44 protein-coding genes, 1 tRNA gene and 2 pseudogenes (1 of these 47 running past the window's edge) are annotated in these 57,671 nt (G+C 59.9%); 14 read left to right on the top strand and 33 right to left on the bottom strand.

The window, feature by feature from the left end; all coding sequences use genetic code 11:
* From ACF8E5_RS09800 to ACF8E5_RS09745, 12 genes are all read right to left on the bottom strand, one after another.
* Positions 1-99, bottom strand: the 5' portion of a protein-coding gene (locus tag ACF8E5_RS09800; RefSeq protein WP_058637691.1) for a TatD family hydrolase. Its footprint begins 684 nt before the window's first position; 99 of the gene's 783 nt are visible here — the first part of the coding sequence; it begins with the start codon at positions 97-99; the stop codon falls past the left edge of the window.
* Positions 100-126: 27 nt separating this feature from the next.
* A complete protein-coding gene (locus ACF8E5_RS09795) occupies positions 127-1,113 on the bottom strand; it encodes a DNA polymerase III subunit delta' (RefSeq protein WP_058605739.1) in 987 nt (328 codons plus the stop codon).
* Positions 1,106-1,738 carry a dTMP kinase gene (gene tmk, locus ACF8E5_RS09790; protein WP_058637692.1) on the bottom strand — a complete coding sequence of 211 codons (633 nt, stop codon included), beginning with the start codon at positions 1,736-1,738 and terminating at the stop codon, positions 1,106-1,108. The genes ACF8E5_RS09795 and tmk overlap by 8 nt, the downstream gene beginning before the upstream one ends.
* 9 nt (positions 1,739-1,747) lie before the next feature.
* A complete protein-coding gene (mltG, locus tag ACF8E5_RS09785) occupies positions 1,748-2,941 on the bottom strand; it encodes an endolytic transglycosylase MltG (protein ID WP_196126123.1) in 1,194 nt (397 codons plus the stop codon).
* A gap of 4 nt (positions 2,942-2,945) precedes the next feature.
* Positions 2,946-3,761, bottom strand: a complete 816-nt coding sequence (gene pabC, locus ACF8E5_RS09780; RefSeq protein ID WP_058637694.1) for an aminodeoxychorismate lyase — start codon at positions 3,759-3,761, stop codon at positions 2,946-2,948.
* Positions 3,761-5,005, bottom strand: a complete 1,245-nt coding sequence (fabF, locus tag ACF8E5_RS09775) for a beta-ketoacyl-ACP synthase II (RefSeq protein WP_058637695.1) — start codon at positions 5,003-5,005, stop codon at positions 3,761-3,763. The genes pabC and fabF overlap by 1 nt, the downstream gene beginning before the upstream one ends.
* Positions 5,006-5,192: 187 nt before the next feature.
* On the bottom strand, positions 5,193-5,429 hold the full coding sequence (gene acpP, locus ACF8E5_RS09770) for an acyl carrier protein (RefSeq protein ID WP_058637696.1): 237 nt from the start codon (positions 5,427-5,429) through the stop codon (positions 5,193-5,195).
* 203 nt (positions 5,430-5,632) lie between these two features.
* The gene (gene fabG / locus ACF8E5_RS09765) at positions 5,633-6,373 is read right to left on the bottom strand and encodes a 3-oxoacyl-ACP reductase FabG (protein WP_058605744.1); all 741 of its coding nucleotides are present in this window, start codon (positions 6,371-6,373) and stop codon (positions 5,633-5,635) included.
* Positions 6,374-6,388: 15 nt separating this feature from the next.
* On the bottom strand, positions 6,389-7,327 hold the full coding sequence (gene fabD, locus ACF8E5_RS09760; protein ID WP_392475210.1) for an ACP S-malonyltransferase: 939 nt from the start codon (positions 7,325-7,327) through the stop codon (positions 6,389-6,391).
* Positions 7,328-7,474: 147 nt separating this feature from the next.
* Positions 7,475-8,485: a phosphate acyltransferase PlsX gene (gene plsX, locus ACF8E5_RS09755; protein WP_078478213.1), complete on the bottom strand. Its 1,011-nt coding sequence runs from the start codon at positions 8,483-8,485 to the stop codon at positions 7,475-7,477.
* Between the two features lie 3 nt (positions 8,486-8,488).
* Positions 8,489-8,671, bottom strand: a complete 183-nt coding sequence (gene rpmF, locus ACF8E5_RS09750; RefSeq protein WP_008096416.1) for a 50S ribosomal protein L32 — start codon at positions 8,669-8,671, stop codon at positions 8,489-8,491.
* Positions 8,672-8,684: 13 nt separating this feature from the next.
* Complete coding sequence (locus tag ACF8E5_RS09745) at positions 8,685-9,212, bottom strand: YceD family protein (RefSeq protein ID WP_058637699.1); 528 nt, start codon at positions 9,210-9,212, stop codon at positions 8,685-8,687.
* Positions 9,213-9,307: 95 nt separating this feature from the next.
* Here ACF8E5_RS09745 and ACF8E5_RS09740 point away from each other — a divergent pair, with 95 nt between their 5' ends.
* Positions 9,308-9,886, top strand: coding sequence for a nucleoside triphosphate pyrophosphatase (locus tag ACF8E5_RS09740; RefSeq protein ID WP_100851117.1), 579 nt, complete (start codon positions 9,308-9,310; stop codon positions 9,884-9,886).
* 43 nt (positions 9,887-9,929) lie between these two features.
* Here ACF8E5_RS09740 and ACF8E5_RS09735 read toward each other — a convergent pair whose 3' ends face one another.
* Genes ACF8E5_RS09735 through rluC form a run of 3 tightly spaced genes read right to left on the bottom strand, consistent with a single transcriptional unit; the run spans position 9,930 to position 12,546 of the window.
* Positions 9,930-10,919, bottom strand: coding sequence for a S49 family peptidase (locus tag ACF8E5_RS09735; protein WP_197844142.1), 990 nt, complete (start codon positions 10,917-10,919; stop codon positions 9,930-9,932).
* 6 nt (positions 10,920-10,925) lie between these two features.
* Positions 10,926-11,600, bottom strand: a complete 675-nt coding sequence (locus tag ACF8E5_RS09730) for an HAD family hydrolase (RefSeq protein ID WP_197844141.1) — start codon at positions 11,598-11,600, stop codon at positions 10,926-10,928.
* The gene (rluC, locus tag ACF8E5_RS09725; protein WP_058605749.1) at positions 11,590-12,546 is read right to left on the bottom strand and encodes a 23S rRNA pseudouridine(955/2504/2580) synthase RluC; all 957 of its coding nucleotides are present in this window, start codon (positions 12,544-12,546) and stop codon (positions 11,590-11,592) included. Before rluC ends, ACF8E5_RS09730 begins: the two co-directional genes overlap by 11 nt.
* Before the next feature lie 794 nt (positions 12,547-13,340).
* On the opposite strand from rluC, the gene rne reads away from it, so the two are divergent.
* Positions 13,341-16,676: a ribonuclease E gene (rne, locus tag ACF8E5_RS09720; protein ID WP_197844140.1), complete on the top strand. Its 3,336-nt coding sequence runs from the start codon at positions 13,341-13,343 to the stop codon at positions 16,674-16,676.
* Between the two features lie 113 nt (positions 16,677-16,789).
* Here the strand turns inward: rne and murB are convergent, their stop codons facing one another.
* The 8 genes from murB to ACF8E5_RS09680 form a co-directional block, all read right to left on the bottom strand.
* Positions 16,790-17,809 (bottom strand): UDP-N-acetylmuramate dehydrogenase, encoded by a 1,020-nt coding sequence (gene murB, locus ACF8E5_RS09715; RefSeq protein WP_078478210.1) that lies wholly within the window; start codon positions 17,807-17,809, stop codon positions 16,790-16,792.
* Entirely contained in the window at positions 17,806-18,270 is a 465-nt protein-coding gene (locus ACF8E5_RS09710; RefSeq protein WP_058637705.1) for a low molecular weight protein-tyrosine-phosphatase, read from the bottom strand. Before ACF8E5_RS09710 ends, murB begins: the two co-directional genes overlap by 4 nt.
* Complete coding sequence (gene kdsB, locus ACF8E5_RS09705) at positions 18,270-19,031, bottom strand: 3-deoxy-manno-octulosonate cytidylyltransferase (protein WP_058637706.1); 762 nt, start codon at positions 19,029-19,031, stop codon at positions 18,270-18,272. The genes ACF8E5_RS09710 and kdsB overlap by 1 nt, the downstream gene beginning before the upstream one ends.
* Positions 19,028-19,213 carry a Trm112 family protein gene (locus ACF8E5_RS09700; RefSeq protein ID WP_003247142.1) on the bottom strand — a complete coding sequence of 62 codons (186 nt, stop codon included), beginning with the start codon at positions 19,211-19,213 and terminating at the stop codon, positions 19,028-19,030. The genes kdsB and ACF8E5_RS09700 overlap by 4 nt, the downstream gene beginning before the upstream one ends.
* Positions 19,214-19,256: 43 nt before the next feature.
* Entirely contained in the window at positions 19,257-20,258 is a 1,002-nt protein-coding gene (lpxK, locus tag ACF8E5_RS09695; protein WP_078478208.1) for a tetraacyldisaccharide 4'-kinase, read from the bottom strand.
* A complete protein-coding gene (locus ACF8E5_RS09690; protein ID WP_058605755.1) occupies positions 20,258-20,692 on the bottom strand; it encodes a biopolymer transporter ExbD in 435 nt (144 codons plus the stop codon). Before ACF8E5_RS09690 ends, lpxK begins: the two co-directional genes overlap by 1 nt.
* Positions 20,689-21,324 carry a MotA/TolQ/ExbB proton channel family protein gene (locus ACF8E5_RS09685; protein ID WP_058637708.1) on the bottom strand — a complete coding sequence of 212 codons (636 nt, stop codon included), beginning with the start codon at positions 21,322-21,324 and terminating at the stop codon, positions 20,689-20,691. Before ACF8E5_RS09685 ends, ACF8E5_RS09690 begins: the two co-directional genes overlap by 4 nt.
* A 61-nt stretch (positions 21,325-21,385) precedes the next feature.
* Entirely contained in the window at positions 21,386-23,602 is a 2,217-nt protein-coding gene (locus ACF8E5_RS09680; protein WP_392475209.1) for a DNA internalization-related competence protein ComEC/Rec2, read from the bottom strand.
* A 142-nt stretch (positions 23,603-23,744) separates the two neighbouring features.
* Between ACF8E5_RS09680 and ACF8E5_RS09675 the strand changes: the two genes are divergently transcribed.
* A complete protein-coding gene (locus ACF8E5_RS09675) occupies positions 23,745-24,377 on the top strand; it encodes a DUF2062 domain-containing protein (protein WP_145255149.1) in 633 nt (210 codons plus the stop codon).
* On the opposite strand, the gene ACF8E5_RS09670 is transcribed toward ACF8E5_RS09675, so the two are convergent.
* From ACF8E5_RS09670 to ACF8E5_RS09660, 3 genes are all read right to left on the bottom strand, one after another.
* The gene (locus ACF8E5_RS09670) at positions 24,261-25,040 is read right to left on the bottom strand and encodes an ABC transporter permease (protein WP_058637710.1); all 780 of its coding nucleotides are present in this window, start codon (positions 25,038-25,040) and stop codon (positions 24,261-24,263) included. The two genes, ACF8E5_RS09675 and ACF8E5_RS09670, sit on opposite strands and share 117 nt — an antisense overlap.
* Positions 25,037-25,969 carry an ABC transporter ATP-binding protein gene (locus ACF8E5_RS09665; RefSeq protein WP_058605758.1) on the bottom strand — a complete coding sequence of 311 codons (933 nt, stop codon included), beginning with the start codon at positions 25,967-25,969 and terminating at the stop codon, positions 25,037-25,039. The genes ACF8E5_RS09670 and ACF8E5_RS09665 overlap by 4 nt, the downstream gene beginning before the upstream one ends.
* 145 nt (positions 25,970-26,114) lie before the next feature.
* Positions 26,115-26,738 (bottom strand): glutathione S-transferase, encoded by a 624-nt coding sequence (locus ACF8E5_RS09660; protein WP_392475208.1) that lies wholly within the window; start codon positions 26,736-26,738, stop codon positions 26,115-26,117.
* A 282-nt stretch (positions 26,739-27,020) separates the two neighbouring features.
* On the opposite strand from ACF8E5_RS09660, the gene ACF8E5_RS09655 reads away from it, so the two are divergent.
* Positions 27,021-29,468 carry an acyl-CoA dehydrogenase gene (locus ACF8E5_RS09655; protein ID WP_392475207.1) on the top strand — a complete coding sequence of 816 codons (2,448 nt, stop codon included), beginning with the start codon at positions 27,021-27,023 and terminating at the stop codon, positions 29,466-29,468.
* A 78-nt stretch (positions 29,469-29,546) separates the two neighbouring features.
* Positions 29,547-29,954, top strand: coding sequence for a PA2817 family protein (locus ACF8E5_RS09650; RefSeq protein WP_058637713.1), 408 nt, complete (start codon positions 29,547-29,549; stop codon positions 29,952-29,954).
* Positions 29,955-29,993: 39 nt separating this feature from the next.
* Here the strand turns inward: ACF8E5_RS09650 and ACF8E5_RS09645 are convergent, their stop codons facing one another.
* Positions 29,994-31,532, bottom strand: coding sequence for a hypothetical protein (locus tag ACF8E5_RS09645; protein WP_197844135.1), 1,539 nt, complete (start codon positions 31,530-31,532; stop codon positions 29,994-29,996).
* A 397-nt stretch (positions 31,533-31,929) separates the two neighbouring features.
* On the opposite strand from ACF8E5_RS09645, the gene ACF8E5_RS09640 reads away from it, so the two are divergent.
* The 3 genes from ACF8E5_RS09640 to ACF8E5_RS09630 all read left to right on the top strand — a co-directional run bounded on the left by ACF8E5_RS09640 (position 31,930) and on the right by ACF8E5_RS09630 (position 33,877).
* A complete protein-coding gene (locus ACF8E5_RS09640) occupies positions 31,930-32,469 on the top strand; it encodes a fimbrial protein (protein ID WP_058637715.1) in 540 nt (179 codons plus the stop codon).
* Positions 32,470-32,534: 65 nt separating this feature from the next.
* Positions 32,535-33,260: a molecular chaperone gene (locus ACF8E5_RS09635; RefSeq protein WP_145255140.1), complete on the top strand. Its 726-nt coding sequence runs from the start codon at positions 32,535-32,537 to the stop codon at positions 33,258-33,260.
* A gap of 32 nt (positions 33,261-33,292) precedes the next feature.
* Positions 33,293-33,877, top strand: coding sequence for a fimbrial protein (locus ACF8E5_RS09630; protein ID WP_392475205.1), 585 nt, complete (start codon positions 33,293-33,295; stop codon positions 33,875-33,877).
* A gap of 133 nt (positions 33,878-34,010) precedes the next feature.
* On the opposite strand, the gene ACF8E5_RS09625 is transcribed toward ACF8E5_RS09630, so the two are convergent.
* From ACF8E5_RS09625 to ACF8E5_RS09610, 4 genes are all read right to left on the bottom strand, one after another.
* Entirely contained in the window at positions 34,011-37,859 is a 3,849-nt protein-coding gene (locus tag ACF8E5_RS09625; protein ID WP_197844134.1) for an RHS repeat domain-containing protein, read from the bottom strand.
* A gap of 69 nt (positions 37,860-37,928) precedes the next feature.
* Positions 37,929-40,817, bottom strand: a complete 2,889-nt coding sequence (locus tag ACF8E5_RS09620; RefSeq protein ID WP_392475204.1) for a hypothetical protein — start codon at positions 40,815-40,817, stop codon at positions 37,929-37,931.
* 1 nt (position 40,818) lies between these two features.
* Complete coding sequence (locus ACF8E5_RS09615) at positions 40,819-43,308, bottom strand: hypothetical protein (RefSeq protein ID WP_196186049.1); 2,490 nt, start codon at positions 43,306-43,308, stop codon at positions 40,819-40,821.
* A gap of 82 nt (positions 43,309-43,390) precedes the next feature.
* Positions 43,391-45,217 (bottom strand): hypothetical protein, encoded by a 1,827-nt coding sequence (locus ACF8E5_RS09610; RefSeq protein ID WP_197844132.1) that lies wholly within the window; start codon positions 45,215-45,217, stop codon positions 43,391-43,393.
* Positions 45,218-45,585: 368 nt separating this feature from the next.
* Here ACF8E5_RS09610 and ACF8E5_RS09605 point away from each other — a divergent pair, with 368 nt between their 5' ends.
* From ACF8E5_RS09605 to ACF8E5_RS09585, 5 genes are all read left to right on the top strand, one after another.
* Positions 45,586-46,119, top strand: coding sequence for a hypothetical protein (locus tag ACF8E5_RS09605; protein WP_197844131.1), 534 nt, complete (start codon positions 45,586-45,588; stop codon positions 46,117-46,119).
* 2 nt (positions 46,120-46,121) lie between these two features.
* Positions 46,122-51,245 (top strand): RHS repeat-associated core domain-containing protein, encoded by a 5,124-nt coding sequence (locus ACF8E5_RS09600; RefSeq protein ID WP_392475203.1) that lies wholly within the window; start codon positions 46,122-46,124, stop codon positions 51,243-51,245.
* Positions 51,246-51,469: 224 nt separating this feature from the next.
* Entirely contained in the window at positions 51,470-53,986 is a 2,517-nt protein-coding gene (locus tag ACF8E5_RS09595) for a fimbria/pilus outer membrane usher protein (protein ID WP_196126112.1), read from the top strand.
* A 45-nt stretch (positions 53,987-54,031) separates the two neighbouring features.
* The gene (locus ACF8E5_RS09590; RefSeq protein ID WP_392475202.1) at positions 54,032-55,111 is read left to right on the top strand and encodes a fimbrial protein; all 1,080 of its coding nucleotides are present in this window, start codon (positions 54,032-54,034) and stop codon (positions 55,109-55,111) included.
* A gap of 816 nt (positions 55,112-55,927) precedes the next feature.
* Positions 55,928-56,221 (top strand): type VI secretion system baseplate subunit TssG, encoded by a 294-nt coding sequence (locus ACF8E5_RS09585; protein WP_058637725.1) that lies wholly within the window; start codon positions 55,928-55,930, stop codon positions 56,219-56,221.
* Here the strand turns inward: ACF8E5_RS09585 and ACF8E5_RS09580 are convergent.
* Together ACF8E5_RS09580 and ACF8E5_RS09575 are read right to left on the bottom strand one after the other, a co-directional pair.
* Positions 56,148-56,575, bottom strand: a pseudogene (locus ACF8E5_RS09580) (hypothetical protein); the annotation flags it as partial. The gene ACF8E5_RS09585 and the pseudogene ACF8E5_RS09580 overlap by 74 nt on opposite strands.
* Positions 56,576-56,785: 210 nt before the next feature.
* Positions 56,786-56,861: transfer RNA gene (locus tag ACF8E5_RS09575), tRNA-Gly, on the bottom strand.
* A 709-nt stretch (positions 56,862-57,570) separates the two neighbouring features.
* Here ACF8E5_RS09575 and ACF8E5_RS09570 point away from each other — a divergent pair.
* A pseudogene (locus tag ACF8E5_RS09570) lies at positions 57,571-57,671 on the top strand (type VI secretion system tube protein Hcp); the annotation flags it as partial.

The following is a 57,671-nucleotide window of genomic DNA, read 5'->3' as shown; positions in this document are numbered from 1 at the left end:
GACACCACGAGCACGCGCCGCCTGCAAGGCAGCATCGAGCGAACCCCCATGGGCGCTGAGGTCAAGGCGGTCAAGATGGCAATGGGAATCTACAAGCATGGGTACACACACGGATAAGAATTAAAGTCAGCGCCCAGTGGGCAATTGTAGCCAATGGGCCAGCAACGATTCGATCAGCAAAGCACGATTCAGGTTTGCCTTGCCCAGCACTTTCTGACGCTGCTCAAGGATCCAGGCCTGGACCTCGAGGACTTTGGCCGGACGGCTCTTTTGCGCAAGGTATTGCACCACCTTGCGCATGTCGGCCATGCCGAGCTCATCGTCGTCCTCGGTCAACTGGTAGCGCAGGATCAACTGGGCCCAGTCGAAAAACCAATCGAACACTATCAACAACGGCACGGCTGTCCATGCGTCGGCCAACTGGCTGGGCGATTGCTGCTGCTTGAGCAGCTTCTTTACGCCTTCGGTCACCAGGGCGCGCTGTTCATGCACGCCTTGCTGATGAAGACTCAGGGCCAACAGCGGCGAACCGGCAGACAAGGTCAACAGATCGTCGCGCCGGGCCTGATCGGTCTCCGGCAAGGCGCTGGCCAACCAGGCATGGCTCTGGGCCTTGGTCGGCAGTGGACAGGTAACCTGCTGGCACCGGCTCTTGATGGTAGGCAGCAAGCGGCTGGGTTGATGGGTCACCAGCAGCAGCACCGTGTCGCCGGAAGGCTCCTCAAGGCTTTTGAGAAGTGCATTGGACGCGTTGACGTTCATGGATTCGACAGGCTCGATCATGACCACCTTGCGCCCACCCAACTGCGCGGTCTGAGCGACGAAGGCAACCAGTTCGCGGACCTGGTCCACCTTGATCGGCTTGTCCAGCTCTTCAGGTTCAAGCATGAAGTTGTCGGGGTGACTACCGGCCTTGAGCAGGTGGCAGGACTTGCACTGGCCGCAAGCCAGGGTGCCATTAGGGCGCTGGCACAGCAGCCGCGCCATCAGGCGCTCGGCCAGATCACGCTTGCCTATCCCCTTCGGGCCGTGCAGCAGATAGGCATGGGCATGCTGGGCGCGGCCAGCCAGTTGCTCCCACAGTGTCTGCTGCCAAGGGTAGGCGTCAGCCACGGCAGCGCTCCACGATACCTGGCAGCAGCCTGTCCAACGCTTGCTGGACGTCCGCCAGCGGCTGCGATGCATCCAGCAGCGTGTAGCGTTGTGGCGCCGCGGCTGCGCGATCCAGGTAGGCGCGGCGGACCGCTTCGAAAAACGCCTGCCCTTCCTGCTCGAACCGGTCCAGCCGCCCTCGCGCTGCAGCGCGGGCCAGGCCTACTTCGACGGGCAGATCGAATACCAGGGTCAGGTCAGGACGAAGGTCGTCCTGCACGAACTGCTCAAGCGTCGCGATACGCTCGACGGGCAAGCTGCGCCCGCCCCCTTGATAGGCGTAAGTAGCGTCTGTGAACCGGTCACACAGCACCACCGCCCCACCCGCCAACGCCGGGCGGATCACTTGTGCAAGGTGTTGAGCGCGTGCAGCGAACACCAACAAAAGCTCAGTATCGGCGTGCATGACTTCATCGCTCGGCGACAACAACAGCTCACGAATCTTTTCAGCCAAGGGCGTGCCGCCTGGCTCGCGGGTCAGCACCACGTCCAGCCCTTGCTCGCGCAGCCGGGCAGCCAGGTATTCCCGGTTAGTACTTTTGCCCGCGCCTTCGGGGCCTTCCAATGTAATAAACAAGCCGCTCACAAACAGTCCTTATTGGGGGGCGTCGAGCGCCGACGGTTCGGTTGCCCGATCGCTCTCGACCTTGCCCTGTTCAGGCGCAGCGGCTGGAGCAGATGGATCATCCGATGCTCCCGCCTCAGGCACTTGAGATGAACCGGACGGCGCTGCATCGTTCGAGGGTGTCGGCTGAGCGGTGCCAGGGCTTGAACGGTAATCGGCCCGACGCTTGAGCTGAAACTCGCGCACAGCAGAATTGTGGTCGTCCAGGTCATCGGAAAAAACGTGACTACCATCACCGCGCGCAACGAAGTAAAGGCTGGTGCCATCTGCCGGGTTCAATGCCGCATGGATGGCCTCACGCCCGACCATCGCAATAGGCGTTGGCGGCAGCCCCGTCATGGTGTAGGTGTTGTAAGGCGTTGGCTGGCGCAAATCAGCGCGTGTAATGCGGCCGTTGTAGCGCTCGCCCATGCCATAGATGACCGTCGGATCGGTCTGCAGCATCATGCCCAGGCGCAGGCGGCGGACGAATACGCCAGCGATTTGCCCGCGCTCCTGTGGAATACCGGTTTCCTTTTCCACCAGCGAGGCCATGATCAGTGCCTGGTAGGGGTCGCGGTACGGCAGGTCGCGGGCGCGCTCGGCCCACTCACGGGCCAGCACCTCTTCCAGGCGCATGTAGGCTTGCTGCAACAGTTCCACATCGCTCATGCCGCGCACGAAGCGATAGGTGTCCGGAAAGAAACGGCCTTCCGGGAAAACGCCAGCGTGCCCCAGCTTTTCCATGACTTCGGCATCAGAGAGGCCATCAAGGGTCTGCTTGATCTTTTCGTGCTTGGCCACGGCCGCGCGCACTTGGCGAAACGTCCAGCCTTCGACCAGGGTCAGGTTGTATTGCACCACGTCGGCCCGCTGCCAGGCGTCGAAAAGCTGTTTCACGGTCATGCCGGGCGTCAGGCGATACTCGCCCGTGTGCAGTGGCACGCCGGCCATGTTGAAGCGCCAGTACAACCTGAGCCATAGCGCGTCGCCCAACAGCCCCTCTTGTTGCATGCGGTAGAACATGCGATTGGGCGTAGCGCCATTGGGCACATCCAGCAGGCGTTCCTGTGCCACATGCACAGGCTGATCCAGCACCGAATGGACCTTCCAGGCCGACCAGCCAAGGGCCAGGCCCATGACGATCAGGCACATTTCCAGCAGCAGCAGGAATTTACGTCTCACGAATTCAGGTTTCCAGTAACGTACGGGCAATGGCCTGCAACGTACGGGTGAGCGGGCCAGGCCGCCAGTTTAGCGCGCCTGCGGCGCGGACGGGCCAGATGCCGTAGACACTATTGCAAACGAATACTTCATCAGCTTGTGCGAGCTCATCGAACGCCAGGTCACGCACTTGCACCGGGATGTTCATCATCTTCGCCCGCGCCAGCAGTGCGGCGCGCATCACGCCTGCCACCCCGCAACGATCAAGCCTGGCAGTAAGAAGCGTGCCTTGCTTAACCAGAAACAGGTTGCTGTAGACACCTTCGATCAGCCTGCCCTGCCCGTCACGCATCAGGCCTTCGGCATGTTCGCCGTCCTGCCATTCGGAACGTGCCAGCACCTGCTCGAGGCGGTTGAGGTGTTTGAGCCCTGCCAGCAAGGGTTGTTCCCCAAGCCGGGTCTGGCACATGAACAGGCGCACGCCCACGTCGGCGTGTTCGGCTGGGTAGCTGGGCAACGGGCTGGCTTGCAGGATACGCCGCGCCGCGACACCGGCCGCGGGTGCATATCCGCGCTGGCTGTCGCCGCGGGTCAGGATCAGCTTGGCCACGCCCTCACCCAGCTGAGCGGCATAGCGCCTTACCTCATCGGCCACCAGGGCCACGTCAGTGGCGATGGACAGGCGCTGACAGCCCAGTGCCAGACGCGCCATGTGCTCATCCAGCAGCAAGGGCCGCCCATGGCGTACAGCGAACGTCTCGAACAGACCATCCCCGTAGGCCAACCCGCGGTTGTGCAGGTTGATCGCAGCCGCAGGCGTGCCATCGACCCAGCTTTGCATCACTCGGCGAACCGGCGGAACACCAGGGAGCCGTTGGTGCCACCAAAGCCGAACGAATTGGACAGCACGACATCGATTGGCATGCTGCGGGCCTGGTGCGGCACGAAGTCCAGGTCACAGCCTTCGTCTGGCTCATCCAGGTTTATGGTCGGCGGCGCCATCTGGCTGTTGATCGCCAATACGCTAAAGATCGCCTCCACCGCACCGGCAGCCCCCAGCAGGTGCCCGGTCATCGACTTGGTGGAGCTGACGGCCAGCTTATAGGCATGCTCGCCGAACACGCGCTTGATGGCTGCCACTTCGGCCAGGTCTCCAGCCGGTGTCGAGGTGCCGTGGGCGTTGATGTAGCTGACTTCCTGAGGCTGCACGCCGGCATCGCGCAGGGCATTGACCATGCAACGGGCTGCACCTTCACCCGATTCGGGCGGCGACGTCATGTGATAGGCATCGCCGCTCATGCCAAACCCTACGAGCTCGGCGTAGATCGTTGCACCCCGCGCCTTGGCGTGCTCGAGCTCTTCGAGCACCAATGCACCGGCCCCGTCGGACAGGACGAAGCCGTCACGGCCTTTGTCCCAGGGACGACTGGCCCGCGCAGGCTCATCGTTGCGGGTAGAAAGCGCGCGCGATGCGCCAAACCCGCCCATGCCCAGCCCACAGGCGGCCATTTCAGCGCCGCCGGCGATCATGACATCGGCCTCACCGTGCGCAATATTGCGCGCAGCCATGCCGATGCAATGGGTACCGGTGGTACAGGCTGTGGCGATGGCGTAGTTCGGCCCTTGCAGACCCAGATGGATCGACAGGAAGCCGGAGATCATGTTGATGATCGAGCCAGGGACGAAGAACGGCGAGATACGCCGAGGGCCTGCGTCGTGCAATGTACGGCTGGTCTGCTCGATATTGGTCAGGCCACCGATGCCCGAGCCCATGGCCACGCCGATGCGCTCACGGTTGGCGTCGGTCACTTCCAGGCCAGCGTTGCGCACTGCCTGAAAACCGGCTGCCAAGCCGTACTGAATGAACAGGTCCAGCTTGCGAGCCTCTTTGGCCGACAAGTATTGTTCAACCTCGAAGCCCTTCACCGAGCCACCAAAACGGGTGGAGTAGGCAGAAAGATCCGTATGCTCGATCGGACCGATGCCACTGCGGCCAGCCAGAATGCCCTGCCACGTGCTCGGTACATCCGTACCCAGTGGCGACAGCATGCCCATACCGGTGACCACGACGCGTCTACGCGACACAGTACTCTCCTTTTCTAATGACAGAGTTTCTTGCCATTGCATCCAGTTGGACGGAATGAAATGGCAACAAGCTCTTGATGCGGGGCTTGGCAGCCGACACGGCGACAGCCGAAGCTTGCAAAGAAAAAACCGCACGCCAGTCAAGGCAGTGCGGTTTTTCCCGACAAGAAGCGTCGACTACAGCGTCTTAGGCCTGGTGGCTGTTGACGTATTCGATGGCAGCTTGAACGGTAGTGATCTTCTCGGCTTCTTCGTCAGGAATCTCGGTCTCGAATTCCTCTTCCAGAGCCATCACCAGCTCAACGGTGTCAAGCGAATCGGCACCCAGGTCATCGACGAAGGACTTCTCGTTGGTCACTTCTTCTTCCTTGACGCCCAGTTGCTCGGCGACGATTTTCTTGACGCGTTCTTCGATGGTGCTCATACCTAGTTTTCACTCCTAATGGATATATGTCAGGCAGCTGGCCGGTGGCTAATTTTATAGAAGAACGTTCGCTTTTCAAGCTCAACGCGCCTTCAGCCTAGTCCCACGACCAGCCGCCTGGAATCTGATTGCAGCTTTATAACGGATTTTAGGCTCGCAGTATGACTCTTTTTTTACGAAATCCGTCACATTGACCGGCGATATTACATGTACATCCCGCCGTTGACGGGCACGGTTGCGCCCGTCACGTACGCTGCACCGTCAGAGGCCAGGAACGAAACCACCTTGGCGATTTCATCTGCCTGACCCAGGCGGCCCAGCGGAATCTGGGTCTGCAGGGCTTCGCGCTGCGCTTCTGGCAGCTCGCGGGTCATGTCGGTATCGATGAAGCCCGGCGTGACCGAGTTGACGGTGATACCGCGCGAGCCCACTTCACGCGCCAGGGCGCGACTGAAGCCTTCGAGACCGGCCTTGGCCGCCGCATAGTTGGCCTGGCCAGCGTTACCCATGGCGCCGACCACCGAGCCGATGCTGATGATACGACCCCAGCGCGCCTTGGTCATGCCGCGCAACACGCCCTTGGACAGACGGTAGAGACTATTAAGGTTGGTATCGATGACATCGAACCACTCGTCGTCCTTCATGCGCAGCATGAGGTTGTCACGCGTGATACCCGCATTGTTCACCAGAATGGTCGGCGCACCGAACTGCTCGCCAATGGCCGACAGTACCGAATCAACCGATTCGGCGCTGGTCACGTTCAGCTCCATGCCGGTACCGGCAATGCCATGCTCCTTCAGGGTCGCGGCGATACGCTCGGCACCGGAGGCCGAGGTCGCAGTACCGATGACGGTGGCGCCTTGGCGACCCAGTTCCAGGGCGATGGCCTGGCCAATGCCACGGCTGGCGCCAGTGACCAGTGCAACTTTACCTTGCAGGCTCATGCAAGCTTCTCCAAATCAGGCCAGTGCCGCACGCGTGGCGGCAACGGCGTCAGGGGCGTTGAGGTTGTAGGTGGTTACGCCATCGGCGCAGCGTTTGTTGAGGCCAGCCAGGACCTTGCCCGGACCGCACTCGACCAGGTTGACCGCACCGGTGGCAGCCAGCGCCTGGACGCACTCGACCCAGCGCACGGGCTGGTACAGCTGAGCCAGCAGATCACGCTTGAGCGCATCCAGATCGGGTGCGATGGCGGCTGTCACGTTCTGCACAACCGGAATCTGTGGCGCCTGCCAATCGATGGCATTGATCGCGGCGGCAAATCGTTCGGCCGCAGGCTTCATCAGCGCGCAGTGCGACGGTACGCTGACTGCCAGCGGCAAGGCGCGCTTGGCGCCCTTTGCCTTGCACAGCTCCATGGCCCGGTCCACTGCGGCTTTGTTACCGGCAATCACCACTTGGCCCGGCGAATTGAAATTGACCGCGCTGACGACCTCGTCTTCAGCCGCTTCGGTGCAGATCTGCACCACGACGGCGTCGTCCAGCCCCAGGATTGCGGCCATGGCACCGTGCCCGGCAGGCACGGCTTCCTGCATCAGTTGGCCGCGGCGCTCGACCAGGCGAACGGCGTCCTTGAGGCTGATGCTGCCCGCTGCGACCAAGGCACTGTACTCGCCCAGGCTATGACCCGAGACGAATGCAGGCTTGGCGCCGCCCTCCTCGAGCCACAGGCGCCACAGCGCAATGGAGGCTGTCAGAATGGCTGGCTGGGTCTTATCAGTCTGATCGAGTTGCTCTTGCGGACCTTCCTGAACCAGTTTCCAGAGGTCGTAACCCAGCGCCTCGGAAGCTTCCTTGAAGGTCTCGATGATCACCGGCTTCTCGGCGCCGAGTTCTGCGAGCATGCCCAGCGACTGGGAACCTTGACCTGGAAAGACGAATGCGAGAGATGCAGACATTGAACAAGCCCTTATGATCTTGTCGTCGGATAGAGGCGCCTGGCGCATGCCAGGCGCGGAATCTGAACATTTGGATGAAGACCGAAACCCTGCGGTCACATTTAAGCATTTCGTCGGCAAGACCGCTAAGCGCGGGCTCGCATCACATTACTTGAGTAAATCCTCCAGGCGACCATGAAGGCGCCCGGGCAAATTCTCCTGAATTTCGATCAGGGCGCGCTGGATCGCACTCTGAAACCCCTCAACGCCTGCCGCGCCGTGGCTTTTGACGACGATGCCCTGCAACCCCAGAAAGCTGGCACCGTTGTGACGCGCCGGGGCCAGATCGGCCTGCACGCGTTTAAGCAGCGGCATGGCCACAGCGCCCGCCAGGCGCGACAACAGGCCGCGCCTGAAGGTCTGCTCGATACGCTGCGCAACCATGGTGGCCAACCCTTCGCTGGACTTGAGCAGGATATTGCCAACGAAGCCGTCGCAGACCACCACGTCCGCGGCCCCTCTGTACAAGCCGTCACCTTCGATGAAGCCGACGTAATTGAGGCCGCGAGCCCCTTGCAACAGGTTCGCCGCCAGCCTGACTTGCTGGTTACCCTTTATGTCTTCGGTACCTACGTTCAGCAGTGCCACTCGGGGGCGCTGCACGCCCAGCGCCTGCGCCGCCACCGACCCCATGACCGCAAACTGGTAAAGCTGCTCGGCCGTGCAGTCGACATTGGCGCCAAGGTCAAGCAACTGGCAGTAGCCGGTGCGTGTCGGGATGGCAGCCACCATGGCTGGACGATCAATGCCTGGCAGGGTCTTGAGCACGGCGCGAGACAGCGCCATCAGGGCCCCGGTATTACCGGCGCTGACACAGGCCTGGGCCTTGCCGTCACGCACCAATTCCAAGGCAACACGCATGGATGAATCGGGTTTGCCGCGCAATGCCTGTGAAGGCCGCTCGTCCATACCGATCACTTCTGCGGCACCGAGAATCTGCAGGCGCGCGCGATCGGCAGCTGAAAAGCCGCTGACAAGATCTTCCAGGAGGGAGGATTGACCGACGAGGGTCAGGTGAAGCGAGGGGGTAGCCGACAGGCAGGCGATGCTAGCCTGGACAATGCTGCGGGGACCGAAGTCCCCGCCCATTGCGTCGATCGCGATGATCTGAGCGGACAAGGATTACTCGTCAGCGCCCTTATCGATCACTTTGCGACCACGGTATACGCCTTCTGGCGAAACGTGGTGGCGCAGGTGCACTTCGCCGGTGGACTTCTCTACCGACAGCGCGTTTTCCGACAGGGCATCGTGCGAACGACGCATGTCACGGGCAGAGCGGGATTTTTTGTTCTGCTGAACAGCCATAATTGATTAACTCCTAAACGTTTGGGTCACGCTTTAACTGCGCCAAAACACTGAACGGGTTGGACCGCGATACCTCGTCCTTGCTCGAGTCGGGCTCGTCTGCGCCCGCCGGCTGCTGGCATTCTTCCGGATGATGAGCAGGCACGATGGGCAAGGCGAGCAACAGCTCTTCCTCGATCAGCGCCTGCAGATCCAAAGGATCTTCGCCCAGTTCCAGCACGTCATAGCCTTTCGGCAACGACTGGGTATTCGCACCCTCCTTCACCACGGCGTAGGTACACTCGCTGTGGATCGGCAGGGTGACCAGCTCAAGACAACGCTGGCAAACCATCTTGACCTCGACATCCAGCTCGCTGTGGATAACCACAGTGTGCTGTTCGTCTCGTTCAAAATCGAACTTCGCCTGCACCATACCGACATCGTCGGAAAGCGGGTCGCAGAGTCTTTCCAAATCAGCGAGTGGTAGCGAACCGCCAAGGGTTACGCCACGATCAGCCAATTTGCGCGGGTCAACGTGAGGTGGAATCGGGTCATTCAACATAGGCGCAGCATTCTAGGGATGCCCCCCGTCCCTGTCAAAGGAATTTGGTGGCATCGTGCGTGATAGGATGGGTTCAACCGAATCAGGAGCTTACCATGCTTGCACTGTTACTGGCTTCCAGTTCCCTTTATCGTCGCGAGCTACTCGCGCGCTTGCAGCTTCCGTTTACCTGGGCAAGCCCTGACATAGACGAAACGCGCCAGCCAGCAGAGCCTGCAATCGACCTGGTCCGGCGCCTGGCCATGCAAAAAGCCCAAGCCCTTGCAGGCAGCCACCCTAACCACTTAATCATCGGCTCGGACCAGGTCGCAGTGCTAGGCGAGCACATTCTGGGCAAACCCCACACGGTCGAGCGAGCCTGCGAACAATTGCTCGCCTGCAGCGGCCAACAGGTGACGTTTCTTACCGCAGTGGCGCTGCTCAACAGCGCCACCGGGCAGTGCCAGGTGGACTGCGTGCCGTTTACCGTGAAGCTGCGGGTGCTGGACCGTGAACGCATCGAGCGCTACGTGGCAGCGGAAATGCCCCTCGACTGCGCCGGAAGCTTCAAGGCCGAAGGGCTTGGCGTGAGCCTGTTCGAAAGCACCGAGGGGCGCGATGCGACCAGCCTGGTGGGGCTCCCACTGATACGGCTCGTCGACATGCTGGCCTTGGAAGGGGTGCGCGTCCCGTAGCCAGACCAGGGGGCGTGCACCGCCCCCACAAAGGCGACTGGCCTTAGCGCAGTTGCGGGCCCTGGAAACCCATCCACATGGCCAGGCGCTCTGCCACGCTGGCACCCATGCGCTTGGAGAAACGGTCAAAGGGCGATTCCTGCACGGTGAAATCAACCAGATCCTTTTCGCCCACCACCTCACGCGCCACATAGCTGGCGCTGCCCAGGCCATCGATCAGACCAAGCGCCTTGGCCTGCTCGCCGGACCAGACCAGGCCGCTGAACAGCTCCGGGTGATCCTTGTCCTTGAGTCGCTCGCCCCGCCCTTGCTTGACCATGGCGATGAACTGGTTGTGGGTGGTGTCCAGCACACCCTGCCAGAATTGAGTTTCTTCAGGCTTCTGCGGCGAGAACGGATCGAGAAATGCCTTGTGCTCACCGGACGTATAGAGCCGGCGCTCCACGCCGAGCTTGTCCATGGCACCTACGAAACCGTAGCCCGCAGCCGTCACGCCGATCGACCCGACCAGACTCGCCTTGTCGGCATAGATCTCATCGGCCGCACTGGCGATGTAATAGGCTCCTGACGCACCCAGGTCGGTGATGACGGCGTACAGCTTGACGCCGGGGTGCTCGGCACGCAGGCGGCGAATCTCGTCATACACATAGCCCGCCTGAACAGGGCTGCCGCCCGGGCTGTTGATGCGCAGGACCACGGCTTTGGTCTTGCCATCCTTGAAGGCATCGCGCAGGCCTTTGACGATGTTGTCGGCACTGGCAGCCTCCTGGTCGGCGATGACCCCGCGCACGTCCACAAGGGCCGTATGACTGGCACTGCGCGAGGCAGCCTTGTCCATGTCGGTCCAGGGCAGGAACAGCGCCAGGATGCCAAAGAGGTAGATGAACGTCAGCAGCTTGAAAAAGATACCCCAGCGTCGCGACCGGCGCTGCTCCTGGATGCCCGCCAGCAAGGTCCTTTCCAGCAGCTTCCAACTTTTGCGCTCCTCGCGCTCCTCGGGCTCGGCCTCGGGGGCCTTCCATTCGCCTGCCATGCTCACCTACCTCGAAAATGGACCTGTGGAACCGGACAGCCACTGACGCAGCTGGCCAAAGTGATCGATGCAAACCTGTGGCCCGAACTCGGCCAGCGCCTGGAGTGACATCGCGCCATAACCCACGGCCACGCAGTGCATCCCCGCGTTGCTGGCCATCTGCAGATCGAACGCAGAATCTCCGACCATCAGCGCACGACCCGGTTCGACACCGCAGTGGTCAAGTATTTGTTCGAGCATCAAGGGGTGCGGCTTGCCGCGCGTCTCATCCGCCGCACGCGTGATATCGAAAAACCGCTCAAGGCCATTGGCCTTGAGCACTCTGTCGAGGCCGCGGCGCGCCTTGCCGGTAGCCACCGCCATTCGATAGCCCTCGGCGCGAAAGGCGGCCAGCGATTCGGCGACGCCGTCGAACAGCGGCGAAGGCTGCTGATCGAGTGCCGTGTAGACATCGGCATAATGCTGACGAAACCGCTCCACCTGCTCATGCGTCAGGTGCGGATAAAGGGTGTGGATCGCCTCAGCCAGCGACAGCCCGATGATCCCCTTGATGGCCTGTTCCTGAATGGGCGCTTGGCCGGCACGCTTGGCAGCGACCTGCATGGCCTCGACGATGCGCCCGACGGAGTCGGCCAGGGTACCGTCCCAGTCGAAGATCAGCAGCGTGTAGTCACGGCGCACTCAAACGCTCCACGGTCTTGGCCCACATTTCATCCACGGGCGCCTCCAGCTTGAGCTCCCCACCGTCCGGAAGCGGCACCGTCAGTGCGTAGGCGTGCAGGAAAAGCCGCTTGCCGCCCAGGTCGCGGATTTCGCGACTGAAATCCTCGTCGCCATACTTGCTGTCCCCCGCGATCATGTGCCCGGCATGCAGGGCATGCACACGAATCTGGTGAGTACGGCCCGTGATCGGGCGCGCCTCCACGAGGGTGGCGAAGTCGCCGAAGCGGCGCAGCACACGGAACAGGGTCAGCGCTTCCTTACCTTCGTCATTGACTTCGACCATACGCTCGCCTGAGCGCAGGTTGCTCTTGAGCAGCGGTGCATTAACTTGCTTCTTCGCGGTTGGCCAGTGACCGCGCACCAGGGCCATGTAGCGCTTGTCCACGCCATCCCCGCGCAGCGCAGCATGCAGGTGGCGCAGCATGCTGCGCTTCTTGGCAATCATCAGCAGGCCCGAGGTGTCCCGGTCCAGGCGATGCACCAGCTCCAGCTCCTTGGCATCGGGGCGCAACTGACGCAGCGCCTCGATCACGCCGAAGCTCAGCCCGCTACCGCCATGCACGGCGATCCCGGCAGGCTTGTTCATCACGATCAACGCCTTGTCTTCGTGAACGATGGCAGCTTCGAGCCGCTGTAGCAGCCCCTGGGCCACCGGGGCCGGCTCGTCGCGCTCAGGCAGTCGCACGGGCGGCACCCGCACGATGTCGCCCGCCTGGATCTTGTACTCGGGCTTGACCCGACCCTTGTTCACCCGCACCTCGCCCTTGCGCAGGATGCGATAGACCAAGGTCTTGGGCACACCCTTGAGGGCTGTGATGAGAAAGTTGTCGATACGCTGGCCGGCAAGTTCCGGCGCGACTTCAATCAGCTGAACGCCGGAAGTCGGAGAGGTATTGGTTGTCATGGCGCAATCATACAATTTTTATGGAATTGAAGCACTTAATCATTGCTGCTATAGTCGCGAACGCCGCCATAAGCGGCAGGCCAGTGGAATCAGGCTGTGCGCCAGTCACTGACCTTCGCAATTCTCCAGGACGCGAGGCCGTCCTACGGGGGTTCGCCAGTTTACCGAATTGCCTGGAATCGCCACCAGCGCCGTGTAGAGAAGACCGAAAATAAACGACAAGTGCGGTGTCCAACCTGCTTACACGCTTCTTTTCGCAGTACCTCTGCCCGCCCGTCGCTTCCACGCAACCCATGGCGAATGCCTCGGAAATACCTGCCTTGGACATGAATGGCGCCAGCGCAGAATCGCGCTGGCGAAAAATGCAACCCGTTGCGGATTCAGCGCGCGGCAGCACCCGAATTATCAGGGATACGTGCAGGGTGGAGATGCACAGCCCTCGGACCGTGTAGCACCGCGTCCGGCCACCAGCCCCATCGTACGGCTGGCGAGCGGATAAGGTCCTGAACAGATGCCCCTGGGCGTCCACGGCTGAAGGTTGATTCCTCCTCCTGACTGAGTGCACCAGGCCCGCTTGGTTGATTCGGATAACAATTCGAAGCCTCCGGGGCCTTGTTGGCACCGCAGCAAAACAGGACGCGTCGTCGCGACAACGGCAGGCTGGGCAACCGGCTGGTGCCGAACGTTGCTCGACACGGGGGTGGTTAATCACCCTTTGCGCACCTTGGCACCGACCATGAGACGTCGTGTGTGCCGAACGCCGTTTCCGGCAGCCCGGAAACCGACGGTACAACATGAAAAGAATGCTGATTAACGCCACTCAACCCGAAGAGTTGCGCGTAGCCCTGGTGGACGGCCAACGCCTCTACGACCTGGATATCGAATCCGGTGCACGAGAGCAGAAAAAGGCCAACATCTACAAAGGCAAGATCACTCGCATCGAACCCAGCCTCGAAGCCGCCTTCGTCGACTTCGGCTCCGAACGTCACGGCTTCCTGCCGTTGAAAGAAATCTCCCGCGAATACTTCAAGAAGGCCCCTGAAGGCCGCGTCAACATCAAGGAAGTGCTCAGCGAAGGCCAGGAAGTCATCGTCCAGGTCGAGAAGGAAGAGCGCGGCAACAAAGGCGCGGCCCTCACCACCTTCATCAGCCTGGCCGGCCGCTACCTGGTGCTGATGCCCAACAACCCGCGCGCCGGTGGCATTTCCCGTCGCATCGAAGGTGAAGAGCGCAACGAGTTGCGCGAAGCGCTCAATGGCCTGACCGTACCAGGCGACATGGGCCTAATCGTTCGCACCGCGGGCCTTGGCCGCAGCAGCGAAGAGATGCAGTGGGACCTGGACTACCTGCTGCAGCTATGGACCGCCATCAAGGAAGCTTCGCTGGACCGCGCCGCGCCGTTCCTGATCTACCAGGAAAGCAACGTCATCATCCGCGCCATCCGCGACTACCTGCGCCAGGACATCGGCGAAGTGCTGATCGACAGCATTGATGCCCAGGAAGAAGCCCTGACCTTCATTCGCCAGGTCATGCCGCAATACGCCAGCAAGGTCAAGCTATACGAAGACAGCGTCCCGCTGTTCAACCGCTTCCAGATCGAAAGCCAGATCGAGACCGCTTTCCAGCGCGTGGTCGAGCTGCCATCGGGGGGTTCGATCGTGATCGATCCGACCGAAGCGCTGGTGTCCATCGACATCAACTCGGCGCGCGCCACCAAGGGCAGCGACATCGAGGAAACCGCCCTGCAGACCAACCTGGAAGCGGCTGAGGAAATCGCCCGTCAGCTGCGTCTGCGCGACATCGGCGGCCTGATCGTCATCGACTTCATCGACATGACCCCTGCCAAGAACCAGCGCGCCGTGGAAGAGCGTGTGCGTGAATGCCTTGAGGCCGACCGCGCTCGCGTGCAGGTTGGCCGCATCTCGCGCTTCGGCCTGCTGGAAATGTCCCGTCAACGCCTGCGTCCGTCGCTGGGCGAAAGCAGCGGCATCGTCTGCCCGCGCTGCTCGGGCACCGGCATCATCCGTGACGTGGAATCGCTGTCGCTGGCTATCCTGCGCCTGATCGAAGAAGAGGCGCTGAAGGATCGCACTGCCGAAGTCCGCGCCCAGGTGCCGATCCCGGTGGCCGCCTTCCTGCTCAACGAGAAGCGCAACTCCATCACCAAGATCGAGCTGCGCACCCGTGCGCGCATCATCATCCTGCCAAACGATCACCTGGAAACCCCACACTTCGAAGTCCAGCGCCTGCGCGACGACAATCCCGAGGTGTTGAACAACCAGTCCAGCTACGAAATCGCTGCCAGCGAGACCGAAGAAGCGCCACAGCCAACCGCCACCCGCACCCTGGTTCGCCAGGAAGCCGCCGTGAAAACCGCACCGGCCCGTGCGAATGCACCCGTGCCAGCCAGCGAGGAGCCACAGCCTGCGCCAGCCGCCGCCCCTGCCCCAAGCGCCCCGGAGGCAAGCCTGTTCAAGGGCCTGGTGAAGTCGCTGGTGAGCCTGTTCGCTGGCAAGGAAGAACCTGCTGCCGCCCCTGTCGCCCCTGCTGCGGAAAAGCCGACTACCGAACGCAGCCCGCGTAACGAGGAACGCCGTAACGGACGGCAGCAGAGCCGTAACCGCAACGGTCGCCGCGATGAAGAGCGCAAGCCGCGTGAAGAACGTGCCGAACGTACCCCGCGCGAGGATCGCCAGCCACGCGAGGAGCGTGCTGCGCGTGAAGAACGTGCCCCGCGCGAAGAGCGTGCACCACGCCAGTCTCGCGAGGACCGTCGCGGCAACCGTGGCGAAGAGCGCGTGCGTGAACTGCGCGAGCCGCTGGACGCCACGCCGCCAGTAGAACGCGAGGAGCGTCAGCCCCGTGAAGAACGTGTAGCTCGCGAAGAACGTACCCCACGTGAAGAGCGTGCGCCTCGCGAAGAACGGGCTCCACGTGAAGACCGCGCACCTCGCGAAGAGCGTGCTCCGCGTGAAGACCGCGCACCTCGCGAGGAACGTGCTCCGCGTGAAGACCGCGCACCTCGCGAAGAACGTGCTCCGCGTGAAGAACGCGCGCCTCGCGAAGAACGTGCACCACGTGAAGACCGAGCGCCTCGCGAAGAGCGTGCCGCCCGGGAAGAACGCGCCCCGCGCCAACCTCGTGAAGAACGTCAGCCACGCGCGGCCGAGGAAGCTGCCGAACACGCTGCCGAAATGGCCGAAGAGCAACTGCCGAACGAAGAGCAGCTACAGGACGAGCAGGACGGCAACGATGGCGAGCGTCCGCGCCGCCGGTCGCGTGGCCAGCGTCGCCGCAGCAACCGTCGCGAGCGCCAGCGCAACGCCAACGGTGAGCTGATCGACGGCGAAGAAGAAGGCAGCGAAGAGCAGCCTCAACAGCGCCAGGCCACCGAGCTGGGCGCAGAGCTGGCCGCAGGTATTGCGGTGACCGCTGCGGTTGCAACCAGCAACATCAGCACCGACGCCGAAGCCCAGGCCAATCAGCAGGCCGAGCGCGCTACCGCCGAAGTCGCCGCTGTTGCCCCAACCGACAGCAGCGAAATCGCTCAACCGGCCAAGCAAGCTGAAACTGTAGTTCCAGCAGAAGCGGTCGCCGTGGCCCCAGTGGTCGAGCAACCGATCAGCGAGCCAGCGCCATTTGTCGAGGCCTCGGCCGTGCCTGTGGTCGAAGTCGCCCCGCAGCCGGTAATCGAACAGGCGCCCGTTGCTGAGCCAGCCGCGACCACCGAAACCTCAGTCGTTGAAGCCCCGGCAGACGTTCAGGCACCCGAAGCGCTGATCACCGAAGTGCCTGCAGAAGCCCCGGCCATCGAAGCCGGCGAAATCGAGCAGGCACCCTCTGTGATCGAGGTCGCCCCGGTTGCCGAACAGCCTGCCCCGGCGGTAGAGGCCCAGCCAGAGGTTTTGGCCGCGCCTGAAACGGTTGCGCCTGAGCCTGAGCCAGCCCCAGCTGCCGCGGCAGAGCCTGCCACCGTCATGCTGTCCAACGGCCGCGCACCAAACGATCCACGTGAAGTGCGTCGCCGCAAGCGTGAAGCCGAAGCTGCCGCCAAAGCCGCTCAGGCTGGCGCTGCTACCGACGAGCCAACACCAGAGACCGCCGACGAGCCAAAAACCTACCAGGGTTGATAGCCAAGGCTGAATGAAAAAGCCCCGCCAGTGCGAACTGGCGGGGCTTTTTCTTGGTCGGGCGTTTACCGTGGTCGGCGGACACGGCGCCTAGGAAGTTGCCGTAGGCAGCATCAATAAAGATTGGGCTCCATCTCCAGCTCAACCCCGAACCGCTCAAGGATGTCGACCTGGATCCGCCGCGCCAGGGCATGCATTTGCGCCCCGCTCGCCTGGCCATAGTTGACCAGCACCAGCGATTGCAGGCGATGCACCCCGGCATCGCCTTCTCGATAGCCCTTCCAGCCCGCCTGTTCGATCAGCCAGCCTGCTGCCAGCTTCACCTGGCCATCGGCCTGCGGGTAAGCAATGACACCTGGATGTTGCGTACGGATACGCTCAAACACCTGCGCCGCAACCACAGGGTTCTTGAAAAAGCTCCCGGCATTACCCAGCTCGGCCGGATCAGGCAATTTTTCACGACGAATGCTGCAGATGGCATCGCTGATGGCCTGCGCAGTGAGCGCGGTAGTGCCCTGCTCGGCCAGGCGCTGACGCACCGGGCCGTAGTCCAAGCGCGCCTGCAAGGTGCGACTCAAGGCGAAGCGCACACGCAGGATCAGCCAGCGACCAGGGTTACGCTTGAACACGCTGTCACGGTAGCCGAACGCGCAGTCGGCCAAGGCGAAGTCACAGACGTCACCCGTCTTGCGGTCCAACGCGGTCAGGCCGGCGAAGACATCCTTGATCTCTACGCCATAAGCGCCCACGTTCTGCATGGGGGCAGCACCCACTGTGCCGGGAATCAGGCTGAGGTTCTCCAGCCCGCAAAAGCCCTGCGCGAGCGTCCACTGCACGAACGGGTGCCAGGCCTCACCCGCCTCGGCCTCGACCAAAACGCGCTCACCATCGTCACTGACCACGTGGCGGCCCTGGCTTGAGACGTGCAGCACCAGGGCATCGACATCGCGGGTTAGCAGCAGGTTGCTTCCCCCGCCGATCACCAGCACGGGTATACCCTGCTGCTGCGCAGCGTCCAGCGCCTGACGCACCTGCAGGTCGTCTTTGGCTTGGCTGAAGTAGCGCGCTTTCACGTCGATGCCAAACGTGTTGTACGGCTTGAGCGAGACCTGCTCTTGCCATTGCCCCGTCATAACCGCCCCTTGATTTCCACGACCAGCGCTTGGCAGGCGGCTTCGATCAGGTCGAGCACCTGCTCGAAACCATCGGCACCGCCATAGTACGGGTCTGGAACTTCATCGAGCGCAGAACCGTAGCGGCGCAAAAACAGGTCGAGCTCGCCTATCGCCGCATGCGGGCGCAGAGCACGCAAATCGCGCAGGTTGCTCTGATCCATTGCCAGTACCAGGTCGAACTCGGCAAAGTGCCCCACCTTGACCTGCTGGGCGCGCTGTTCCGACAGGTCGTAGCCACGTGCCAGTGCGGCCTTGAGGGTGCGCTCGTCGGGCGCCTTGCCAACGTGCCAGTGGCCCGTACCGGCCGAGGCCACCTGCACCTGATCGGCAAGCCCAGCGGCCTGCAGTTGATGACGCAGCACGCCTTCGGCAGTCGGCGAGCGGCAGATGTTGCCCAGGCACACGAACAGAACGCGCATCAGGCCTCCAGCAAGCGCCGTACGCGCTCCAGGTCTTCAGGGGTGTCCACGCCCACGGCGGGTGCCTCGATGGCATCCTCCACATGGATCCGCACGCCGTGCCACAACGCACGCAGCTGCTCCAGCGCTTCGGTCTGCTCCAGCCAGCATGGGCCCCAACCGACGAAATCATGGAGGAAACCAACCCGGTAGGCGTACATGCCAATATGGCGGCGGTAAGGCACACCGGGCGGCAGCTCCTGACCTTTGGCAAACGCATCGCGCGCCCACGGCAGCGGCGCACGGCTAAAGCTCAGGGCCAGGCCGTTCTTGTCGCTCACTACCTTAACTGCGTTGGGGTTGAACACCGCTTGCGGCTCATGGATGGGCTCGGCCAAAGTCGCGATACCGGCGTGCGGATTAGCCGCCAGGTTGGCGGCCACTTGGTCGATGATCACCGGCGGGATCAGCGGCTCGTCACCTTGCACATTGACCACGATGGCCTCGCTGGGCAGGCCAAGCTGCACGGCCACTTCGGCCAGACGGTCGGTGCCGGACTCATGGTCCACGCGGGTCATCAGCACCTCAGCGCCAAATGCCTGGCAAGCCTCAAAGATACTGGCATCGTCGGTTGCAATGACAACGCGACTGGCGGCACTCCTGCGCGCCTGTTCCCATACGTGTTGCACCATTGGTTTACCGGCGATGGGCAGCAGGGGCTTGCCTGGCAGGCGTGTGGAGCGCAGACGGGCTGGAATGACGACGGTGAAGTCCAGGTTCATTTGTCCAGGCGCTCATCATCGGTCAGGGTACGTGCCTCGCTTTCCAGCATCACCGGGATACCGTCGCGAATGGGATAGGCAAGGCCGGCGCCCTTGCTGATCAGCTCGGTCTTGTCGGCGCTGAGCTTGAGCGGGCCCTTGGTGATCGGGCAGGCCAGGATATCGAGCAGTTTGGTGTCCATTGAAGGCTTCCTCTAGGCCAGAAGGCCGAAATTGAAAACGGGATCAGGGCTTGGGTAGCAAACGTTGCAACTGCAGGTCGAACCAAGTGCCAAATGCCGGCGTGGGTTGTGCTTCTACAGCCAGGTACCACCAGTTCTCGGCGGCAAAAGAGCGGCACTTCACCGCATCCTTCTCGGTCATGATGAGCGGCAGTGACGGTGTGAAGGCAAGGTTTCGGGCATTGAATTGCGCGTGGTCTGCAAAGGGATGCGGCAGCGGCTGCCAGCCTAGGCCCTGCAAGGTATTGAAAAAACGCTGAGGGTTACCAATGCCGGCCACCGCATGCAGGCGCTGGCCTGCGGGAAAATGGTCGAGTGCACGGCGCTCGCCCGTGCGCAGGTTGACCAATGCGCTGGGTTGCAGGCGAAAACCAAAGCCCTCGGCACTGTCTAGTGCTGCACCATTGAACAATACTGCGTCGGCCGCATTCAGACGCTCGACAGGCTCGCGCAAGGGGCCGGCCGGTAGGCATCGGCGATTGCCCAGGCCGCGGGCTGCGTCGATCAATACCAATTCCAGGTCTCGCGCCAGGCGGTAGTGCTGCATGCCGTCGTCACACAGAATCAAGTCCAGGGGTTCGCTGACCAGCAGGGCCTGCACCGCACGTGCGCGGTCCGGATCGATCATCAGCGGCACACCGGTACGTTGCACGATCAACAGCGGCTCGTCGCCTGCCTGTTCGGCCGCCTGATCGGCCGTCACCCGCCAAGGGAACTGCGGCGGCTTGGCGCCATAGCCACGGCTGACCACTCCCACCCTCAACCCCCGCTGGCGGCAGTGCTCGATCAGCCAGAGAATCATAGGAGTCTTGCCGGTACCGCCGACAGTGATGTTTCCCACCACGATGACGGGCACCGGAGCGCGATAGCTAGCGCGCTCGTCGTTGAGAAAACGCCTGCGCTTGCGTTTGACCACCCAGCGGTACAGCGCTTCCAGCGGACGCAGCAATGCCAGTGCCGGATGGCCGGTGTACCAGGCAGCAAGCAGGCGATCGGCTAGTGTCATCAAGGTGTGCTCTGGGCCGCCTCGACGGTGGTCATGCGCAATTGGCTGAAGCCGAGCTTGCCGGCAGCATCCATTGCGGTGACCACAGCCTGGTGCGGGGTCTTGCCATCGGCACTGATGGCCAGGGGCAGCTTGTTGTCGCCACCTGATTCACGCTCGATGGCCTCGCTGAGGGTGGCCAGATCGCTCTTGGGCAGCAGATGGTTGTTGACCGAGTACACCCCATCGGCACTGATGGTGATTTCTACCAGCTTGCCCTCATCGCCCGGTGCCCGCTCGGCGCTGGCCGCTTCGGGCAACTCGACGCGTAGCTGGGTTTCGCGGGTGAACGTGGTGGTGACCACGAAGAACAGCAACAGCACGAACACCACGTCGATCAACGACGCCAGGTTGATGTCGATATTCTCGCGCTGGCGATTGCGCCGAAACTTCACGCCTTGCCTCCAGCCACTTCCACCTCACGGTCACCCTGAATCACTTCCACCAGCTTGATTGCCTCCTGCTCCATACCGACCACCAGCTCGTCGATACGGCGCAGCAGAAAGCGGTGGAAGAACACCGCCGGGATACCCACCATCAGCCCGGCCGCCGTGGTTACCAGCGCCTTAGAAATGCCACCCGCCAGCACCGCGGCGTTGGCGGTCATCTGCGACCCCATGAACGCGCTGAAGATGTCGATCATGCCCAGCACGGTGCCCAGCAGGCCCAGCAGCGGCGCCATGGCGGCGATGGTGCCCAGCGTGCCGATGTAGCGCTCGAGCTCGTGGATAACGCGTGAGGCGGCTTCCTCGATGCACTCTTTCATGATTTCGCGACCATGACGCGAGTTGGCCAGCCCCGCCGCGAGGATTTCGCCCAAGGGCGAGTCGGCACGCAGGGCCTTGAGCTTGTCACTGGTCAGTTGCTTGTCCTTGATCCACATCCACACCTGGCCCAGCAGGTGGGGCGGGCTGACGCGACTGGCGCGCAGGGTCCACAGGCGTTCGACGACGATAGCCATGGCGGCGATGGAACTCAGAATGATCGGCAGCATCATCCAACCGCCGGACTTGACCAATTCCCACACAGTAGAAGCCCTCTGGAAAAGGTCGCCACTTTACCATAGGCGCGGCAGGCGCTCATCAGCATTAACCACCCCTGACGTCACGCCAGAAGCGGCGCTGGCTGCGCATACCCTCGACCCCGGCTTGCGCACCGAGCACCAGACGCAACGCCCCCTCCACTGCCGTGTCGTGCAGGGTCATGCCATGCCTGCGATAGCGTTCGACCACCTGTGCATGGGGATGCCCGAAGCTGTTGTTGCGCCCGCGGGAAATCAGTACCCCACGCGGGGCCGCAGCGCGGATGAAAGCTTCGGTCGACGAACTGCGGCTACCGTGGTGCGGCGACTGCAGCCAGTCGATGCGTGGTGAATCCATGGCAGCCAGCCACGCACGTTCGGCCCCCGCCTCCATGTCACCGGCCAGCAGCAACCGCTCCCCCGACGCCTCGACCAGCAACACGCAGGAGCGGTCATTGCTGGTGCGCGCATCCGCCCAGCGCCACAGGGAAAAGCGAACCCCGTCCCACTCCCAGGACTCGCCACTGACGCAAGGCTGTAACTGAACCTCTTCCAGCGGCTCACCGCCAATCGCCCGTCTGACCGGCAGTCCGCGCTGGATCGCACCTGCACCGCCGGCGTGATCGGCATGGGCGTGACTGACCAGCAGCACATCCAGGCTGTCGACCCCCAACTTGCGCAAGGTGGGCAACACGACCCGCTCACCCAGATCGCTTTCGCCCCTGGCCGGCCCGGCGTCATACAGCAGACTGTGCTGCCGGGTGCGTAGCAACACCGCCAAGCCTTGGCCCACGTCCAGCTGCCAGACCTCGACCTGGCCGTGCGAGACCGGCTCCCGAGGCACCCAGAGCGCCAAAAGCATCACCGCGCCCAACCCACGCAGCGGCACACCCCGTGGCAGCAACAGCAGCAGTGCACCCAGGCATACCAGCAGCCAGGCCCACAACGGCGGTGCCGGAGGCACCCATGCCGGGCGCTGCTGGGCGACCAGTGCTAGCGCGCGAAACAAGACATCCAGCAGGCCGCCTGCCAGCCACAGCAATGCCTCACCTGCGTCGCCCAGCGGCAGCAACAAAGTGCCCAACAGCGCCAGCGGCAATACCGCCAGGCTCACCCACGGCACCGCCACCAGGTTGGCCAACGGGGCACTCAGGCTCACCGGCAAGCCCACGGCCAGCAGCACCGGGAGCAGCCCGACGGCGATGACCCACTGCGCTCGCGTCCATGCCTGCCAGGGTCGCCAGGCCCCTAGCCGGGCACTGAAGCTGTAGATGAGCGTGGCCACGGCGCTGAATGACAGCCAGAAGCCTGGTAGCAGCGCCGCCAATGGCTCGAACAGCAAAACGGCAACCAAGGCAAGTAACAAGGGGTGGAACGCGCCAAGGTGACGAAAGCGCAGGCGCCACAGCAGCACCACGGCCAGCATCAGACAGGCGCGCTGTACTGGCACCCCTGCCCCGGCCAGCCACCCGTAGGCCAGCGCCGCACTCATGGCCAACACACAAGCCCAAGGCAGCCACGGCAGCCGGGTCGGCCACAGCCCCCAGCGGGCCAACCACGCGACCACGGCATAGAGCAGACCCGCCACCAAGCCAATGTGCTGGCCTGAAATCACCAGCAGGTGCACGGTGCCGGTGGCCTGAAGCGCCTGCCAGTCTTCGCGCGCCAGGCCGGTTCCATCACCAAGCACCAACGCCACCAACGCGGCTTGCCGACCATGGGCTTCGACCGCCAGCAGACGCTCGCGCAGGCCATCGCGCCACCCGACTGCTGCGGGCGTCAGTAACTGCCCGGCTTTCACCGCTCCGCTGGCGCCGATCCGACGTGCCAGCAGCTGCGCCTCCCGATCGGGCCCGTGGGGGTTTAGAAGGCCGGTCGGCCGCTGCAGGGTGACGGCCAGGCGCCACTGCTCGCCGGCACGCAGCGGTGGTCCGTCAAACCAGCTCAATTGCAGGCGTTGCGGCAAATCGGCACGCCGGGAATGCGCGCCTTCAAGCTCGAAACGCACGCCTTGCGCAGTGCGCGCCGGCAGTCCGGCCACCCGCCCTTCCAGCCACAAGGTGCGACCATCGAGCCCTGGCGCCAGACGATCGTCCACGGCCTGCTTGGCAGACCAACAGGCCCAGCAGAAGCCCAGCAGGAACAAACCCAATAACCAACCCCGGGTGAACAGACTGACGACGGCGCCCGCTGCAAGCATTAGCAGCCACCCGACCGATGGCAATTGAGGTACCAGGCAAAGACTGAGCAGACCAAGCGCGAGCGCCAACATCCCTGTGCGCATGAGGTAGAGCTCCAGAAGCTGAATCAACCTCTGAGGCATAGCCCACTTGCCGGCACTGCTTGCTCAACAATTGTCACAAACTCTGAACGAGGCTGAATGGGAATCAGGGCATACTGCCCCGGTCAACGCCCCGGGAGCCCCCATGCCGCGCCGACTATTCAAACGCTTCATGCCGGATCCGAGCAGTATTCGGGAACACAAGTCCTTACGCTTTTTCGGCAAGTTGCTGCATGACCCTAACCTGTGGCACCTGAACCGTCATTCGGTAGCGCGAGCCATGGGCGTCGGCCTGTTCGCCGCATTGATCCCGATGCCCGCACAGATGCTGCTTGCCGCTGCATTGGCCATCCCGCTGCGAGGCAATCTGCCGATCGCCGTCAGCCTGGTGTGGCTGACCAACCCGCTGACCATGCCGCCGGTGTTCTTCGTTACCTACATGGTCGGTGCCTGGCTAATGCAGGTACCACCACGCGCACTGCCCGACACGTTGACCTTCCAGTGGATCACTGACCAACTGTCGACGGTCTGGCAACCCTTCCTGCTCGGTTCAATCGTGTGCGCCGTACTGCTGGGTATGCTCGGCTATTTCAGTACCCTGATGTACTGGCGCTGGTGGGTAGGCCGGCAGTGGCGTCGTCGCCAATGCCGGTGCAAGGTTTCAGGCACGCATCCCCCGGCCGCTGACCAGCAGCCGCACGCACAACAGGTAGAGCACGGCAGTGGCCACCAACATGAACGTGATCGCCGTGCCGATGCTGATGTCCGACACCCCTAAAATGCCGTAGCGGAAGGAATTGACCATGTGCAGCACAGGGTTGGCCAGCGATACGGTCTGCCAGAACGGTGGCAGCAGGGTGATCGAGTAGAACACGCCGCCCAGGTAGGTCAGCGGAGTCAGTACGAACGTCGGGATGATCGAAATGTCGTCGAAATTGCGAGCGAACACCGCGTTGACGAACCCCAGCAAGGAGAAGATGGTCGCCGTCAACAGTACCACTGCCACAGTCACACCCAGGTGATGCACTTGCAGGTCGGTGAAGAACATCGACAGGATGGTGACGATCACCCCTACCGCCAAGCCACGCAGCACGCCGCCTAGGACATAACCCACCAGGATGGTGTGCGGCGATACCGGCGAGACCATCAGCTCTTCGATCGAGCGCTGGAACTTGCTACCGAAGAAGCTCGATACCACATTGCCATAGGAGTTGGTTATCACCGACATCATGATCAGCCCCGGCACGATGTACTGCATGTAGGTGAACCCGCCCATGTCGCCAATCTGCCGGCCAATCAGGTTCCCGAAAATGACGAAATACAGGACCATGGTGATTGCCGGCGGCAATAGGGTCTGCGGCCAGATGCGCAGGAAGCGCCGCACTTCGCGATAGACGATGGTGTTCAGGGCGACCCAGTTGGTGCGCAGCTCCACGCTCATACGGCCACCTTCGAAAGGTTTTTTTCCACCAGGGCCACGAACAGCTCCTCGAGTCGGTTGGTCTTGTTGCGCAGGCTTTGCACGTCGATGTTCTGCAGGGCCAACTGGCCGAACAGGGCGGTGATGCCGATGTCTTTCTCTACCTGTACTTCCAGGGTGTGCGGGGTCAGCAGCCGGCACGGGTAACCCTGCAACACCGGCGCCGTGGCCAGGCCCTGCTTGATGTCGAGGACAAAGGTTTCGACATGCAGCTTGCCCAGCAGTTGGCGCATGCTGGTGTTCTCGACGATGGTGCCGTGGTCGATAATGCCGATATTACGGCACAGCTGCTCAGCCTCTTCCAGGTAATGGGTGGTGAGGATGATGGTGATGCCTTTCTGGTTCAGCTCGGTGAGGAAGCTCCACATCGAACGGCGCAGCTCGATGTCCACGCCGGCGGTCGGCTCGTCGAGAATCAGCAAACGCGGCTCGTGGATCAGCGCACGGGCAATCATCAGCCGGCGCTTCATGCCGCCGGACAGCGAACGCGATGGCACGTCGCGCTTATCCCACAGGCCCAGTTGGGTCAAGTACTGCTCGGCACGCGCCTTGGCGATCTTTGGCGGGATGCCGTAGTAACCAGCCTGGGTCACGACGATGTCGAAGCACTTCTCGAACTGGTTGAAATTGAACTCCTGTGGCACCACGCCCAGGCAACGCTTCAGCGCCGAGGGCTCGCGGTCGAGGTCGTGACCGAACACATTGACCGTGCCGCTGGTTTTATTCACCAAGGTGGAGAGAATGCCGATGGTGGTGGATTTGCCGGCGCCGTTGGGGCCGAGCAAGGCGAAGAAGTCCCCTTCGGCGACATCCAGGTCGATGCCTTTGAGGGCCTGAAAGCCGTTGCCGTAGGTTTTGGTGAGCTGTCGAATGGACAGGGCAGAACTCATAGCGGGTCACTTACCGAAAAATAAGGTGCAGGACACGCCAGACAAGGTCACTGGCGCAGTGAGTGCGGCCAATGGTGCAAGGCGCGGCCGCACAAGTACAGTCATGTGTATTGATAGTGACTATCGAAACAGCCGTAGTGTTCGATCAGGTCAGCGCAGTCATTACTGCAGCCTGGTAGGCCGGGCGGGCCTTGAGGCGTTCGTACCAGGCTTCCAGGTGGTGCATGGCCGGGCGCTCGATGGGCATTTCGAACCAGGCATAGACGAAGCTACCCAGTGGGATGTCGCCCATGCCGATCTGGTCACCGGAAAGATAGGGCTGTGTGGCCAAGGTTTCATCGGCAATGGCCAGCAACTGGGCGCACTGCTTGTGCGCAGCGTTGATCGCCACCCAGTCGCGCTGGTCTTCGGGGGTGCGCAGCAGGCCCCAGAACAGCGGGCGGAAGGGTGCGGCGAAGGATGAAGTGGCCCAGTCCATCCATTTGTCGGCCAAAGCGCGTTGGCGCGGGTCTTCCAGGTACCAACCTTGCTCGGTGCCATATTCGGCGCACAGGTAGCGGACGATGGTGTTGGACTCCCACAGGGTCAGGTCACCGTCTTCAAGCATGGGTACCAGGCCATTGGGATTGCGGGCGCGGTAGTGCGGCTCGTTGACCACGCCGAAGGCGCCGCCGGCGTCGATCGATTCGAAGTCCAGGCCCAGTTCCTGGGCGATCCACAGCGCTTTGCGCACATTGCTCGAGTTCTTGCGGCCCCAGATCTTCAGCATGGCAACGTCCTTATGAATGCGGATGTTGCACAGTCTACTCCAGAGGTTTGTTGCCTGTACTGGCCCTTTCGCAGGCAAGCCCACTCCTACAAGAATCGCGCCTTATCTGGGGACGGTGCCCCCTGTAGAAGCGGGTTTGCCCGCGAGAGGGCCAGTACAGGCAATCACCGGACTGAAACTCCCACCGCCACACCCTGTCACTGTTCTGACCCTGCCGTTCCCGGCGTTGCGTCTAAGCTGTCCGGAACGGCTCAAGCCCCCTGGTTCCAAGGAGGACCGATTATGTTGCTGTTGTGGTTGGTAGTGCTGGTGATAGGCGCGGCGTACCTCACGCACAGGCGCCTGGCACCCTTGCAGATTCTCGGCATCATGGCCGCCTATGTGCTGCTGATGGGCATTTTCAGCAGCGCTCCTGGCTGGCTGCTAGCACTGATCTGGCTCGTGCTGGCACTCAAAGGCGCCTTGTTGGCGCTGCCCGACTGGCGCCGCAAGGTGTTCACCGGCCCGGTTTTCAACTGGTTCCAGCGCACCCTGCCGCCCATGTCGCAAACCGAGCGTGAAGCCATCGACGCCGGTACCGTATGGTGGGACGGCGAACTGTTCAGCGGCCGCCCCGACTGGCGCACCTTGCTGGCCTACCCGGCACCCAAGCTGACCGACGAAGAGCAGGCCTTCATTGACGGCCCTACCGAACAACTGTGCGCCATGGTCAGCGACTGGCAGATCGGCCAGGACATGGACCTACCACCCGCGGCCTGGGCGCATATCAGACAGAATGGCTTCTTTGCCCTGATCATCCCCAAGCAGTACGGTGGCAAGGGTTTTTCCGCTTACGCCCACTCCCAGGTAGCGATGAAATTGGCCACCCGCAGCGGCGATCTGGCTTCCACGGTGATGGTTCCCAACTCGCTCGGCCCGGCCGAATTGCTGTTGCACTACGGCACCGATGAGCAACGCGACCACTACCTGCCACGCCTGGCCCGTGGCGACGACATTCCTTGCTTCGCACTCACCGGCCCTCTGGCCGGCTCAGACGCCGGCGCCATGCCCGACACCGGCGTGGTGTGCAAGGGCCAGTGGCATGGCGAGGAAGTCATCGGCCTGCGCCTGAACTGGGAAAAGCGCTATATCACCCTAGGCCCGGTTGCCACGCTGCTGGGCCTTGCATTCAAGGCCTACGACCCGGACCACCTGTTGGGCGAGGAGGAAGAACTGGGCATCAGCCTGGCGCTGATCCCTACCGACACCCCCGGCGTGGACATCGGCAAACGCCACCTGCCGCTGGGCGCCGCCTTCATGAATGGCCCCAATAGTGGCAAGGACGTGTTCGTGCCACTGAGCTTCCTTATCGGTGGCCAGGCCATGCTCGGCAAAGGCTGGATGATGTTGATGAACTGCCTGTCGGTAGGCCGTTCCATCTCCCTGCCCGCCGTGGGCACCGGCGCCGCCAAGTACACCAGCCTGGTCACCGGCCAGTACGCCAACATCCGCGAGCAATTCAACGTGCCGCTGGCCGCATTCGAAGGTATCCAGGAATCGCTGGCACGCATCGGCGGCAACGCCTGGCTGATGGACAGCGCGCGCCTGCTGACGGCCAAAGCGGTAGACCTGGGCGAGAAGCCCTCGGTGCTGTCGGCGATCCTCAAGTACCACCTGACCGAGCGCGGCCGCGAATGCATCCAGCACGCCATGGATGTGCACGGCGGTAAGGGCATCATCATGGGCCCGAACAACTACCTGGGGCGTAACTGGCAAGGGGCACCCATCTTCATCACGGTCGAGGGCGCCAACATCCTCTCACGCAACCTGATGATCTTCGGTCAGGGCGCCATTCGCTGCCACCCGTTCGTACTCAAGGAAATGGCTCTGGCCCACCGTGAGGACCGCGACCAGGCGCTAGGAGAGTTCGATGACCTGTTGATGAAGCACATCATGTTCGCCGCCGGCAATGCGGCTAGCACACTGGTGTTCAATCTGGGACTGGGCCGCCTGGAAAGCGTACCAGGCGATACCCTCAGCCAAGGCTACTTCCGCGCCCTGAACCGCCAGGCCTCAGCCTTTGCATTGCTGGCGGACCTGTCGATGATGCTGCTGGGCGGCACCCTCAAGCGCCGCGAGCGTCTGAGTGCCCGGCTAGGCGATGTGCTGAGTTATCTGTACTTGTCCAGTGCGGCGCTCAAGCGTTATCACGACTTGGGCTCGCCCGAGCAGATGCAGCCATTGCTACGCTGGGCCATGGAAGAAAGCATGGGGCAGGCGGAAAAGGCCCTGGATAGGTTACTCGACAACTTCCCCAACCGCTTTGTCGGCTGTGCACTAAGGGTCCTGGTGTTCCCCTTCGGCCGTCGTCATACCGGGCCGAGCGATGAACTGGATGCCGAGGTCGCGGCGCTGATTGGGCGTAGCAAGGGTGACCCAGCGCTGGAAGAGCTGCTCGCGGGCTGCTTCCGGCCACAGGCGGACGGTGACCCAGTGGCAGCACTGCAACGGGCTTGCGACTTGCTTGATGAGGCAGTGCCACTGCACAAGGCGCTGCACCTGGGGATCAAGGACGGCAAGGTACGGCCGGCACCTGGGCAGTCGGTGATTGATGCGGCCATCGAAAGCGGTGTGCTGCAGCCTGACGAAGGGCAACGGCTGCACGCAGCGGAACAGGCACGCCGGGCAGTGATCGATGTGGATGCCTTCGACAAGGAGCAATTGCTGCCAGTACCTGGCAAGGTGCGTTGATTGATGGGGGCGCTCTGCCTCCCCATCCCCAACCGGCGTATACTCCGCCTTCGTTTCAATCACCCCGAGGACCGCCCCATGGCCAATTCCCACCTGGATTACAACCTGCAACTGCTTAACCACCTGCGTACTATCCTGGTGGCCTTGGGCGAAGCCGAGCAGGTACCCGAGGAAAGCCACGCCCTGTTCCTCGAACGCTTCGACGAACTACTGACCCTGCTGCCGCAAAACCCGCTGAAAAGTCAATACCTGGGGCAAGACCTGATCTGCCAGGTGATCCAGCGTTACCCGCAGATCGCTCATCTTGTACCCAGAGATCTACTGTGGTTCTTTGGCGGCGACTGCTTGCATTTCATGCCCGATGACGAACTGGACCTGTATCAACGTCTTGAAGAGCGCCGTTACGAAGCCGAGCAGAACGATGAACCGTTCGACTGGAACCAGGAAAAACAGGTGCTGAGCCTGCAGCCCGGCCCTCCCCACTGACTCCATCCGTTTGGGGCGATGCGCCTCGGGCAGCCCTGGTCACGCTTGCTGTAGCCGCAACGCGTCGTACACAGACAGCAATGGCAACGGAATGATTGTCACCGCGAAGCGCCACTCAACAACATTGCGCGTATCCAGAGCCATCACCACCGTGACACCGCTCGGCGCTGTCGACGCAGGCGTAAACACACCTTGCGCCGATACCACACCGTTGCCTGCAAGGATGTGCCACTCAACATCCTCGGCCGGCACTGCGGTTTCTTCCATGTCGAGGTTGAAATACCAGCAGTTGAGTTGCAACGCATTGCCTGCAAGGGTAAATCGGATGAAATGCGTCGGATACACGAATGTCGTGACGAAAGATACCGACTCTCTCATCCCATCTCCCGCCGCCGTCAGCACATCTGTACGTGCTGGCACCCGGGGAAAACTAGCCCTGGTAGCGGCTGGGATCAAGGTTTCTCCCGGTGCACTGAAGACGACACCGGGTGGCTTGAGGGCAGGTACGTAGAAGTGATCATTACCCTCTTTGACAAGGGTACCGCCTGCATCACCCGTCACACTCCAATTGACACCAGGCATTTGTAGACTGACGAAACCAAGCCGCTCCTTTGCATCCCCTGCATGGAAAACTTGTGAGTACGGTGAAATTTTGTACGTCGCGGCTGGGGTAGCCGACTCAGCGGGCTTCAACGACTTCTTGTAGACCCTCCTGTAGCCGAATAACGACCCCCCGGCATCCATTACACCAACCAATTCAGTCGACCCCGGTGGGGTCACCAAATCGCTAATGAATGCGCTGTCCACAGGTGCTCTACCTGCCCCCACCTCTGGAAAATTTTCTTTTGGAAAATAGCCAAACAAGGCTGCATCTGCTGCGGGCGCGATGGGTTGCTGCACCCCGCTTACCAAACTTTCATAGGCAATGGGCCGCTCCAGAAAACCGAAATGCCGGACGCGCCGGTTTTCGTCTGGAATCATATAGATATAAAGATCTTGCAGCTTCGCACTTTCAGGGCGCGGCATGATCGCAATGTCAATTTTCTTTCTCTGGTCATAATATTCAATATACTCGGGAGGCGCCGCAGTCTCGACAGTTGAGTCATTCGTGTCGTAGGAGCCATAGTCGGCCCCACCCGTCCATTCGAAACTCAGCATACTTTGACCTTGCGCCTGGTACCGCAGGTAGCACTCTCGCATTGGTAACGTGACCGAGAATCTCACCCAGGGGCCGTTGATCTCCGTCAAGCGCAGGATCTGTTCCGCGCCCAAGTTGGAGAGTCTCTTCGTAAATATGAGGAATTCTTGGGATGAATGAAGAATCAACTTGTTACTGACGTCACCGTATGACAGAATTTCGATTTTGGAAAACTTCCTCAGCAACGCCTCTGCCCCCTCGCGCCCCATTAAAGCAGGCGGCCTAGTCTTAACAAACGACTCAATCAGAAAATCATTATTAGCGTCTGTTAGCCACAGCGTATTAATCCACAATACATTCGTGAACATTGTGCACACCGCCTCCGGCGCCATAGACGAAGAGCCGATCCCGGTCGCTTCATTATTTTTGGTTTTTTTCACCTCAGAGTCCCCTGCCTGGTATGAGCGCCAATTACCCCACCCCACAAGAATCGAATCAACTGGCATTTTTACCAGTGCCAGACAAAGTTTAGTCTCACAGTGCGACTGTGCTGCCCGGCGTGCATGGCCTTAACGGTTTGGCAACTGGTATTTCTATCAGTTGACGCAACCGCACGGCCCTTTCACGCTCTATGAAACAGACCATGGAAACAGCACCACCTTCCATCGAACAACTGCCGTAGAACCGGGAGAGAAGATCAGCGCAAGCCAATCGGACTTCAGATTTTTCCTACATACGAACCACAAGCAAACTCGCACGCTGTGCACCGTCGCATTTAGCGATGCTTGTGCAGCCTTACCCAATATCCACCTGACACACTCTAACCTGGAGCTCCTAATGAAAAAAACTCTCCTGGCTTTAACACTTGGCCTGGCCAGCAACGCCGCATTAGCCAACACTGGCTCGATCAACTTCTACGGCCAGGTGCATGCCGGGACGTGCCCGATCGAAATCATCGACCCGTCGACAGGCCTGCCGGTAGCCCGCGTCAACATGGGCAACGTCAGTGTTTCGCAGTTCACCGCCGTTGGCGATGAAGCGGCATCTCGCGCCTTCGGCATGCGTATCACCCCAGGCGCTGGTTGCGTTGTTGCCCCTGGTAGCAATGCCACTGTCACCTTCACTGCCGCCTATGGCGGCGCCGGTACAGGTGGTACGTTGTATGCGTTGGAACCAGGCGGAGCCAACAACCTGGCCTTGATCATCAAGGACAATGCCGGCACCCCCGTGGATAACGGCCTGGCCTCCAAGGATTACCCACTGGATGACACGAACCCTACCACCATGATCTTCTCTGCGGCCTACAAATCCATAGGTACCGCCGTGACGGCCGGTACGGCTAACACCGATGTGCAATTTCTGGTCGATATTCCATGAGAACGCGCCTCAGGCGAGCTGATACCGCCTGAGGCTTCCTCATATTATTCAGAAGGTATCGTCAGATGAAGATTCACCCGCGCCGCCTCGCATTGGGTATTTACTTGGCAGCCGCCCTGCAGACTGCTCAGGCAGCGCTGACCGTCAACACCACGCGAGTCGTGTTCGACAGCGACAAACGCAGCACCTCGGTGGTGATAGCCAACCCCAGCCCTCGCCCCTACGCGGTGCAAAGCTGGGTCAACACCGCCAAGGACGATACCGACACACCCGTCCCGCTGGCGACCTCTCCCGGTTTGTTCCGTCTGGACCCGAGCAAGGAGCAGATGGTGCAGATCAACCACCTGCCCAACGCGCTGCCTAATGACAGGGAAACACTGTTCTACCTCAATATTCAGGAAATCCCCGAGGTCAGCCCTGATGATGTGAACGTCCTCAATATCGCACTGCGTACGCGCCTCAAGCTCTTCTATCGCCCCAGCCAATTGACTGACCGGCCCGCCGACCGCATCGGCGAGCTAAAATGGTCCGTACGTCAAGGCCCTGGACGTGTCCAGTTGGTGGTCGATAACCCGACACCCTTCCATTACACATTCGGCCGCCTGGAAGTCAGCGCTGCAGGTGCGACAGAGGCTATACAGGCCATGGCCATGGCGCCACCGTTTGGCCAGCAGGTCTATGACCTTGCCCGGATCAAATCGCTCAGTGGCTTGCAGTTGACCTTTACCACCATCAATGACTACGGGGTCGCTACTCCGGTGATGCAGAAGGCGCTGTCCAGCAGCCCCTGAGCACTCCCACCCGACACCTGCAAGCGAGCCCTATGGGCTCGTTTGCCATTGTGACTCAAGAAATCAAGGAGATTTCCATGAAGCCTCTAGTCATTGCCTTTGCGCTCGCCATGGCCAGTCAACAGGCGTTTGCGAACAGCGGCTCGATCAACTTCTTCGGCCAGGTGAGCAGCGGGACCTGTGCGATTGAAATCATCGACCCTTCGACAGGTCTACCTGCTTCCAGAATCTACATGGGCACAGTGCACACAGCCCAATTCAAGCAAGCAGATGACGAGGCCGCCAACCGCGCCTTCGGCTTGCGCCTTACACCGGGCGGTGGCTGTATACTGCTGCCAGGGGCCAATGCCCGCGTGACCTTTACCGGGAACTACGGCGGCGCTGGCGCCAGCGGTACACTGTATGCTCTGGAACCAGGTGGTGCTACGGGTTTGGCCTTGATCATCAAGGACAACACAGGCACACCAGTAGACAACGGAATAGCCTCCAAACAGTACCCCCTGTATGACACCAAACCCACCGACATGCTGTTTTCTGCTGCCTACAAAGCGATCGATAGGCAGGTAACCGCCGGCTTTGCCAACAGTGATGTGCAGTTCAGGGTGGGCATACCGTAAGCGTTACTGGGGCCATTTTGCACCCCTGCGCGGCGGTTTGACGCGAAGGGGTGCAAAATGGCCCCAATTTGCTTGAGTATCCGCTTAACCGAGGGGCACTAGCTCCTCGGCCCGATCTTCACTTCATCTGCCTTCATACCGCCTGGCCTGACAACCTGTCCAAAGGATCGTAACTGTAACCACTGCCGTCATAGCTGCTCAGGCGGCCCAGGGCGTCGTACGTCAGCGTCTTGCCCTTGTCATCGAGGCTCATATTGCCGTCCTTGTCGTATTGCAATGTGAAGTCTGCATAGTCGGAATGGGTATTCCGCACGCCACTCAATTGCGCAGGGTCTTCATTGTCGAATAGATAGGTAGCCTCGTTACTGCCCTTGCTGCCGTCCTCTTCCTCGAATTCGGTCAGCACCCAGGTGATGTTGTCGAGCGCATCAAATTCGAAATACTGCTGACGAATAGTCTTCCCAGCCGGGTCGGTCGGGCTATGGGAAACCAGCCCATCGCAACTGTATTCCTCCAGCCGACCACGCAGGTCGTACTTGAATGTTTCCTCACGCAAGACAGTGCCATTATCACTCAAGCGTTTTGACGTGATCTGGTCGAGCACGCTGTATTCCTGCGCCAGCTCCTGTACTGCCTGCACCAAAAGCCCGGCCTCTGCAACCAGCGCCTGCACACGTTCATTGGCGAACGTAAAGTCTTTGATCGGCGCTTCAGGCACGCTACTGAGGAACACAAACCGACGCAGGCATTCGCGCCCTTGGTGATCGTACTCCAGCTCGGTGGCTAGTCCTTGAGTGCCATCCAGGGTGAGTATGCATTGTGAATTGCTCAGCCCGTCATAGAAGAACCAACTGCTTGTGCTCCCCAGCGCAGTACGCTCCAACAGGCCGCTGGGGTAATAATCGTAGGTCTGCGTCTGGCCGAGAACATCCTTATAGAACAACTGGCGCCCCAACAGGCTGGTGCCGTACTCCATGGTCCAGGTTTCGTCGCCGATGACGCGGGTTTCCTGCTTGATTTCGCCGGTACTGAAATAGACGCGGCTCAATTCCTCTTCCTCCTCCTTGCAGTGGGTAAGCCGGGCGTTGAGCGGGTCGAATGTATAGTCGGCCTGCTTACCCGGAATGCGCCGTAGTTGAGGCTCCTCACCCAGTTGAGGAAGGTATTGATACTCGATGACATTGCCAGCGGCTGTCCGCACCTTGCTCGGTTTGATCTGGCCAGGCTCATAGTGCATGTGCCGCGCCCGTCCGCCGGTAACAGAGGTGATCATACGGTTCAGACCGTCGAAAACCTGCTCCCCCAGCACGACACCGTTGACACTGATACTGATCGGCAAGTCTTCACTGCTGTGCACGGCATAGTCGCGATGCACCAACGACCTGTCCGCCAGTGTCTGGTCGACCAGGCGGCCGAAAGCGTCATAGCCGGAGCGGGTAACGGCTTTACGCGCATCGATCTCCCGTACATTGCGCCCCAAGCCGTCATAGAAGTACTCATGCGTGGCGTACATTTTATCCGCCAGGTCAAAGCGCTGCACTTGGGCAGGCTGCTCGAACAGGTTCAACCAAGTGATGGTCTTGCCCACGCTCAGCTTGCCATCTGCAGACTCGCTCCACTCGGTTTGGGTGGCCAGGTTGCCCTTGGGGTCGGTCCCGTCAGGGTTGGACCCGATCGGGTCATGCTCCTGGAACCGCTTGACCCCGTCCGGCCCTGTCTCGCAACGCTGTACGCCCCAATCGTCGTAGGCATACTGGGTCGCCAACGGCATTTGCTGTTCGCCTTTCCAGTCGTATTCAATTGCCTCGGTCAACTGGCCAAGTTCATCGTAGGTAAACGAGCTGCGTGGGCGAAAGACTTGACGCAGGCGGACATCTTCTGCGTCGACGTCAGCATCGTGCCGCTCTTCGCGGACCACTCGCCCCAGGCCATCAATGTATGAGTTGATGGCAACTCCCTTGACGTCTATTCGGGTTTGCACGGCCTGACCACCCGGTGCGCTCACAAGCCCGTACGTGTAGATGCGAGATGCCCTATACGCATCGTCATTGGGTGACACCGTCTCACGAACCACACGGCGTAACGCATCGTAGGCGTACTCGATTTCAACATCGTTGTCATCGCGATTGAGCAACGGCTCGCCAATGAGCATCGAATGCTTCAGCGTGATCACCTTGCGAACATGGCGCGGCTCGCCAGTTTCTTGGTCAATACTCCCATGATCAAAGCCGGTCACCTGCTGCTCGGTCACCAGCACAGGGTGCCCATTGAGATCGTCCAAGCTGTACGTAAAACCGGTCGTGGTACTTTTACCCCCCATGACCAGGGTTTCCAGCGATGAACGCCCATGGCGCAGCAAGTCGGCAGGGTCATCGACCGGGCTCACGGTGGTCACTTTCAACGCTGCCTGCTCTACCTCGCCAACGACCTCACACAGGCTTTCCTGCGTAAGGACCAGCCAATCGGACGCCGATTGTTTGATCGAGGCACCCGGATAAGCTACCCGAGCGAGCGCCTTGTACTGGAAGCTTTTTCGCAGTACCGGCGCAGGTTCGTCGCCATCCGCTGCGGGATGTTCCGTCACGCTTTTTTGGTTGCGTACGAAGCCGTCCGGGTCGTCTTCGGCAGGGTAATACGCGATCACGGTGCGCTGCCCGGAGGGCAGGATCTGCTCGACCAAATTGCCATGCAGGTCATATACGGTCCTGGTGGCAGGCTCTTGGCGAAACCTGGAAGCATCCCCTAGCAGTGACCACGCCCGGGTTTGCTCCAGCGGTAACTGGAAGTTACGCGGCTGATTGTCGAACTCAGTCGTTACATTGCCGTGATACGTCGTGCTGTTGACAAGTTGGTTCTTGCCTTGCACCACGACCTCACCCACCTGCAAGTGAAAACGGTTGTACGTGCGATGAGTGGTGCGCAATACCTGGTCCTTGCCATCCGCACCTTTACCCCATTGAGACGCCGTGCTGCCATACAGGTAGGTGGAGCGGGCACGGTAGAGGTTGTCCTCACCATCGTCACGCCAGCTGACACCGCTGCCGTTACCGACGAAGTTGTTCGGCGCCTCAATGCTGTCTTGCAGGACGGTGTAGGTGTAGCTGGTTTTCATCGACGGCTGGCCGCCGCCAGGGTTGACCGTATGCGAGGTCACACGCGGTAACGCCGCACGGGTTCCACCGCCTGGCAGCAGATGGCCTGTATCACCGCCCTCACCGTAGCGGATATCTTCCACACTACCGTAGGGTGTCGAAACCTTGGCCAGGCAGGTCAGACCAAAAGACGTGGTGTATTCGAACCGCCAGTTGCCACCCACTTCGGCCGGCAAGTCGACCTGACGCAACTGCTCATTGACCAGGCTGAGCTTGTATTCGGCGACCGGCTTGCCGCCATTGGCCCCAGGGTGCAGCTTGAGTGTTACCGTGCTGCCATAGCTGATTTCCAGCAACGCCTGACCCGTGCCGTCGACAATGCGCTCCAGCCTTTGGTTGGCGGTGTAGCTCAACAGAATACGATGGCCCGAAGCGGCGCGAACCTCAGACGGCAGTGCAACAAGATTATCCCCGGTACCGTACTCGCTCAGCACTTCTTCCATATAGGACTTGTGCACCACACGGTATTGTTTCTTGCCCCCTTCACTGTCATCGAAAAAACGAAAGCTTTCGAGTTTTCTTTCCTTGATGCCCGGCTCTGCACCAGACCCGGTCACCTTGAAACTTTCTCCGGTGTGAAGCCGCAACATGCGCGTAGCCGGCACGTATTGAGTAAGGTCGACATACCACCCCCGGCCGAAGCCGACATTGTTGTCGCTGAATGGATTGAACACCAGGCGAATGGGCAGCTCTGGACCGACCTGATAATTACCAACAAGGGCTGGCAAGTTGATACTTACCGCATACTGGCCAGTACGTGGGTCGACATTATTTTGCACAAAGCTGGACGCATTCAGTGCATTGGAGTGAAGTACAGTTTCAATAGCCATCTTGTTTATCATCCGAAAAAGAATGGTGGGCTCACCTCGGCACACCCGTGCACCCAGGTGAGCCGTTGCTCAACGAATTGAAAGTTTCAGAACATCGCGGTGGGTGATGCCCTGCCTCTCTTCGTCAGCCGTGACAGCAAAAGAAAATGTCAGGGGATGTTCGTTACCTTCCACATCCAGCAGCGTGAACTCCAAGTTTTTTTCAAGCGCCTGGCGATAACCCGACTCCTCGCTTTTTCTCGAGAAAACAAACCCCGTATCCCGCTGCAGGACGATCATCAGTTGCCCGGCACCGGGCTTGGTGCCTTGCACCTTCGTCGGCAGTGCATACGTTCGATGCTTGGCCATGCGGTAAAGAAGTCCGTCGAACAGCAAATCGTCCTTCACTCGGCCATCAACCGACTGGAAGGAGAACCCAGTGAAGCTGACGAAATCATCGTCCAGAACTGGCCCCGGCGACGTCCCGGGCTCCCAAGACCACCGTACAGCCGATTTTGGGTCGGTATCCTTGATGAACAGGCGAGCGAACTTGATTACTCGGCCCTCTCTGAGGACGTGCTCCAGCAACCAGTTGTCGGTACTGGTATCGACATAAGCGAATTCATCGCCCTCGGACGGTGACGCATCCCCCGCCACACGCGTGCGCTTGAAGGAATACAGTTCCTGCGTGAAGGACGGGGTGACCAGCCCGCGCAACTCGAGCTTACCTTTCTCGCCGGTGGCTGCAGACGTGACCGTCTTGCCCGTCAAGGTGTTCTGTATCGACGCAATCACCTTGATCACCCCCGCCTTACGGGAGTGCAGGTAGAATCGGCGGGTTCTGGCCGCCAACGGCGCGCTCCCCCCAGCGGGCGCTGTTGCTTGCCGGTCGATGTTGTTCGCCTCTCTGTTTACCGCCCAGTCCTCCTCTTCTTCATCCGCCTTGCCAACGGCCAAGGCTTCTTCATCCGGCGCCAGGAAAGGTAGCTCGTTGTTGCTGTCCACATTCAAGAACTTCAACGTTGCCAAATCGGCGTCGGAGATCTCGACCGGTTGATCGTTGTGATCGTTACTCGCAGCAACGGTCACCTCAACTTCTATCTGCTGCCAGCCATTGGCGAAGCATTGCGGCGCGCTGATGGCTTTAAGTTCAAAGGTGCTAAGGCTTTCCCATGACAACAGGCCAGCGGTTTCCTGCCGACTTTCGCTGAACTCGACGATGGCGTAGCCGGTGCGCTCAACGCCATCGAACGCAGTCACCACCGCAATGGGTGATCGGGGATCTTCCGGAGGCGTGTAAACGTTGCCAACAAACACGCCTTCGCCATTCACAGTCCACGTTATATCGCGGCCAAGGTCTAGCTCAGGCTCGTCAGGCATTACCGTGAAGGGTATGGATTGAACCGAAAGCCCCTGCACCACGTGGAACGGCACCACGTTCAGGCCCGCATGCCACCTGATCACCACCACCGAAGCTTCAGCACTGTCCCCGTTCTGCCGGTTGGTGCAACGGATTCGCTGTACCTTGAACAAATCGCGGTCGCTGCCAGGCGGGTCGGGCGTGAAAATGGCCCGGCCGCCCCCCTTGTCTTCAAGTTTCCCTATCGGGTTGGCAAGCGTCTGAACTCGCTGCTCCCCCTCCGACAGCAGTACTGCCTCCACTAGGCTCCATTGCAGGCTACCGGCATCGACACTAGAGGCGCGCAGCTCGATCGGATCTTCACCTTGCACCCAGGTGGCAACGCGCGGTACGACCTGCACCGCTCGGGCGGTTTCCATGACCAAGGCATGACTGCGCATTGCGTCACCGCCTTCAGCCGAAGTGGCAGTCACCAGGACCATCTGCTGGTCCTCGACGAAACTGCCTGCAGGACGCGGACTATAGATGGCACCATTGAATGTGCCGACCGCCGCTGGGCGTTTCAGGTTGGTGGCCGACCACTGCACTGGGCCAGGCGCGCCATCAACAGTGAAGGCGATGGTGCGCCCGGATACCACGCTCGCCAAAGCAGGCTCTACCGTTGCGGCGTTCTGCGTTTTTGTCCACTGTCCGGGCACCACAAGGTCGATGCCTGGTTGCGGTGTACCAGTAACGAACTCGTAACCGTTGGGCAGGCTGAAGGTACTGAGCACATCCTTGACCCCACCAGCCCCGAGCTCTGCGATATCCGGAACAAGGATCAGGGTACCCGGCAAATTGGTAGCACTCTCTGCGATCGGATATGGGATTTCGGTACCCGGGGTTGGCTGCCCCCCTGCGCGCAGGTCGATCCCCAGTTTCATGAAGACCAGCGCTGCCCCGTCCCCGTACCGGGGGCTACCTTCACTTTTTCCCCAAGGTGCGAGCATGGTGCGCACCATGAACTGATCCGGGCTCAGCGGATGGTAGTCGTCCATGACGAAACGGCCCAGGGAATAGGTGAGCTGGTAAGCCCGCATATAGCTGATCGATTCCTGCAAGCGCCGGCCAATCATGACCCCGGCATACTCGGTTGGCCCCAAATTGGTGGAAAACTCGACCGCACGGGCAAGGTTTAACTCCAGCGAGGCGAACCGGCTCGTCTTTGGCCGGCTACACTCCAGGGCCAGCGGTGCTTCGACACGATAGCCCATGCCTTCGGTGATGGTGAAGCTTTCCACAACGCGCTTAGGCCTGCCAGGAAGATGCAGAATTCGCATGTACTCCCCGGCAATGATGTTCATCCGCAGCGTCAAGTCCGAGCTGAACCCTGTTGCATTCTGGAAGCCGACCTGGGGCGCGCCCAGCACCATCCCTTGCACCGAAACGCTGATGCGCTCGCCCTCGTCAAGGTAGGCCTCCAGATGGATAGGGTCCATCGCACCAAAGTTAGCAAGCGCATCGAGATACTGCTCACGTAGCACAAGGTCAAGGAGGCTGCGGTCCAAGGCAAGCATGCCACCCCAGCCTAGGCGTGCCGATGTTTCCTGTTTTTCATGCGAAGTAGCCTTAGTATTCATCTCAAACCTCCTTGATGGTTGGGCTGAGAATCTCGGCGTAATTGCGCACCGGTACGAATGGCAGTGGCAAAATCACATAGTCGTGGGTATCGGGAGAGTCGTTGACGTAGAAGGCCGATATGATGACGTACTGGTCGTCAGAACCGGGTGCGGGCTTATAGGTTTGGGTGTTGCTGTCAATGGTCCCACTACCGCGCAGCACGTGCCACTCGATTGGCTCAGGTACCTTGACCTTTTCCATGTCCATACTAAGCCTATAGAAAGGCAGCGCCACGGAGCCATCGGCATTGACTGCCGGCTCTATCCAGTAGTTGGGGCTCTTGGCCCCAACGACCAGCATGTCGATGGTCGCGGGCGTGCCACCTGCAGCCGGCTCAACGGTGACCTCGACCAGGCGCAGCACTCTGTAATGGTTCGGCTGGGTTGGTTCACGCTTAGGCAATGTGGTTGGCGCGGTGTACTTATGACCCCCTGGGTTAAGCGGGTCGGTATCCTCATCGACTTTACCCAGTGTTGGCTGATTCCACTTCAGCTCGGCATTATCGGGAGTGCCTGCCGACAATGAATAGTTTTTGCCCAGGCTTACCACCGCCACCCAAGGGTTCACCGAGACATGGCTAGGTACGATGCTGACCAGCGCGCGGCTGACCTGCTCCCCACTGGTGGCCTTCACAATCACTCGGCGCTGGCCTTCTGTAACCAAGGCGTCATCGGATGGCGCCGTATATCGCCCCACCGACGGTGTAGCGAACTTCCCAGTTTCTCCAGTTTCGCCAGGGAGATTTTCCACTGTCCAGGTGATACCGCTTGTAGACGAGGCGCTGAAATCAATAAACCCACCGCTTGCCACGATCGGTTCCAGAGGCGTGATGGACATCGCGGTGCGCTTGGGCGCCAAGTTACCGAGCAGGGTCAAGTCGTTCGGCACCGCCACGTCACGCGGGTCAACGACATTATCGCCTCGGAATAGCAATTGGTTAAGACGCAACGCATCAATTTCGAACGTCATGTTCTTAAGGCTCTCAAGTTTTTCCTTGGCAGCCTTAATCAATGCAGCCTCCAGTGGCGCTTTTAGATTTTCGGATTTTGCTCTGGCATCTTTGCCAACATCCCCAGACCGGAAGCCATCTTCAATAGAAATCTCTACACTCGATTCAAAGTTGCTCACCGAAAACTTAAGCGTGGTTTTATTGTCCTCTCGCGAAACATCAAACTTACAATCTGCACGAATCTCTACCTTCGCAGAGACCTGCAGAGGAATGGTGTCGCCGGAGGAATTGCCGGTCTGAAGCCAATACACCAAAGTACCCACTGGCATAGCGGAGGACCAGTTTATCTTCAGCATCCTTTTATCGAAAACGACTTCGCTGCCCTTGTCAAACAGGTTGAGGGTGGCGCCGTCCATGTTCAACCTCCAGCGCCACGGCTGCGTTGTCCCACCATGGTTGGTATCAGAATAATTGAACTCGGCATAGGCTCCACCGCTCATGGCGTTGGCCACCAATTTGTAGCGGTTTTCATCCACTCGGTAGCGGTCGTCTTTCAACGCCACCAGGTCAAACTTTCCTTCCATCCAGTCAAACTGGTCAAAGCCCAGCTTCACGACGTGCTGCGCAACCAGCTTGTGCGACAACACTAAATTACTGGTATACGGGTCAGTCGAATCAGGCAGCATGTACAACAAATCTTTATCCTCTGGAGGATAAGCACCTGAATCATTTCCGCGCATGGCAACGAACACCACCACTGCACCGTCCCCCTGATTCGCACTACCCAACACTTTCGCACCGGGTTCTGCATGAGTCCCTAACATAAAGACGCCGGGATTGAGCAGCGAAGTATCGTCAACGGCCAGTTCGCTGAGCGGGAACTGCAGCATTTCTTTATTTTCCTTCGCCCAGGTTTCAAACAGCTCTTTGAAATACAAGCCCAAGCGAACGCGCTCAGGCCCAGTGCCGCCACCACTGAACAGATGGTCATAACCTTTATTGATATCAAGTAAAACTTTACCGCTTTCATCAACGGTACCGGCAGCGGCGTCTAACGTAATGTTCATATCCAGCACAGCGTGCGTAGCGGCGTTGTAGAGGATCAGGGCTTGCACGCTCCTGACCGGCTTGCCATCCAGAAATGTTTCGATCACTTCAAGATGCTTCCCCCCGACCAGACGCATTTGCAACTTAGCTTTCGGGTCCTTCAAGTTCGCATTTTCGAACGACAGCCTCGCCTTGTCGAGACGCAGCCCGAGCAAGACATGCTTGATACCATTGCCGGAGTCGACATTGCCATCGGGTAAAGGGGGAAAGAACAATTCCGGAATATGCGCCCGATCAATGTACTCCTGCGAGAGCAGCGCGTTTGTAGCGCTCCTGGAAAACACTAACAGCGCATCCCAACCCCATGTTTTAGGGCCCGCATCCATTGCTTTATAAAATGCTTCAAGTGATTGATTTTCTACCGCTTGAGCCACTCCAGCACTTTCAATTTTCATCGCTTTAGTCTCCATGCCCATGCATTGATTGGTGCGACGCCAACCCGACCGTCAGACGGATTTAGGCCGACGCCGGCTTCGTCTACTTTGACTTTCTAGGAATGATTAACAGCGGCAGAAGTTTATGCCAACTGTCGCCCTTGTCGAAGCTGACATTTCCGCTGATGGTGTATTGTTTGCCTTCGTCCAAGCCGTTATAAACCGCAACACTCAACCATTGCTGTATCCGCTTGTTAGCGAATTCGACAGGTGTCACCGGCACTCGATCCCGTAATATGACGCCGTCTTGAATGGCCAGTGTGAACAGTTGGTCTGGCGCAGCGAACGGCCAAAGTAACGCGCCGGACACTTCGAGCATTGCACCGTTCGCAACAAGCTTGGACCGCCAAAGTTCGCCGTTGGTCTGGGCTTGCAGGCACTTGATATTGTTATCGAAAGTCAGCGGCTGAACACGCAAGTCCACAGCTTGGGACGCCGCCGAGCGCCCCCCCTCGTCATCGACGATGTGGTAGAACACTTTAAAACGCCTGCTGTTATCCGCGCCGGGCTGGTGCATGTTCGCAGCCACCACGCTGGGGTCAATCTTGAAGCGTCGGCCGCCTTCCTCCACCGGCGTGGTGGTAATCTGCTTGCCGTTATGCTCATAACCGTCCCAGTGAACCTCAAGGTGTTCGCCGGGGCGCAAAGGCACATCAGGCACCGTGACGTAAGCCCCTAAAATCGCGCTGTCCGCCAATAGCACTTGCTTGCCACTGCCATCTTCGCTAGCGCGCTCGATGCTTGGCGCAGCAAGGTTGCGTGCCGTTTCGAACTCGACATCCAGGCGTTGCGACGTCAGCGCATGGCCCGCACGCGCAATTTGGTAGAACACTTGGTGATCACCCGGCACAAGCAACGCCGCGTCAACTCGGAACACGGTTTCATCGCTTTCCAGGCTGCTGGCATCCATACGCGCGAACTGCACCTCAGGCTCGGTCTTGAGAGGTGTTTTCCAGTGCAGAAGCAAGTAGTCCCCCGCTTGCACATCGGGGTTTACCGGCACACGCACAGTTACCCCGTCGGGAAACTTGCCAGGGTCAAGCGGCGCCCCCGTAAAACCATCGAGCTTAGCCTCTGGCAACAGGTCAACGGGGCTCGAAGCCCTGGCTACTGCCATTTCCTGCACAGGGGAAACAACTTCTTCGCCGTTACCGACCAGCGTGACGGTGTACTGAAACGCTACCCTGCCCTCCTGCACGCGAATGAAATGCGACTTGGCCACCTGCCATTGCAAAGGTTCGCCCACATTGGCTTCGGTCACCTCAAACAACTCGCTCGCCGGAGGCGTTACCTCGTCGCCTGCCGCATTGAACTTGCGCACCACCAGTTCGATGCGGTCGCCGGCCTGCATGGCCCGGTAACTTGGCGCCAGCAAACGCACACCTTCTGTTTCAAGGTCTGCTGCGACAATCACACGGTCATGCGACTCTCGCGCCTGCGCAACCGCCAGGGCTTCGGCAACATCGCCACGGTCGCGCAAACCCAAGTAACAAAAGATGCGGTGTGAATCCGGGGTGCTCTCTGCCCGGTCATCAACCTTGTATGATAAAAATGCCCACCCCCCATCAAAGGGTTCAACAAAACGATTAGAAATCTCGGCCACCATCGTTTTTGTAGTGTCGTAGTCCACAGGCACTTCACATTGCGCACCCAGGTCATCAAAAGGCGTGCCGTCTGCGGCGAGGCCTCGCCAGACGGGGAAGATATACTGACCGAACTTTAAGTCCGCATCCTTGATCAAAAACTTCAACGGCTGGCCATTTAATTCATTGAGATCAATTTCACCCAACGCATTTTGCGCGGGGATTTCAGGTGCGGGGTTACGCGGGGACTGTTGTCCCCTATTTTTCACTGGGCGTTGAGGCACCATGGATAGGCTCCAGGCGGGTTGAGATGCCCCTAGTTTTCAGACTAATGCCCATCGCTGGCTACTGGCAGAAATAACAGTTAGCACGCCCGCTCAAGGCACGCTTGCACCTGATAAATCTACCAGGTGACAACCCTTCAAAAACTTGCATGCCCCCTCGATGCCCACGCAGGCACCTTTAGCGCACCTGTTAATTCTAATAGGTGTCACACCCCAACAAGTTCAATAAGCTCCGAACACACCGCCTTATTCACCCAACGACGTAAATACGTTTCTTCTAACTGTTCAAGTCACCTGAACGAACAGGGAGCCTAAATATGAGACCATTAAACTGCTGGCGCCTAGCCATCCCATCGACCATGAAACAGTTGATGTTGGCCGCACCCGTGCTTGTGTATGGCACAGCCGCCTTGGGTGCTGGCGCCGCAGATTCACCCCAGGCCGACCCAACGCCTATGCTCGCCCTGTACCAGACAGTGGATAACAACACCGAGCCTGCTTGCGGGCTGGAACTGACGGCAATACCTGGCGGCTTACCCCAGAAACTGCTCCCCAAAAAAGAGTGCGCGGAAGTAGACGGTAGCGTCATAGCGCCGCATGCCATCCGCATTCGGAACGTACCGATCAAATCGACGCTTCTGCTCACTAATAACGAGCGTTGTGAAAAGGTCAACAGCGCCTGGGTTGAACTCGATACTAGCCGAGCCAACGCTTCGCTGGAAAAAATAGGCATCGACAAATTATGGACCTACGCTGGTAGCCCCGAGAAACCGGGCTACCTGACCAACAACGGCATCGATAGCAATGCGCCAAGCCGTGGCTTCAGGGTGACCGGCAAAGGTGACCCAATCAAGCAAGGAGAGCTCGCCTGTATCGTAGTCACCTTTGCCGAGAGGGGTAATTGAACATGGCCAGTTCTGCGGGTGCTCACAGCAACGCCACCAACTTCCAGAGCTTTGTACAAAACCAGGTCGACCAGCGCACGGGCCAATACAACTTGGCGATCGACTTGCAAATGCCGGCCGGCAATGACCTGACCGGCCCCAACCTGCCCTTGCGCCTGTCGTATAGCCCGTTCAACACACAAGACTCGGGTTTTGGCACCGGCTGGCAGTTAGCATTGACCCAATACGACCCCGCGACCCAGATGCTTACCTTGCACACGGGGGAAAGCTACAAGGTCACCGGCAGTGGTCCGCAACCGGCTATGCGTGAAAAGAAAATTCATAGCTTTCACTTTTACGACGACGGCGAAAATGGCTCGTACCGGGTGGAGCACAAGTCTGGCCTTGTGGAAATACTGACCCTGCACGATGTGCTCAACCCTATTGCGCTGCCCAGCAAAGTCAGGGCGCCCTCCGGCCACGGGATAACCCTCAGCTACGTCCCAGAAAACCGCCGGCTGGAAAAAATCGTTGATGACTATGGCGCACAGCTGCTGGCGTTGAAGTACACCGATGGCAGGGTAACCATTGATGCTCACCCTGGGGCCGGTGCTGAAGGCCTTCCGTTCATGCGCTACATGCTGGAACTTAAAAACCGAGTACTGGTTGAGGTCAAGCTGCCTCCTGAAGTGGGCGGCAACTGGCGCTTCGGCTACACCACCGCCCGTGGTCTAACCTGCCTTGCCAAAGTATCCGCACCCTCGGGCACCGTGGAGGAAATCCGCTACGGGGAGAATGACGACCCTGGCCATCTGCTGCCCGGGACAAACCCTCAAAGGGCTTGGCCACGGGTGACCAGCCATGAAGTCAAGCCCCGCGCCGATCAGCCACCGATGAGGACGACCTACACCTACGAGCACTTCGACGAGGAAAACAGCATCGAAGTGGCACACAGCTTTGTCGGCAGCAACAGCGGTATCAGCTGGCGTGACGACGGCGAAGACAACCTGTACCGCGCACAATCCTCCTACCGCTACAGCGTCACCGCCCATTACTGGAAAGCAGGCAAGGTCGCACGCAAGCAGACACAGACGTTCAACCGCTACCACCTGATGACCAAGCAAACGCTCGAACAGGATGGCCATATCGAAGAAACCGAAACTGTTTTCCATGAACGCCCCGGCATCGGCTTCGACGATCAGCCGCGCTACTTCCAATTGCCCAAGACCATCACCAAACGCTGGAAGCTGCGTGATGACGCCAGCAAGTTGCACCTGGAAACCGCGATCACCCACTTCGACGATTACGGCAACGTCACCGAGGAGCAAGCCCCCACCGGTGTACGCACCACCTACGAGTACTATGACAAGGAAGGCGAAAAAGACGGAGACACCTGGGCCTGTCCGCCTGACCCGCAGGGCTTTGTGCGCAATTTGAAATGCAAGACGGTTTACCCCGTGCCCAATATGCCCAACGACGCCCCCGTGCAACGTACGCGGCTAACCTACAAAGCCTTCCCGGCGCTAGCCAGCCTTGGCCAGGCGAGCCAGTGGCTTGCGCCTTGTGAAGAACAAGTGCTGCAAGTGTTCAATCCCAGCCAGCCCGATGAGCGCGAACAGCTGCTGCTGAAGGTGGAACGGGGCTACCTGAACCTGCCTGACAATGCCTTCCTGCACGGCCGCCCCGACTACCAGGTAACCACCCGCTATGGTGACGACAGTACCGACACGGTGCGCCGGGCCATTGAAAGCCGCAGTTCACGTATCGAATGGGGGTACCGCAAGGTCGTCGACGACGTCTATGGCCTGGAGTACTGGACCGATGAAACCGTGCTCGGCTTCGATCTGGTGCAAAAGACCACCAGCATGGCTGTATCTAGCCTACATGGTCAGAACGTTTACGAAGAAGATGACACCGGCAACAGCATTCGCCGCCGCTACGACGCCCTGGCCCGCGTGGTGGAGGAAACCCTAGCGCCGGGCCAGGGTATGGAGGAGTCCAAGCAGCGCTATGAGTACGGGCTAGTGAACCATCCCGAAGAAGGCGCTGCCGGGCTGGCCACGCAGTCGGTCACCAGCAGTACCGGCGTGATCACCGTGCTCACCTTCGATGGCTGCAGCCGCATGGTGACCGAAGAACGCGAAGCGGAAGTTGCACAAGACCCAGACACCGCAGCGGGCGATGAGAAACCACGCAAGCGTGAGCGGGTAGCACAGCGCAACTACGATGAATTGGGCCAGTTGAAAGACGAAACCTCCTTCGACTACTTCGACGACAAGACCCTGACGCTGCAAACCACCTTCGAATACGATGCATGGGGCAAGCTGTGCAAGACCACCTTGCCCCACGGCGTTACCCAGCACAGCGAATTCTCCCCGTTCGGCGAAGCTGGCGACATCGTCACCCAATGGGTCGAAACACCGGGCAACCCTGGTGTGCGTCAGCAGCAGCAGGTTACCGAAAGCAATGGCTTCGACAAACCGGCAGCTCACTACCGCTTGGACGACGCAGGCAATATCGTTGGCCGCCGGGATTTCAGCTACGACGGCCTTGGCCGCTGCACCCTCGAAGAACACACCTTCAAACGGAACGACAAGCCGGTCAGCCGGATCAGCAAATACACCTACGACAGCGAAGGCCGGGTGACCCGTAGCGAACGGCCCGACCAGTCGGCCGTACTCAGCCGCTTCGCGCTACACAGTGCCGCCCCGTTGGCCGAACAGCTGCTGGTCGAGCGGCGTAAAGACCTTGAACCCACCCTTGCCTGGCAACGGGATTACGATGGCCTGGAGCGCTTGAAGTCCCTGACGGCCGGCAAACAGAAGGAAACCTATAACTACAAGCGCAACACCTCGCTGGTAGAAACCCGCACAACAGCGCAGCGCACCTTTACCTACCACTACCGCCCTGCGCGCTCTGCCCAACCCAGCCAGATCGACGTCAACACTGCTAAGAGGGCTACGTTCGATTACGATGCCAGGACCTCGTCTATCAGCTCGGCCAGCGACGCCCAAGGCACGCATAGCTATACCTACACCGATCAAGGCTACCTGCTGAGAACCCAATGGGTGGGCGAGGGCGCCATCGGCCACCATTGCGACTACCGCAGTTCGTTTCAGGGAATGCAGTTAGGTTATCGGGAAAGTGACGGCGTTCAGGTGGACCACACCTACAACGACCTGGGCCAGCTTGAAAAGACCTGCCAGGGCGACCTGGTTGCCCAGTTCGAGTATGACGCTCTCGGACGGCTGTGGAAAACCACCACCAAAGACCTGAGCAACACCCAGGTATTGGTGTGCCTGCAGACTTACGATGAACTGGGTAGGGAAATAAATCGCGAGCAAACCCTCACACGGCACGATGGCACCACCCTCAGCCAAAGCATCGCCCTGACATGGCAGGAAGATGACCAGCTACGTAGCCGCACCCTTACCCGTGACGGCAAGCAACTCTTACTGGAAACCTTTGACTACGATACGCTCGACCGCTTGGAGCAGCACAACTGCCAAGGCACTGCCTTGCCACAAAACGGGGCTGGGCGGTTTATCAAGAATCAGTTTTTCGTCTACGACGAACTGAACAACCTGACCGAGTGCTATACCGATTTTGCCGATGGCACATCGGACGAGGCTTTCTACACCTACGACGGTTTCATCCTGAAACAGGCAGAGCACTCGCTGCAGCCAGATTACCCAGCCAGCCAGGCCTTCGAGCACGATGCCGAGGGCAACTTGCTGAACGATGAGCAGGGCAACAAGCTGGTATACGACGACCGCGGTCGCTTGCAGGAAGTACAACGTTCCAGCGATGGGCTACCCCTCTACCGCTACCGCTATGACGGCCACAACGACCTGATAGGTGTGCGCCATGAGCAAGCCGCGGAAGTAACGCGCCGTTACCAGGGCTACCGGTTAACCAGTACACGCGACGCCGACTTGCTCACCGAGTACCTGTATGCAGGCGAGCGCCCCCTGGGGCTACAACGCCCTGCCAGCACAGCAGACAACCGCTTGTTCATGACCGACGCGGCGAACAGCGTGATTGGTGAATGCAGCAAAGACGAACTGCACGCTAATACTTACAGCGCCTATGGCGACTCACCGGACAACGCCCCCTTGGTGGGCCTGCTAGGCTTCAACGGCGAAGTCCGCGAGCGCGCCCTGGGCTGGTCGCTGCTGGGGCGCGGCTACCGCGCCTATAACCCAGGGCTGATGCGCTTCCACAGCCCGGACTCGGCGTCACCAGAAAATGCCGGTATCAACCCGTATGTGTACTGCGGCGGCAACCCAGTCAACTGGTACGACCCAAGCGGCCATTACGGCATGCGTAACAGCACAGAGTACCCGTACGTGCCCCCCGTTGCACAACCCAAGCCCAAGGCCGACTGGCGCTCCTGGCTTGGTGTAGCGCTGGGTGCTGTTTTCGCTGTGGTCAGTTTCATGCTGTTGCCGCCGGTGGGCTTAACCATGGCGTTCTCGCTCGGCGCAGCCAGCCTGGCAATTGACGTGGCTGGCACAGTTGTTTCTGTGGTAGGGCTGGTGACAATGAACGAAACGGCTAATGACTGGGCATTCGGGCTGGGGATTGCCAGTGCACTGAGTACGTTGGGGATCATAGGTTACAGCAGGTTGGCGGCGAAGGGAGCGGGCAAGGCCGCCAGTATTGGCACCCAAACTGACAGCGCCGCTTCGCTGAGCGGACCGCGGGTGATCGCCAGAGAAGGTGATGTTTTCTTCGGGCGTAGATTCGGCACTGCTCCTGGACGACTCTGGCGCAAAGTGACAACGCCATTCAACAATAATATTTCAACCCAAACAGTGGCAACAGGTATAGGCGTTGACGCAGGCACTCAGTTCAGCCCTACGATGCTCTCTGACGCGGCCACCTCCATGTCGCCTCCACAATCGATTCGCAGCACGGCGTCGTCTACAGCGTCCACGGCATCCACGGCGTCTACTGCATCTGGTAATTCAATTGGCTCCTACCAGTTAGAAAATCTGTTTATCGAGCCTGCTCAAGTCGTACCTCCGGCGCCCACTCGAGATTGGAGTGGAAGTGCGATCGGCGCAATGAAAGAAGGGACACTCCACTGGCCAAGCCGAACAAAATACAGCTACGTTCCTCCTAAAAATCCGAAGTTCAACTAGAGGGATACGCCACAACAATCAAATCGTAGAACACGCATAAGTGCAGCCCACAAACGGGTTGCCCTCATGCCTATGAAAACAGAGGGCAACGTGTAGGATTTTCTGACTTTATATCAGCTTTTTCCTACACGACCTTATTCTATGTTGCCGTAGCCTTGTCGCCCTTCCACCATCCCCGACGAATCGTCAAAGTCAATGTGCGGCATACATCAGCGGTGCCTAATATGTTCAAACTGACTCAGCATCGGCAAAAACTTACGCTTTCTTACTTGTCCTTGGGTCTACCCATGGCAGGTTACGTCCTGTCTTTTTTACTTGCTGATCTGGCCCAAGCAGAAGAACGCCCCCTGCAGTTCAATCCCAACTTCATGCGCCAAACCCCAGGCCAGTCCAGCGACGCCAGCGTGGCCGCCCTGCGCACGCTGGCCAATCAAGCGTCGCTGGCGCCAGGCCGCTACCAGGTTGAAGTCATGGTCAACCTGGCCCCGGCAGGCAAGCACGAAATCGACTTCCGTGCACGCAGCGACGGCAAGGGCCTGGAGCCGTGCCTGAGCGCCAACCTGCTGCGCGAGCTGGGCCTGCGCGAACAGGGCCTGGCCGAGCCCTTGCCCAGCGACGAGCGCTGCGTGGACCTACTCGCGCTGGTACCCGATACCACCTACGACCTGGACCCCGGCCTACTGCAGTTGGCACTGTCCATTCCACAGATCGCCCTGCGCCGAGATGTGGCCGGCAGCGTCGCACCAGAGCGCTGGGACAGCGGCATCAATGCCGCATTCGTCAGCTATCAGGCCTCCGCACAGCATTTCAGCGGCCGCGCCGGCACGTCCAACAGCAGCCAGGACCTGAACCTCAACGGTGGCATCAACCTGGGCGGCTGGCGCCTGCGCAGCAGTCAAAGCTGGCGCGACGACGGCGAAGGGCAGGACTGGGTGCACTTCAACACCTACGCCCAGCATGACCTACCCGGCCAATGGGGCACACTGACCCTGGGTGAAACCTTCAGCAGTGGCGACGTATTTCGCAGCCTGCCCATCAAAGGGGTACAACTGGCCACCGACATGGGTATGCTGCCCGACGTGATGCAAAGCTACGCACCCGTGATCCGTGGCGTGGCCCAGACCCGCGCCAAACTGGAGGTGCTGCAGAACGGCTACCCGATCTACACCACTTACGTTGCCCCTGGCCCATACGAAATCAATGACCTGGGCATTGGTGGCAGCAGCGGTGACCTTGAAATCGTCCTCACCGAGGCCGACGGCCAGGTGCGCCGCTTCATACAGCCTTACTCCACGCTCAGCAACCTGCTGCGTGAAGGGGTGTGGCGCTACAACCTCGTGGCCGGGCGTTATGATGGCGCCGACGGCATCGACAACCCGGCCTTGTGGCAAGCCACCCTGGCCCGCGGCGGCAAGTGGGGCACTACACTGTATGGCGGGCTGCTGGGCAGCGAGTACTACGATGCTGCCAACCTTGGCATCGCTCGCGACTTCGGCCCTCTTGGCGCAGTATCGCTGGATGTGACCCAGGCCCGTACCGACCTGGGCGAACAAGGCGGCCAGGTGCAGGGGCAGAGTTACTCCGTACGCTACGGTAAAGCCTTTCAGACCGGCACTAGCCTGCGCTTCGCCGGCTACCGCTACTCCACTGAGGGTTATCGCGAATTCGACGAAGCCGTGCAGCAGCGCAACGCCTCCAGCCGCTACCAGGGCAACCGTCGCAGCCGCGTGGAGGGCTCGATCTACCAAACGTTCAACAACCGCAACTCACTGAGCCTGACTCTGTCCCAGGACGATTACTGGCACACCAACCGCCAGCGTCGCCAATACCAGTTCCAGTTCAATACCCAATACCGTCGCGTCAGCATCAATCTGTATGCCTCTCAGTCGCTGAGCGATACCAGCGGCAGTGACCGCATCGTTGGCCTGGGGGTCACCATTCCGCTGGGCTGGGGCACCTCAACCACTGCAAGTTTCGATGTACAGGAAAGCAACGGCCACTTCAGCGAACGCGCCACCTTGAACGGCGGCTCGCAGGACAACCGCCTAAGCTACCTGGCATCGCTGGCCAACGACCAACAACAGAACAAGACGGCCTCGGTCTCGGTGGGCTACCAGACACAGAAAGTGAACCTGGGTGCCGGCTATACCGAAGCGGATGATTTCCGTAGCCTCTCGGTCAACGCCAGTGGTGCGGTGCTGGCACACGCGGGCGGCGTCGTGCTGGGGCAATACCTGGGGGAGACCACTGCCTTGGTGCACGTGCCGGACGTGCCCGGTGTTGGCGTCGATAACGTGCCTGGTGGCAGCACCGACAGCAATGGTTACATTCTGGCCCCGCACATGCGCCCCTATCGGGTCAACCAAGTAACCCTGCAAACCGATCAGCTCGGCCCTGATGTGGAAATCGAAAACGGTGCCACCCAGGTCGTACCCCGCCGAGGCGCTGTCGCCCTGGCAACCTTCAAAGCGCGCCAGGTTACCCGCCTGATCCTCACCCTACAGCATAACGACGGCCGCCCACTGCCCTTCGGCGCCCAGGTTAATGACCAGCAAGGCCAGCACCTGGCAGTAGTGGGCCAGGCCGGTCAGGCGCTGGTTGCAACCGGTGCCGAGGCCCAAACCCTGGAAGTGAGCTGGGGCGACCGTGCCGAGCAGCGCTGCCTGCTGAAGATCGACCCGTCAACCATGCCGCAAGAGCAAGGCTACCACTTGCAAACCTTGCGCTGCCCTATCCCATGATTCAATCCGTGCGACGAAGCCGCATGCTTGCAACAGGAACCGACCATGCCCTCTTTATCACGTTATTTCATCGGCATCGCTGCGGCGGCGACGATAATGGCAATGTCGAACCAGGCCCATGCGCTGGGCTGCGAATGGCCAACGGTCACAGGCCCCATGCAGTTCACCCATACGCTGACTGGTGTAAAGTGGGTGGCACGCGAGGCACCCGTGGGTAGCAAGATCTACTCGACCACCACTACCGGCGTAGTGGGCCCCGGCTTTGGATTGGCATGCGACAACAACGGCACGCTAACCCTCACGGCCAATATGGGTACGCCATTACCTATCGCTCCCGGCACCTTCCCCCCTGTCGACGGTAAAGATGTGACGGGCAAAGTGCTGCAAACCAGCATTCCGGGCGTAGGCTTGTACCTGGAACTGGGCGGTTTCCTCAATGGTTCGGCCACCAACGCGTTCCTTGCCGACGACGGGGGCGTCGGCGCCATTCCTTATGTGGGTGTAAACCAGCAGAACATGCAGCCCTCCTCAATGCTGATGAGGAACCTCACCATCAAATACATGGCCCTGATCAAGACCGGCCCCATTCCAGCTGGCGTCAGCCCGTTCAATCAAGAGGTTGTCAGGGGTGTAGTCAGCGATGTCGGAGATGCCGTAAGGCTTACCCTGGTCGGGCAAGTCCAGCAGGCCCAGTGCACAGTAAAGGCCGACGCAGTCAGTGCAAACCCGGTACAACTTGGCACTCACGACATCGCCGACTTCACAGGCCCGGGCAGCACCACCGCCCCGGTGGACTTCTTTATCGCGCTCAGCGACTGCGAGGATGATCCGGCCGGCAGCGTCGCCCGCGCCTTCATGCGCCTGGACGGCGTAGACGGCTCCGTCTCGATAGACCGCAGCATTGGATTGTTCAGCCTGACCACAGACTCGACCGCCAGCGGCCTCGGCATCCAGGTACTGCGCAGCGACAACACCCCAGTGCAACTGGAAGAGTTCGTGGATATGGTGGCCCTTGCCCCTGGCACGGTGCGCCTTGATCTTCGCGCACGGTATTACCAGACTGAAGCGACGGTTACCCCTGGCGAGGCCAAAGGTGCACTGAGCTTCACCATCGAGTACCGCTAAAGGGCAGGCCATGGTGTGAATTGCCATGGCCGGGCCATTTTCCAGAAAAAAACGCACGTTGGGCAGGATGAACTTGACGCTCTCACACAGCAATTCGATAAACGTTTCGTAGATCGAACCCAATGCTGGACTTATCATCGTCGCCTTCTGGCGATCCACGCGCAGTTGCTCTATTGAGTGAACGACATAGTTCAATGACTGCACAAACTGTTCTCCGAGTTTGGTCAGGGTCGCTAGCCGCTGAGCCCGCCGTAACCGAACATTTAACTCGAAATTCTGCATTTCCCCACCGCATCGCTCGGAATTAGCGGCAGCAACCAGCACGACTGAACACCCCACGCGCCAGACTTATTTCGAACAGGAAAATGCTGTGGGCTGCGCGACAGAGCGATAACCAACTTTCTAAAAACATTTGCTTACACTTCGCGCCTCGACTGGAAGTCCTTCTTCATTGCATGGTTTTCTTTTGGAGACAACTGCCGAATAGCGCCTGTTTGATCAACGCCTACTAACCGGTAATTATCCCTACAAATCTACCCCTCATATAGAAACCATCCCGTTCTCTGAGGATTTGACGTGGGCGATGAATTAGACAAAAAGTCCGTGCTGCTTGTGGACTGCATGTTGCCAAAGGCCCATCAGTACTCGGACTTCCAGCTTCTGGAGTTGATTTACCAGGTACACGGCGATGATCTTGAGCAACGCTCCCCTTCCCCCCCAAACCCGAAGACGCTTGCGACTCGAAGTTTCTCCGAAACTGTCACTCCCCATCGCCGATGTACTCAGTGCTGAGCGCACTGCTTCGATCTTCAGGACATGACGATCCGTGAGTCCGAGAAACGCGCCGTGCAGATACCACAGGCTCAGCGAAATGGCTTGAGTTCGCGCAACTGTACGCTCAACGACAACTTCCTGGTGGGCGGCAGCACCGTGTCACGCAACAGCAAGTTCACCATCGTGATCGCGGGGCTGGACCAACAGCAGTTTCGCGAGTTCGTGCCCAGCGGTGACAACTACCACAGACTGGCCCGACTGGTGGCGTTTCTGCTTCGCGATGTTGGGGCCTATGACCTGGAGTTGCGCATGCGCGCTCCAGCCCTGGCGCCTTGACCAAGACGAAGCAAAGCAGCTGTTTGAACCAAGTCCTGACCTTTTCGGCCACGGTGTAGGCTCGACGCCGCTCGATTCTGGCCAATACATCAAGCGAATCGTGCCGCTTGATGGAATAGATCGAAGACTTACCCAACGCCGGCAGCACGTCGTTGTCGAAAACACGCTCGATCTGCTCCAGTGTGCTCTGCCGGCCCTTCTTGAGCACACGACCGCGGAAGTGCCACGACTTGCTCCCCCCCCGCTCACGCCAAGTGAGAGGCCATCGCTATCGCCGAGGGTGTAGTCCTTGCCAGTGGCCTTGGCCTGGCGGACGGTTGCATCTGAGAGTGCCGTGCAAAAGCTCCTGAACATGAAATTCAGGGCTAGATAAACGTGACGCTCGACGCTCCGCTCCAGCAACAAACCGCCACGGTGGGAGTCCGGAGTTCATGGACTAATTTCTGGACTAAAAAAGTCCGAATGCCCATGAATCGGAGTGGCTTTGGCTAGAACGAAAAAAGACGCCGAAGCGTCTGATTTCAACGACTTACAGACCTCCATGGAACTCTGTAAATCTATAATTGGAGCGGGAAACGAGACTCGAACTCGCGACCCCGACCTTGGCAAGGTCGTGCTCTACCAACTGAGCTATTCCCGCAATTTGAAGCTTTACCGCTAATCGGCGTGAAGCGCCTTTACAGCCTTCACCACCACTGCACCGTGCGAACGCCACAGTATTCAAACTGGAGCGGGAAACGGGACAACCGCTTTCCACGTATCTCCTTGATTCAACAGAGGTTTTTGGAACACCCCGCTGTTTAAAAGACTAAATTAGGTACTGCCTCAGAAAACTTGGCAAGCATTTTCTTACGAAGCTGTTCCAAGCGCTTGTTTTTTGGTCGAATGACCCGACAGCTTTAACCAAAGCTGATGACAGACTGCCTCAGCGCCTCCCGCATGGACTGACAAAATCCATCGAAGCAGGAATGCGTTTCGCGTTCTCAATCGAGTCAGGAAACCGTATTCCAGGCAAGCTCTCACTCAAGCGCCATTGATCAAATTTTGACCGGGCCATTTTTGGCCCAATCGGGCCAAAAATGGCCCGGTCAATTTCCTTTATTTTCAATAACTTAGATAACACCGAGCCAAAAATGGCCCGACACCCCTGAATTCCCCGCGTTTTATCTCGCCGAATACGCCTTCCCAAAATCATCCAAGCACCCGCCACCCCCAGTAAATTCGCGGGTTTCAGCGATTTCTCCGAATCAAAGCAAATGTTGGCATGCCCCCTGCGATGTCGTCATCATCCCCGCATGGGACGGAATCAACGGCCGCTGCGGCCCTCTCGACGACATAAGGAATCCGTCATGTCCACACCCGCCTATATCTCCATCACCGGCAAAACCCAGGGCAATATCACCCAGGGCGCTTTCACCTCCGACTCGGTCGGCAACATCTATCAGGAAGG

Origin of the sequence: Pseudomonas sp. WSY_20, assembly GCF_043104335.1 — a bacterium.
GTDB classification, from domain to species: domain Bacteria; phylum Pseudomonadota; class Gammaproteobacteria; order Pseudomonadales; family Pseudomonadaceae; genus Aquipseudomonas; species Aquipseudomonas parafulva_B.
Note: the sequence above shows the minus strand (reverse complement) of the source record. Positions and strands in the feature narration are given on the sequence as shown.

What these genes read in the sequence shown, in the direction of transcription:
- kdsB (WP_058637706.1), bottom strand. Translation starts at nt 19,031, where the DNA reads ATGAACCTGGACTTCACCGTCGTCATTCCAGCCCGTCTGCGCTCCACA.
- ACF8E5_RS09635 (WP_145255140.1), top strand. Translation starts at nt 32,535, where the DNA reads ATGAAGATTCACCCGCGCCGCCTCGCATTGGGTATTTACTTGGCAGCC.
- fabD (WP_392475210.1), bottom strand. Translation starts at nt 7,327, where the DNA reads ATGTCTGCATCTCTCGCATTCGTCTTTCCAGGTCAAGGTTCCCAGTCG.
- ACF8E5_RS09700 (WP_003247142.1), bottom strand. Translation starts at nt 19,213, where the DNA reads ATGGACACCAAACTGCTCGATATCCTGGCCTGCCCGATCACCAAGGGC.
- ACF8E5_RS09630 (WP_392475205.1), top strand. Translation starts at nt 33,293, where the DNA reads ATGGGCTCGTTTGCCATTGTGACTCAAGAAATCAAGGAGATTTCCATG.
- ACF8E5_RS09710 (WP_058637705.1), bottom strand. Translation starts at nt 18,270, where the DNA reads ATGCGCGTTCTGTTCGTGTGCCTGGGCAACATCTGCCGCTCGCCGACT.
- ACF8E5_RS09740 (WP_100851117.1), top strand. Translation starts at nt 9,308, where the DNA reads ATGCTTGCACTGTTACTGGCTTCCAGTTCCCTTTATCGTCGCGAGCTA.
- rne (WP_197844140.1), top strand. Translation starts at nt 13,341, where the DNA reads ATGAAAAGAATGCTGATTAACGCCACTCAACCCGAAGAGTTGCGCGTA.
- pabC (WP_058637694.1), bottom strand. Translation starts at nt 3,761, where the DNA reads ATGCAAAGCTGGGTCGATGGCACGCCTGCGGCTGCGATCAACCTGCAC.
- ACF8E5_RS09650 (WP_058637713.1), top strand. Translation starts at nt 29,547, where the DNA reads ATGGCCAATTCCCACCTGGATTACAACCTGCAACTGCTTAACCACCTG.
- lpxK (WP_078478208.1), bottom strand. Translation starts at nt 20,258, where the DNA reads ATGACACTAGCCGATCGCCTGCTTGCTGCCTGGTACACCGGCCATCCG.
- ACF8E5_RS09675 (WP_145255149.1), top strand. Translation starts at nt 23,745, where the DNA reads ATGCCGCGCCGACTATTCAAACGCTTCATGCCGGATCCGAGCAGTATT.
- ACF8E5_RS09585 (WP_058637725.1), top strand. Translation starts at nt 55,928, where the DNA reads ATGACGATCCGTGAGTCCGAGAAACGCGCCGTGCAGATACCACAGGCT.
- ACF8E5_RS09680 (WP_392475209.1), bottom strand. Translation starts at nt 23,602, where the DNA reads ATGCGCACAGGGATGTTGGCGCTCGCGCTTGGTCTGCTCAGTCTTTGC.
- ACF8E5_RS09665 (WP_058605758.1), bottom strand. Translation starts at nt 25,969, where the DNA reads ATGAGTTCTGCCCTGTCCATTCGACAGCTCACCAAAACCTACGGCAAC.
- ACF8E5_RS09640 (WP_058637715.1), top strand. Translation starts at nt 31,930, where the DNA reads ATGAAAAAAACTCTCCTGGCTTTAACACTTGGCCTGGCCAGCAACGCC.
- ACF8E5_RS09615 (WP_196186049.1), bottom strand. Translation starts at nt 43,308, where the DNA reads ATGAAAATTGAAAGTGCTGGAGTGGCTCAAGCGGTAGAAAATCAATCA.
- ACF8E5_RS09670 (WP_058637710.1), bottom strand. Translation starts at nt 25,040, where the DNA reads ATGAGCGTGGAGCTGCGCACCAACTGGGTCGCCCTGAACACCATCGTC.
- ACF8E5_RS09610 (WP_197844132.1), bottom strand. Translation starts at nt 45,217, where the DNA reads ATGGTGCCTCAACGCCCAGTGAAAAATAGGGGACAACAGTCCCCGCGT.
- ACF8E5_RS09655 (WP_392475207.1), top strand. Translation starts at nt 27,021, where the DNA reads ATGTTGCTGTTGTGGTTGGTAGTGCTGGTGATAGGCGCGGCGTACCTC.
- acpP (WP_058637696.1), bottom strand. Translation starts at nt 5,429, where the DNA reads ATGAGCACCATCGAAGAACGCGTCAAGAAAATCGTCGCCGAGCAACTG.
- ACF8E5_RS09595 (WP_196126112.1), top strand. Translation starts at nt 51,470, where the DNA reads ATGTTCAAACTGACTCAGCATCGGCAAAAACTTACGCTTTCTTACTTG.
- ACF8E5_RS09600 (WP_392475203.1), top strand. Translation starts at nt 46,122, where the DNA reads ATGGCCAGTTCTGCGGGTGCTCACAGCAACGCCACCAACTTCCAGAGC.
- ACF8E5_RS09625 (WP_197844134.1), bottom strand. Translation starts at nt 37,859, where the DNA reads ATGGCTATTGAAACTGTACTTCACTCCAATGCACTGAATGCGTCCAGC.
- ACF8E5_RS09660 (WP_392475208.1), bottom strand. Translation starts at nt 26,738, where the DNA reads ATGCTGAAGATCTGGGGCCGCAAGAACTCGAGCAATGTGCGCAAAGCG.
- ACF8E5_RS09605 (WP_197844131.1), top strand. Translation starts at nt 45,586, where the DNA reads ATGTTGGCCGCACCCGTGCTTGTGTATGGCACAGCCGCCTTGGGTGCT.
- fabG (WP_058605744.1), bottom strand. Translation starts at nt 6,373, where the DNA reads ATGAGCCTGCAAGGTAAAGTTGCACTGGTCACTGGCGCCAGCCGTGGC.
- rpmF (WP_008096416.1), bottom strand. Translation starts at nt 8,671, where the DNA reads ATGGCTGTTCAGCAGAACAAAAAATCCCGCTCTGCCCGTGACATGCGT.
- murB (WP_078478210.1), bottom strand. Translation starts at nt 17,809, where the DNA reads ATGACGGGGCAATGGCAAGAGCAGGTCTCGCTCAAGCCGTACAACACG.
- rluC (WP_058605749.1), bottom strand. Translation starts at nt 12,546, where the DNA reads ATGACAACCAATACCTCTCCGACTTCCGGCGTTCAGCTGATTGAAGTC.
- ACF8E5_RS09590 (WP_392475202.1), top strand. Translation starts at nt 54,032, where the DNA reads ATGCCCTCTTTATCACGTTATTTCATCGGCATCGCTGCGGCGGCGACG.
- ACF8E5_RS09735 (WP_197844142.1), bottom strand. Translation starts at nt 10,919, where the DNA reads ATGGCAGGCGAATGGAAGGCCCCCGAGGCCGAGCCCGAGGAGCGCGAG.
- ACF8E5_RS09745 (WP_058637699.1), bottom strand. Translation starts at nt 9,212, where the DNA reads ATGTTGAATGACCCGATTCCACCTCACGTTGACCCGCGCAAATTGGCT.
- ACF8E5_RS09620 (WP_392475204.1), bottom strand. Translation starts at nt 40,817, where the DNA reads ATGAATACTAAGGCTACTTCGCATGAAAAACAGGAAACATCGGCACGC.